We start from the raw sequence: 56,901 nt of genomic DNA, 5'->3' as shown, positions 1-56,901 counted from the left end.
GAGCACTGTCGCCGCGGCGCCTGCGCACTTCGCCAGCACAGATGCACCGTTACCATTCCGAGACAATTGCACGCGGCGACTCTAGGCGGCGCTCTCCGCCATGCCGACGGGCGGGGAGGCGACGACGCGCGTCAGTGGAGCAACTGCTCCCACAGCAGGTAGCTCGCGACGACCAGCAGGATGCAGCCCGAGAACCGCGTCACCCACATGGCCACCACGGGCCGGGTCCGCAGCACGATCCGAGCACTGACGCCGACGGCCGTGTAGATGACGAACGATCCGGCGATGTGCAGGCAGCCGAGCGCGATCACCTGCAGCCACATCGGCCAGTCCGAGGCGGTGTCGGTGAACTGCGGCAGCAGCGCCATCAACAGCAGCAGCACCTTCGGGTTGAGTCCGGAGACGCCGAACCCGGTCAGGGCTTCCCGCTTCCACGAACCCGACTCGTCGGCCTTGCCCTCGGCGACAGCCGCCTCCTGGGTGCGCAGCATCGAGATGCCGAGCCACACCAGGTAGACGACGCCGATCAGCGTCAGGCCTTCGAGCAGGCCAGGGGTGGCAGCCATGACGGCAGCGAGTCCGAGCGCGACGAGCAACGTCACCAGGAAGTGGCCGCTGAGCATCCCGAGGACGGCGGGCGTGACGCGGCGGTGCTTGAGGCCCGCGCTGATGGCGTAGGCCCAGTCGGCGCCGGGCGTCATCGCGAACATCACCGAGACGCCCCAGAAGGCTGCGACGGTGCCGGGGTTCATGCGGTTCTCCTGGGGACGACGTCCGGCACTCCTGACGGTCCTGGAGGCGGGGGAACGGACGCTGCTGAAAGGTTACGTTCGATCAGCCAGAAGGTGTTTCCAACTTCTTCCGCTCCCGGCCCGATCCGGGGGAAGATCTTCTGCATGGACGTCATTGACCGGAAGATCCTTGCCTCGCTCCAGCAGGACGGGCGGCTCACCGTCACCGAACTGGCCGAGCAGGTGGGTCTCAGCGTCTCCCCCTGCCACCGTCGTCTGCGGGCGCTGGAGAAGTCGGGCGCGATCGCCGGTTACCGCGCGCACCTCGACCACGCGATCCTCGGCTTCGGCTTCGAGGCACTCGTCTTCGTCACCATGCATTCGGCCGACCGCACCACCCTCGCCGCGTTCGAGGAGGCCGTCGCCCTGGTCCCCAACGTCCAGCAGGCACAGCGCCTCTTCGGCGACCCCGACTTCCTGCTCCGCGTCGTCGCCCGCGACCTCGCCGACTTCCAACGTCTCTACGACGAACGTCTCAGCGACCTGCCCGGCGTCCGACGTCTCACCTCGACGTTGGTGATGAAGTCGATCGTCGAGGACGCACCTCTCCCCCTCTGACGCCACGCGCACATTCTTGGCGCACCCCATCTGTGACGGCGGCGCGTCGTTGCCGCCGACCTGCGCGAACCAAGGACACCGCCCATCGCACAGAGCGAAGATCAGCAATGTGGAAGCGCAGAACCTGACCGTCACCCGCTGGAAGCGCTGGGGCAAGGACCGGCTCTACGTGAAGGACGCCGAAGACGCACAGCTCGGATGGTGGGATCTCGCCACCGGCGAGGCGCACCCCGAGGACCCCGAACTGCTTGACGTCGTCTCCACCGCCGCCATGAACTGGTGCACCGAGAACGACGTCCCGCCCTACCAGCCCGCGCCGGCCGACCCTGAAGCCGGCGCCGACGCGGACGCGGACGCAGACGAACTCGACGTCGCCCCGGACCCAGTCGTCCACCCCGAGGTGCCCACCGGATCCGACGAGGACGAGGACGAGGACGACGAGCAGGTCGACGACGCGTCAGCCCCGATCGAACCGTGGACGGACCTGGCAGGCAACCGCGCCGGAGCCGGGGCCCGCGACATCGCGACCACCAAACGCGATGCCGCCCCCACCAAGACGTTCTTCGCCCGACTCCTCGGTGTGCACACCGAGGAACGGGCATGGCGACTCGGCGCCGCAGGCGAGGAGAAGGTCGCCGCGAAGCTCGCCCACCTGACCAAGCAGGACCCCCGCTGGCGAGTCCTGCACAACATCCCGGTCGGCACCCGCGGCTCCGACATCGACCACCTCGTTGTCGGTCCGGGCGGCCTGTTCACGCTGAACACGAAGTTCCACCCGTTCAAGAAGATCTGGGTGGGTGGCAACACATTCATGGTCGACGGAGTCAAGCAGCCGTACATCCGCAACTCGCGGTTCGAGGCGAAGCGTGCCACCGACCTCCTTGAGGCCCGCACTGGGCTGCCGGTTCGCGCTCACGGCGTCGTCGTCACCGTCCGTGCTGGCGAGTTCGTCGTGAAGGCCCAGCCCGTCGGCGTCACAGTCGTCCAGCGCGGGGACCTCGTCCCCTGGCTGCGACAGCACGGCGAAGTCCTCACCGACGCCCAGGTCGAGGAGATCTTCGAGGCTGCACGACGCTCCACGACCTGGCGCAACTGAGCCGCAACTGTGCGCTTGAGGGCCTAGAACGGCCCGAAAACCACCGGGAGTGAACAGTTTCTGCTCATTCACTGCTCACCCCTCACGCTCGCTAACCTGATTCGTCAGCAGAACGAGTAGCAAGGACTTTCGTGAGCACCCCCACCCCCGCGTCGACGCCAGCACCGCCGGCGCTCGACACCGACAACTCCGTGCGCAGCGTGCTGCGTTCACCCCGACGTCTGCGCACCGAGGCGCTCGCCGGTCTCGTCGTCGCGCTCGCGCTGATCCCGGAGGCGATCGCGTTCAGTGTGATCGTCGGGGTCGACCCGCGCGTGGGCCTGTTCACCTCGGTGATCATGGCGATCTCGATCGCGTTCCTGGGCGGACGCCCCGCGATGATCTCGGCCTCCACCGCGGCGGTCGGCGTCGTCGTCGCGCCGGTGATGAAGGAGTACGGCTACGACCACCTGGTCGCGACTGTCATGCTCGGCGGCCTGTTCCAGATGCTGATGGCGTTCGCGGGCGTCGCGAAGCTGATGCGGTTCATCCCGCGTTCGGTGATGGTCGGGTTCCTCAACGCCCTCGCGACGCTGGTCCTGCTCTCCCAGTTCGACCATGTCATCGACGTCCCCTGGCAGGTGTACCCGCTGGTCGCGCTCGGCCTGGTGGTGATCCTCGGCTTCGGCCGGATCACCCAGGTGGTGCCCGCGCCGTTGGTAGGCGTCGTCGTGGTGACGCTGGTCTGCGTCCTCGCGAACATCGAGGTCCCCACGGTCGGCGACCAGGGCAAGATGCCCGACTCCCTGCCCGAGATCTTCATTCCCGACGTCCCCCTCGACCTCGAGACGTTCAAGGTGATCGCGCCGTACGCGTTCGCGATGGCGATCGTGGGTCTGTTGGAGTCGCTGCTGACGGCCAAGCTCGTCGACGACATCACCGACACCGGCTCCAACAAGTCGCGTGAGGCGTTCGGTCAGGGCTGCGCCAACCTGCTCGCCGGCCTCTTCGGCGGCCAGGGCGGCTGCGCGGTGGTCGGTCAGACGATGATGAACGTCAAGAACTCCGGTGCCCGCACCCGCGTCTCGACGTTCCTCACCGGCCTGTGGCTGCTGGTCCTGGTGATCGGGCTGGCCGACGTCGTCGCGGAGATCCCGATGGCCGGTCTGGTCGCGGTGATGATCATCGTCGCGTTCACCGCGTTCGACTGGCACTCGATCACCCCCGCGACACTGAAGCGGATGCCGAAGTCGGAGACGTTCGTGATGCTCTGCACCGTCGTGCTGACGCTGGCCACGCACAACCTCGCGATCGGTGTCGGCGGCGGCACCCTGGTGGCGATGGTGCTCTTCGCCCGTCGCGTCTCGCACATGACGGCGACCAAGCGCAGCCTGCGTCGTGACCTGTCGGGCGGCGACCAGTCCGAGTACGCCCACTACCGCGTCACCGGGCAGCTCTTCTTCGCCTCCTCCAACGACCTCTACACGCAGTTCGACTACGCCGGTGACCCCGCGCGCGTCGTCATCGACCTGTCGCAGGCCAACGTCTGGGACGCCTCCAGCGTCGCGGCGCTCGACGGCATCGAGGCCAAGTACGCCTCGCGTGGCAAGCAGGTCACGATCGTCGGTCTCGACGAGGCCAGCGCGGCTCGCCACGGTCGCCTCACCGGGACGCTCTGATCCCCTGGGGCGATGCCTCCTCACGCAATTGTGGGATTGATGCACCGACACGCCGTGGCGGTGGCATCAATCCCACAATTGCGTTCCGGCCGAAGGCCGGGAGCGGCTCAGCGTCAGAAGCAGACGCTGTTGCCGAAGGTGATGAACTGGTTCATGCGGAGCTCGTCGATCTCCTTGACGCCCTTGGTGAGCGCCTTCTCGACCTGACGCTGGGTGGCGTCGTCGGGGAGCGAGGAGACCCGCTCGACCCACATCGTCAGCCCCAGCACCTCGTCGGCCGACATCTCGACCGGAGCGACCATGTCACCGACCGCGGCGGCGAAGGTCTTCATCCCCGCAACGATGTCGGACTCGTCCTGCTCGGAGATCGTTTCGGCGTCCACGAACGGGCGGTACGCCTCGCAGTACTCGTCCACGGTCGCAGCCTGCGGGCCCGGGTCAACCGTCTCGCTCTCGCTGCTGCAACCGGTCAGAAGGGCAGCGGTCAACGCGCAAGCAGCCAGGGGACGAACGAACCTCATGGGCACAGATTGCCCCATGCATTGCCCGCGGGCACGCATCGGGGCGGTGATGGTCGACACAACCCGTCACGACGACGCCCCGGACCACGCCCGTCAGGGCTTCCAGACTCCCGGCCCGCGCGTGAACGCCTGGGGCAGCGGTACGCCCTGGGCCAGCACCAATGCGCGCTGGTACTCGCTGCGGCCGCGCTCGACGACGCCCAACGACGCCAGGTGCGGGGTGCTCCACTGCACGTCCAGGACCCGCCGTGCGACGTGCTCATCGCTGAGCATCTGAACCAAGGCCACCAGCGCCACCTTCGAGGCGTCACGGACGTGGTGGAACATCGACTCCCCCGCGAACAGGCCGTCCACGGCGACGCCGTACAGGCCTCCGACGAGCCGGCCGTCCTGCCAGGCCTCCACCGAGTGCGCCCATCCCAGCCGGTGCAGTTCGGTGTAGGCGTCGAGGATGTCGTCGTCGATCCAGCCGTGCTCGCGCGAGGGGTCACCACAGGCCTTCATGACGTCGACGAACGCGGTGTCGACGCGGATCTCGAAGTCACGGCAGGCACGGCGCAGCGACCGCGACACCGTGAACTCCTCAAGTGGCAGGACGCCGCGCGCGACCGGGAAGAACCAGTAGAAGCCGTCGAGCTCGTCGTCGGCGGGCATCGGGAACAGGCCGCTGCGGTAGGCCTGCAGCAACGTCCCGGGCTCCAGGTCGGCACCGATCGCGACGAGGTCGTCCTCAGGGTCGAGGCGCTTGAGGTCGCGCACGACCTCGGAAAGACCCCAGGGGGACGGAGCGGGTTCGACGGGCACGTCGTCGAGGGTAGCGAGAGCGCGAACCGGATGCCCCCTCTGGACGGACCTCCTAGTCTGGGTGGCATGGGCATCGCCAAGGAGTTCGGACGCAAGATGGCCCCGAAGGCTGCGCACGCAGCACCGGGCCTCACCTCGCGCGTGGTGCTGGAGGCGCTCGACCGGGCGATCGACGGCATCGGGCCACTGCCGGGCGCCGCCAAGGCGGCGAAGAAGCAGCTCGACGAACAGCACGGTGACGTCGAGAAGGCGATCCGTGAGGTGATCGAGAACAACGTCGCGCTCGCCGGTGCGCAGGGCTTCGCGACCAACCTCGGTGGCATCGCGACCGCCGCGGTGACGTTGCCGGCCAACATCGTCGGGCTCGCGATCCTGCAGTGCCGACTGATCGCGGGCATCGCGCACCTGCGCGGCCACGACATCACCGACCTGCGGGTCCGCAACGCGATCCTGGCGACCCTGCTCGGCGAGGACGAGGTCAAGGCCCTGGTGAAGGCCAAGAAGCTCGACGGCGGTCCGTACGCGATCGCCACCGCGCCCACCGGGGACCCGCAGGCGCGGATCATGCTGGCCACCGAGGTGGGTGCGTCGTTGGTCGGGAAGGTCGCCGGCAAGCGTCTGGTGACGTTCGCCGGTCGCCGGATCCCGGTGGTCGGCGGCGTCGTCGGAGCCGGCTCCGACGGGTTCTCGACCTGGCGAGCCGGGCGTTATGCAGCCAGCGTCTTCAAGCCGGTGCGGCCCGACGTTGTGAAGGGCACCGCGACCGAGGTCTGAGCAGGCTCCAGCGGGTCAGCCGCTCAGGAGTCCAGGCGACGTCCGCGCGCCGCCCCGAACGGGACGGCCATCGCGAACAGGCCCCACAGCACGGCGATGGCCCACAGTCCTGCACCTGCTCCGGTGGAGTACCCGTAGACCATCAGGCCGGCTGCGATGGCGACCCCCAGCGTCACCGAGAACACGACCGCCCCTGTCTCCGTCGACGGGTCTCGCTGCGCTCCGTCGACGGAAGCAGTGCGGGAGCGGGTCGCGCCAGCCATGACGTCTCCTTCAGTCCGGGTACTTCCACCGTCATCCCCTAGACGGCGCAGGACCAGCACCATGACGTCACGATCAGGGGCTGTTCAGACCAGTGCCCGTGACCGCTGCGGACGACACAGCGTCAGCTCACCCCGGAGAGCGCACGGGTCACCGCGGAGGCCGGACGCTTGCCGAGCTGCTCAGCCATCCAGACCGACGTGCCCACGACCTTGTCGAGGTCGACGCCCGATTCGATGCCCAGCCCCTGCAGCATCCAGAGCAGGTCCTCGGTGGCGAGGTTGCCGGTCGCGGACTTCGCGTACGGGCAGCCGCCGAGGCCACCGGCGGAGGCGTCGAACGTCGTGATCCCGACCTGCAGGGCGGCGACGGTGTTGGCGAGCGCCTGGCCGTAGGTGTCGTGGAAGTGCATGCCGATCTTGTCGGGCCCGACGCCGACGGCACCGAACGCTGCCACCATCGCCTGGACGTGCCCGGCGGTCGCGACGCCGATGGTGTCGCCCAGGCTCAGCTCGTCGGCGCCGAGGTCGAGGAGACGCAGGCCGGCCTTCACGACGGCGTCGATCTCCACGGCGCCCTCCCACGGATCACCGAAGCACATCGACAGGTAGCCGCGGATCGTCATCCCGGCATCCTTGGCCCGGGCGAACGTGGGCTCGAACATCTCGAACTGGGAGTCGTAGGTGCGGTTGAGGTTCTTCGCCGCGAACGTCTCGGTCGCGGATCCGAAGACGGCGATGTGCTCCAGACCGAGGTCGAGGGCGCGGTCGAGGCCACGCTCGTTGGGCACCAGCACCGGCATCTTCCGAGCGGCGTCACCGATCCGGTCGATCAACAACCCCATCAGCTCGGCGGCGTCGGCCAGCTGCGGGACCCACTTCGGGTGCACGAAGCTGGTGGCCTCGATGATCGGCAGCCCGGCGTCGAGCAGACGCTCGATCATCTCCGCCTTCACCGCGACCGGCACCACGGCCTTCTCGTTCTGCAGGCCGTCGCGGGGACCGACCTCGTAGATCGTGACGCGCTCGGGCATCGGCAGCGGCGTCACCGCAGGCGCGGGGACGGTCATGGGCAGGGCGACGCGCTCGGTGCTGGACTCGGTCATCAGTTCTCCTCGGCAGGCTCCACGGTGAACAACGACGCCCCGAGCGCAACCTGTTCCCCGACTCTCGAGCCCACGCTCGTCACGGTCCCGGCGAACGGGGCCTTGAGCGCGAGCTCCATCTTCATGGCCTCCATCATCCCCAGCACTGCTCCGGCCTCGACCACGTCCCCCTCCGCGACGCGGACCTCGAGGACGGTGCCGGGCATCGGCGCGGTGATCGTTCCGTCACCGGCTGCTGCTGCGGTGTCGGCGAACGGGTCAGGCAGCGCGACGACGTGGCGCTGGCCGCGGTGCACGACCTCGACGCTGCGACCGCGGACCCAGCCGGTGGCTTCCTCGTCGCCGCCCCCGAGATGGAACAGGCCGGGGGCGTCGTCGTCGGGGGTCGCCTCGGGCAGGGTCGAGACGTCGACGTCCACCCAGGTGCCGTCGAGGTGGACGCGGGTCGTCGCTGCGGCGTCGCGCCCGGCAGCGATCCGCCATCCGTCCCGACCGAACGGGCCCTGACCTGCACGTTCGCGAGGCGTCGCCGCGAGTTCGGGGTGAGCCAGGGCGACCGCGGCGGAGCGCGCGAAGGCGTCGTCGGGGCGCGGGACGTCGTGGTGGTCGAGCCAGGCGGTGTCGATGGTCGCGGCCGCGAACTCGTCGGAGGCGAGCAGCGCCCGCAGGAACCCGGTGTTGGTGGTGAGGCCGAGCAGGACGGTCTCGTCGAGGGCGGCCACGAGTGACTCGCGGGCCTCCTCGCGGTCGTCACCGTGGGCGATCACCTTGCCGAGCATCGGGTCGAAACCGGTGGAGACCACCTGCTGGGAGAACAGCGCGTGGTCGACCCGGGTGCCGGATCCGCTCGGCCACGCCACGAACGACGCGGTGCCGGCCTGCGGCAAGAAGCCGTTGAACGAGTCCTCGGCGTAGACCCGGGCCTCGATCGCGTGGCCTTCGAGGGTGACGTCGTCCTGGGCGAAGCCGAGTTCGGCGCCGAGTGCGACCCCGATCTGCAGCGCGACGAGGTCGATCTCCTCACCGTGCACCCGCACGACGGCCTCCGTGACGGGGTGCTCCACCTGGAGGCGGGTGTTCATCTCCAGGAAGTAGAAGCCGTCCTCGTCGTCGGGAGCGTCGTTGTCGACGAGGAACTCGACGGTGCCGGCTCCTGAGTAGCCGACCTGCGCGGCGAGCGCGACCGCCGCCGAGGTCATCGCGGCGCGTTGGGCATCAGTGATCGTGGGAGCCGGGGCTTCTTCGAGGACCTTCTGGTGACGTCGTTGGGTGGAGCAGTCGCGGTCGAAGAGGTGCCGGACGTTGCCGTGCGCGTCCGCGATCACCTGGACCTCGACGTGCCGGCCCGACTCGACGTACTTCTCCACCAACAGGGTGGCGTCGCCGAAGGAGTGCAGGCCCTCGCGGGCGGCTGCGGCGCGGGCGTCGTCGAACTCTGCGGCGCTGCGGACCACCCGCATGCCCTTGCCTCCGCCTCCTGCCGCGGCCTTGACCAGCACCGGGTAGGCGATCGTGGACGGGTCGGCGTCGAGGTCGTAGGAGGGGACGACGGGGACGTCTGCCGCGACGGCGATCTCGCGGGCGGCGTCCTTGCGTCCCATCGCGTCCATGACCTCAGCCGACGGGCCCACGAGCGTGATCCCGGCGTCGGCCAGGGCACGGGCGAAGACGGAACGTTCCGACAGGAAGCCGTACCCGGGGTGGACGAGCGTCGCACCGCTCGCGACGGCAGCCGCGACGACGGCGTCGACGTCGAGGTAGGAACTGATCTCGTGTGCCTCGTCGGCGGCGCGCACGTGCGGGGCGGCGGCGTCGGGCGCGGTGAAGACGGCGACGGTGCGGATCCCGAGGCGGGCGCAGGTGCGGAAGACGCGCAACGCGATCTCGCCGCGGTTGGCGACCAGCAGGACGGGGGCCAGGGGTTCGGTGCTCGGGGCTGTGTTCGGGGCTGTGTTCGGGGCGGTGCTCATCAGTGGTTCTCGCTTCGCTCGCTGGAAGGGCGGACGCGGGACGTCATAGGAATCGAGGCCCCGGAGTCGGGATCTTTATGACGTCCCGGGCAACCCCCGCGGGACGTCATAAAGATCGAGGGTCCCGACGCCGGATTCTTATGACGTCCGGGAGCAGCGGCGGGAGGAGCGAGCACAGGCGAAGCCACGGTGATCACATCCGGAAGACGCCGTAGGCGGGCGCCGGGGTCGGGGCGTTGGCGGCCAGCGCCAGACCCATGCCGAGGACACGGCGGGTGTCGAGGGGGTCGATGATCCCGTCGTCCCACAGCCGTGCGGTGGAGTAGTAGGCCGAGCCCTGCTCCTCGTACTGGGCCCGCAGTGGCGCCTTGAACTCGTCCTCCTCGGCGGCACTCCACTCGCCGCCCCGGGACTCGATCCCGTCGCGCTTGACGGTCGCCAGGACGGACGCTGCCTGCTCCCCGCCCATCACCGAGATCTTGGCGTTGGGCCACATCCACAGGAAGCGCGGGTCGTAGGCGCGTCCGGCCATGCCGTAGTTGCCAGCGCCGAACGAACCGCCGATGACGACGGTGAACTTCGGGACGACGGACGTGGCGACCGCGGTGACCAGCTTGGCGCCGTCGCGGGCGATCCCGGCGTTCTCGTACTCGCGGCCCACCATGAACCCGGTGATGTTCTGCAGGAACACGAGCGGGATGCCGCGGGCGTTGCAGAGCTCGATGAAGTGGGCGCCCTTGCGGCTCGACTCCGAGAACAGGATGCCGTTGTTGGCGACGATCCCGACCGGGTGGCCCCAGACGTGCGCGAAACCGGTCACCAGCGTCTCGCCGTAGAGCTTCTTGAACTCGTGGAAGCGCGAGCCGTCGACGATCCGGCGGATCACCTCGCGCACGTCGTATGGCTGACGAGTGTCGATGGGGACGACTTCGTAGAGCCCGAGCGGGTCCTCCAGCGGCTCCTCGGGTTCGCGCAGGTCGTAGGCCGGACGGCCGGGACCGGCGACGGCGTCGTAGCCGGAGCGCGGCGGCAGGGTGTCGACGATCGAGCGGACGATCTGCAACGCGTGGTCGTCGTCCTCGGCGAGGTGGTCGACGACGCCGGAGACGCGGGCGTGGACGTCGCCGCCACCCAGGTCCTCTGCGGTGACGACCTCACCGGTCGCGGCCTTCACCAGTGGCGGTCCGCCGAGGAAGATCGTGCCCTGGTTGCGGACGATGACGGTCTCGTCGCTCATCGCGGGGACGTAGGCGCCGCCCGCGGTGCACGAACCCATGACGGCGCTGATCTGCGCGAGGCCGCGGGCAGACATGTTCGCCTGGTTGTAGAAGATCCGGCCGAAGTGTTCGCGGTCGGGGAAGACGTCGTCCTGCATCGGCAGGAACGCGCCGCCGGAGTCGACGAGGTAGACGCTGGGGAGGTTGTTCTCGGCGGCGATGGTCTGGGCGCGCAGGTGCTTCTTGACCGTGATCGGGTAGTAGGTGCCGCCCTTCACGGTCGCGTCGTTGGCGACCACCATGACGTCGCGGCCGTTGACCTTGCCGACACCGGCGACGACGGAGGCCGACGGGACGGCGTTGGTCTCGCCGTCCTTGCCGTACATGCCCCAGGCGGCCAGCGGTGCGACTTCGAGGAACGGGCTGCCGGGGTCGAGGAGACGGTCGACGCGGTCGCGGGCGAGAAGTTTGCCGCGACCGGTGTGCTTGGCACGGGCTGCCTCCGAACCCCCCTGTCGGACGAGGGCGAGACGTTCGCGCAGTTCAGCGGTGAGGTCGTGGAGGCTCATGGCGTGAGGTTAGCGATCGTTAACCTGTTTCGCCAGCACTCTCCGGAAACGATGCCGCAGGCCTTCCGCGAGGCGCCCGGTAGCCTTGCCCTCGTGACTCCGCCGCCGACGCCCAGCACCCGCCCCGCCGTCGGCGTCAACCGCAGCGCACGAGGCGCCGGCGCCCCCCGCGTCTCCCCGCGCCGCCAGCAGCTCCTCGACCTCGCCGCGAACCTCTTCGCCGAGCGCGGATTTCACGGCGTCTCCGTCACCGACCTCGGTGCCGCCGCAGGCATCTCCGGCCCGGCGCTCTACAAGCACTTCACCAGCAAGGACGCGATCCTCGCGGAGATGCTGGTCCAGATCTCCGAAGAGCTCCTGACCATCGGCACCGCCCGTGCGATGGCCGCCGCTGAGCCGCGCGCGGCACTGCACGCACTGGTGGAGTTCCACGTCGACTTCGCGCTCAACAAGCCGGCCCTGATCGTCGTCCAGGACCGCGACTGGGCCTCCCTGCCCGACGACGCCCGCGAGCAGGTCCGCGCGACCCAGCGTCGTTACGTTGCCCTGTGGGCCGAGCTCATCACCCAGGTGCGCCCCGGCCTGACGCTGGTTGCCGCGAAGGCCGTCGCGCACGCGACGTTCGGCCTGATCAACTCCACGCCTCGCTCCTCGCGCCTGCCGATGGAGGAGATGCAGGCGATGCTGCGCGGAATGGCACTGCGCGCGCTCGACGTCTGAGGTCGCCCCTTCTTCCGCCGGACGTCATAACTTTCGAGGCCCCTGAGCCCGGATTCCTATGACGTCCGCGAGCAGTGAAGCGCCGCCGGGGCGGAGGCCCCGAAATGCAGCGGCGCCCGGCCCTCTTGTGAAGGACCGGGCGTACGCCTTAAGGACCGCGGTGGTTCTTTCACCGCGGGCCACCCGAACCGACCCACGGGGTCGGCAATCAGTGGGGGGATGCGGTGATCAGACGTCGAGGACGATCTTGTCGCAGCCCTCGGCCGCACGGGAGACGCAGACGTACATCTGGTCGCCGTTGGCCTTCTCGTCCTCGTTGAGGACCTCGTCGCGGTGGTCGACCTTGCCCTCGAGGATCGTGGCGAAGCAGGAGCCGCAGTGGCCCTCCTCGCAGGAGAAGTCGAAGTCGCCCTTCTCCTTCAGGATCGCGTCGAGAACGGTCTGACCGGCCGCGACCTGGGTGGTGACGCCGGTGCGGCGCAGCTCCAGCTCGAACGGAACGTCGGTGAGCGCCTTGGCGGCACGCTCAGCAGTGGCCTCCGCGGACGCCTCGAAGCGCTCGAAGTGGAGGTCGGCCTCGGGGGCGTGCTCGGCGACGGCGGCCTCGACGGCGTTGATCAGCGGCGAGGGGCCACAGCAGTAGACACCGGTGCCGGCGTCAGCTCCGGCGAGGGCGGCCTTGAGGTCGATCAGGCCGTCGGTGTCCTGCGGGACGACGGTCAGCTTGTCGCCGGCGAGCTCGACGAGCTCCTCGCGGAACGCCATGGTGGCCAGCGAGCGGCCGCCGTAGACGACGGTGAACTCGGCGTCGGGCTGCTCGGTGACGAGCTCCTCGACCATCGCGCGGATCGGCGTGACACCGATGCCGCCGGCGATGAAGACGTACTTGTCGTGCTTCTCCAGCGGGAAGTGGTTGCGCGGGCCGACCACGATCAGCTGCTTGTTCTTGAGGTCGGTGTCGTGCAGCTCCTTGGAGCCACCGCGACCGTTCTCCTCGCGCAGCACGGAGACGCGGTACTCGAGCGTGTTGCTCGGCGAGGAGCAGAGCGAGTACTGGCGCACGAGGCCGCTGGGGGTGCGGATCTCGAGGTGGGCACCGGCCTTCCACTCGGGCAGGTCGTGCCCGGCGGGGTCGATGACGGTGATGGAGATGACGCCCTCGGCCTCCTGCGTCACCTTGGCGACGCGGACCTCGTAGGAGTCGTCGGCGACGGCGGAGGCCTTGGCTGCAGCAGCCTTGGCCAGGGCGTCAGCGACCGGGTCGTACGCCGTGACGGTCGTGACGACGGGCGCCTGCTTGCGCTTGAAGATTCCGAACACCATGAGAGGAATATATCCTATCGACCTAGAGCGGAGGGGGAAGTTCTCGCTGATTGGGAATGATTCTCACATCATTCGTCGGTGAACTCTCCCAGAATCACCACAGCGCGTTCGGCAGCCTCGATCGCAACCGTTGCGTCCTCGGGATCCCAGGGGTCGTCCCCGGCCCGAACGTACGCCTGATCCGGCTGCTCGTCGCCCTCCTCCGAGCCTGCGTCCACCCGTCGAACAGACGGGGCGTCACGTTCGCGTCCGGACAGTTCGTGCAGCCGCACCATCAGCTCCGCGCGCCCCACCCCCCGCAGCTGGGTCAGGACGAACGGGTCAGCGTCCACCCACCAGGTCATCTGGGTCAGCACCGCCAACGCGTGCGGGCACGGGTCGGCCCACGGCTCGCAGGTGCAGGAGATGTCGAACTCGCCGCCGTAGGGCATCAGCTCGACGCCCATCTCCTCCGCGGCCTCCACGAGGTCCCGCGGCAGTTCGCCGCGCATCAGGTCGCCCATCCAGCCGGTCGTCGAGGCGACCACCTCGACCAGCGCTTCGACCATGTCGGGCGCGAGGACGGGCAGTTTCACCACGACGGTGTGGACGTCTCCCTCGACGGTGACTGCGGCGTGCAACTGCCCCGGCCCCAGCGTCAGCTGTCCGACCTGAGCCTTGCGGGCCCACGTCCGACCGCGCCGGAGTTCGCGTTCGTCGTAGGCGGACTCCACCACGGCGCGTTCCAGCGCCTTGGCCCACCACGACCGCACGACGGCACCTTGGCGAGGAGCGAAGGGCGTCTTCACGACGCGCCCCTCCCCCGGCTCGGGCCGGATCCCGACCTGCGTCTCGAGGAACGCTGCCGGCTGCGGGACGGCCCGCTTGCCGCCACCCGAGAGGTGCGACGTCATCCGAGCGTCACCAGGTCGCGGAGGTCGTCGTTGCTGAGTTCGGTGAGCGCCGCTTCGCCGTTGGCGAGGACGGAGTCGGCCAGGTCGCGCTTGCGTTCGAGCAGTGCGGCGACGCGTTCCTCGACGGTGCCGCGGGTGATCATCCGGTGCACCTGGACGGGCTTGGTCTGCCCGATCCGGTAGGCGCGGTCGGTGGCCTGCTCCTCCACGGCCGGGTTCCACCAGCGGTCGAGGTGGATGACGTGGTCGGCGCGGGTCAGGTTGAGGCCGGTGCCGCCGGCCTTGAGGGACAGGATGAAGACGGGGACGCGGTCGTCGCCGTCCTCGGTCTGGAAACGCTTCACCATCGCTTCACGTTCAGGCACCGGGGTGCCGCCATGCAGGAACTGGTGCGCGATCCCGGAGCGCGTGAGGTGCTGTTCGACGAGTCGGGCCATCGCGACGTACTGGGTGAAGACGAGCACGGCGCCGTCCTCGGCCAGGACGGTGCCGATGAGTTCGTCGAGCAGGTCGAACTTCTCGCTGCGTCCGCCGATGCGCGGGTTGGTCTGCTTGAGGAACTGCGCGGGGTGGTTGCAGATCTGCTTCAGGCCGGTGAGCATCGCGAGCACGAGGCCGCGTCGTTCCTGGGCGTCGGAGCGTTCGATGCGGTCCATCCGGTCCTTGACGAACGTCTCGTAGAGGACCGCTTGTTCGGTGGTGAGGCCCAGGAGGTGGTCGGTCTCGGTCTTGGGCGGCAGCTCGGGTGCGATGCCGGGGTCGGACTTGCGACGACGCAGCAGGAACGGCCCGATCAGGTCGGCGAAGGCGCGGGTGACGTGGGAGTCGACGCCGGCTTCGATCGGCGCGGCCCAGACCCGACGGAACGCGAGCCGGGAGCCGAGCAGCCCGGGGACGCACCAGTCGAGCAGTGACCAGAGTTCGGTGAGGTTGTTCTCCACCGGGGTTCCGGTGAGCGCGACCCGGGCCCGGGACTCGACCTTGCGGAGCGCGCGTGCGGTCGCGGAGCGGGAGTTCTTGACGTGTTGGGCCTCGTCGGCGACCACCAGGTCCCAGGCGACGCCGGTGAGCCGCGGCTGCTCGGACTCCAGATCCGACCGGAGCGTGCCGTAGGTGGTGAGCACGAACCCGTCGCCCACCCCGTCGAGGATGCGTGACGACCCGTGGAAGCGGCGCACGGGGATGCCCGGCGCGAACCGGTTGATCTCGGCCTCCCAGTTGCCCATCAACGACGCCGGGCAGACCACCAGCGTCGGTCCGACCGGGCGCGGGGTCGCGGGGGTTCCGGCGGTCTCGCGACGGTGCAGGTGCAGGGCGATCACGGTGATCGTCTTGCCCAGACCCATGTCGTCGGCCAGGCAGGCGCCGAGCCCGAGGTCGGTCATCGTGGCCAGCCACCTCATGCCCTGGTGCTGGTACTCGCGCAGGGTTGCGGCGAGGCCGGCGGGAACGGGGACGGGTTCGGAGGTGGCGGCGTTGCGGATCAGGTCGCGCAGGCGGCTCACCGAGGCGCCGGCATGGACGGTGACGTGGGCGATCTCGTCCTGCGCCGCGAAGCCGGTGACGGCCAGCGGCGCGACGCCGGTGAGCGCGGCAGCGACGGCCTCGGGGGCAGTGGCGGTGCGGATCAGGCGTCGTCGGGCACGTTTCGCGACGGTCGGGTCGACGACGACCCAGTTGTCGCGCAGCCGGATCATCGGCGTGGTGGCGCGGGCGAGCTCGTCCATCTCGTCCTCCGTCAGCGCCTCCCCCGCGAGCGAGACCTGCCACGTGAACGCGAAGAGGTCCTGGGCGCGCAGCGTCGAGGTCTGCAACGCACCCTCGACGACGTGCGCAGCTTCGCGGGCGGCGGATCCGTCGGCCTGGGTGCGCTTCTCCGGAGCCCGGTCGACGACGGCGGAGGTGCTGAGTGCGCGGCCGATGCTGCGGGGCCAGTGGACGTCGACGCCGATGCCGGCGAGCGCTTCGAGGCCGTGTTCGAGCAGTGAGGTGACCTCGTCGGAGTCGAGGACGATCCCGTCGGGGACCCGGACCTCCAGCAGGCGCCCGAGGGGTTCCCAGGCGTCGGCGGCCTGCCGGATCGCGAGCGCGGCGTGGGTGCGGGCGCGATCTCCGAAGCCGTGCGAGGCGTCGATGCCGGTCTCGGTCCACAGCAGGGCGGCGTCGGCGACGTGGAGGTCGTTGTCCTGGGCGTGGACCTGCGGGACGAGGGTGAGTTCGCCGGCGTAGAGCTGTTCCTCGGGGGCATCGATGCGTAGCGAGAGCCGCACCAGGTGCGGGCGGTCGTCGACGCCGCGGGTGCGTCGCAGCCGGGTGAGGCGGTCGTTGAGGACGTGGGCGTACTCCGCGGACGTGCGGGCCTTCACCTCCGCCTTGCGTTCGGCCCAACTCTTGCCCGACGCGGGGTCGACGGCCGGGGCGCCACGCAGCGCGGCGCGAGCTGCGGCAGCCGGTCCGGACTCCCGCGAACGCCGCGTCGACTGCGGTGCCCGACGCGGGGTCGCGTCGACGACCGCAGCAACCATCCGACGCACGACGCCCTCGGCGGCAGCGACGTCGACGCCGTCCTTCTCGCGCGCCTTCGCGAGCTGGACGATCCGGTCCTCGGCTGCGGCGTCGAGCACGGGTTCCCAGAAGAGTTCGTCCTCGTGCGGCGCGAACCGGCCGTCGGCGACAAGACGCAGCGCGAGATGTGCGGCACCGGCGAGCAGGACGACGGTGGGGTGCACGTCGTCCCCGGCCAGGCCTGCCTTGTGGGCGCGCGACAGCAAGGGCAGTGCGGCGGCGATCGGGAGCGAGACGCTGCGTCGTCCCTCGCCGGTGAACTCCACCGTCGCGTCGCGGGGCGGGGCCGGATGCTCGGCCGACGACAGGGTGGCGGGGCCGGAGACGGGGACGAAACTCACGGGCTCGACGCTAGCCGCCGGCACCGACAGCCCGCGCACTTCCACGCACCAGCCTGCGCAATTGTCGGATTGATGCGCCGACACGCTGGCGGCGCGGCATCAATCCGACAATTGCGGTGGGTGGGGACGGGTTTCCGCTACGCGTCGTCCCGCAATGAGGAGTCGCTGACTATCCTGCGGAACATGACGATCCTCGACGTGCCCGTCGCCCGCCTCGACGGAACCCCCGCCACCCTCGCTGAGATCACCGGCGGCAAGCCGGCCCTCCTGGTCAACGTGGCCTCCAAGTGCGGCCTCACCCCGCAGTACTCCAAGCTCGAAGAGCTCGCGCAGAAGTACGACGGCAAGCTCGCCGTCGTCGGCCTGCCCTGCAACCAGTTCATGGGTCAGGAGCCCGGTTCGCCCGAGGAGATCGCCGAGTTCTGCTCCGCGACCTACGGCGTCACCTTCCCCCTGACCGAGAAGATCGAGGTCAACGGCGAGAACCGTCACCCGATCTACGACGTCCTCACCGAGCTCGCCGACGAAGAGGGCAAGACCGGCGACATCACCTGGAACTTCGAGAAGTTCCTCGTCACCGCCGACGGCGACGCCGTGGCCCGCTTCGGCCCCCGCACCGAGCCCGACGCCGAGCACGTCGTCGGTGCGATCGAGGAACTCCTCGCCTGAGGCATCCGTACCTCCCCTGACGTCGGCGTCGTCCCACATCCACGGGACGACGCCGACGTCGTCCGCGCTCCCTGCATGACGCGCACCACAACGTCGATCGTGGTGCTGCGGCTCACACCCGCTTACGCTCCTTCGGTGAGTACAACTGAACCTTCGGCCGGCGGAGCGCCGGCACCCTCGGACAAGCTCGACAAGCGCGTCCTCACCATCGCCGGAGTCGTCGTCCTCGGCGCCATCATGTCGATCCTCGACATCACCGTCGTCTCGGTCGCCCTGCCCACGTGGCAGAAGGAGTTCGACGCGACCACCGCCGACGTCGCGTGGACGCACACCGCCTACACGCTGGCGCTCGCCGTGGTCATCCCGATGACGGGATGGGCGGCCGACCGATTCGGCCCCAAGAAGCTCTACCTGATGGCGCTGACGCTGTTCACGCTCGGATCGGTGCTGTGCGCGTTCGCGACGTCGTTGCCGATGCTGATCGCGTTCCGTGTCGTCCAGGGCTTCGGTGGCGGCATGCTGATGCCGCTCGGCATGGCGATCCTGACCAAGGCCGCCGGTCCTGAGCGCATCGGTCGCGTCATGGCCGTCATGGGTGTGCCGATGCTGCTGGGCCCGATCTTCGGCCCGATCCTCGGTGGCTGGCTGATCGAGAACCTGTCGTGGCACTGGATCTTCCTGATCAACCTGCCGATCGGCATCGCGGCGCTCGTCTACACCTGGTTCGCGCTCGACAAGGACGAGGTGCACCCCTCGGAGACGTTCGACTTCGTCGGCGTCCTGCTGCTCTCGCCCGGTCTCGCGTCGTTCCTGTACGGCGTCTCCTCGATCCCCCACGCCAAGGAGGTCCACGGATCTCTCTTCACCGGCAAGGTGATCGGGTTCAGCGTCGTCGGCATCGCGCTGATCATTGCGTTCTGCCTGTGGGCCCTCAACAAGAAGAACGCCCACCCGCTCCTCGACCTGACCCTCTTCAAGAACCGCAACCTCACCATCGCGGTGATCGCGATGTCGCTCTTCGGCATCGCGTTCTCGGGCTCCAGCCTGCTGTTCCCGACGTTCTTCCAGTCCGTGCAGGGCTACGGCACCACCGGTTCGGGCGGCATGCTCGCCCCGCAGGGCATCGGCGCCATGGTGATGATGCCGGCCGCCGGTCTGCTGGTCGACCGCATCGGTCCCGGCAAGGTGGTCATGGCCGGCGCGGCACTGGTCGCGCTCGGCATGGGCATGTTCACCGTCGTCGGGTACGACACCGGCAAGCCCTACATCTTCGCGTCGCTGTTCGTGATGGGTCTCGGCATGGGCGCCACGATGATGCCGATCATGACCGCTGCACTCGCGACGCTGCGTGAGGCCGCGATCTCGCGTGGCTCGACGACGATGAACATCATCAGCCAGGTCGCCAACGCCTGTGGTGCGGCCGTCTTCTCGGTGCTCATCACCACCAACCTGGCCTCCACCCCTGAACTCGAGGCCGCCGGTGAGGTCTCCAAGCTCGGCGAGAACCCCGACCCGAGCCTGGTCGCGGAGATCCTGGGCAAGTTCGGCCTGACGCCCGCGTCGCTGGACCCGACGGTGCTGCTGCCGCAGATGGCGACCGCGTTCACCGACACGTTCGTGGTCGCCACCGTGCTGCTCGCACTGGTGCTGGTCCCGGCGTTCTTCCTTCCGCGTCGTCCGGTTCAGTCCGACGGCGAGAAGCCGATGATGATGCACTGATCTGCATCTGTTGAACGACGACGAGGCCCCGCTCACCGTGGGCGGGTTCTAGCGGTCCTCGCAACACCCAGTGATGGGAGTTGCGAGGACCGTGGTCATTTCGCAGGAGTTGAAGCAGGCGTTCTTTGATCGGCTGGACGTGGTGGGCAGTGTGACGGTCGCTGCGCGTGATGTCGGGCTGAACCGGCACACAGCGGCTGGCCTGGCTCGTCGCGCGGGTCGGCGTTCGGTGGCGGTGCGGCCGGGGCATCCGGGGCGCGTGTTGTACGAGGAGTTGCGGCGTTCCGGGGTGTCGCGCCGGGAGGCCGCTTCCCGAGTCGGGGTGCACGTGCGCACCGCGCAGGACTGGGATCACGGTGTCCGCCACAGCGGTGGGGCCAACGTGCGGATCTATCCCGATGGACGCCGTGTGGACTACACGAGCCGGCGGACCACTATGGGATGTGTGGCCCCTGTGTTGAGTGTTGTCGAGAAGCCGTTACACCCGCGGTTTCTGTCGCTGGCTGATCGCGAGCGGATCCGTGACCTGTTGAGCGAGGGGCGTTCACGTCGCGAGGTCGCTCGCCGGTTGGGGCGTGCACCGTCGACCATCACCCGGGAGATCGCGGCCAACACGGTGTCGGGTGTGTATCGGCCGTACGCTGCCCAACGGGCGTCGGCTGCACGCCGGCCGAGACCCAAGACTCGCAAACTGTTGCTCGACGGTCCGCTGCGTGAATTCGTGTCCCAGGGACTGCGCCAGGAGTGGTCGCCTGAGCAGATCAGTAACGCCCTTCGCAAGGAGCATCCCGATGACCAGGCCATGCGCGTGAGCCACGAAACGATCTACCAGGCGCTGTACTTCCAGGCCCGTGGCGGGCTCAAGAAGGAAGTCCAAGCCGCCATCCGGACCGGACGCACGCGCCGCAAACCGCACCGCGATCCGAACCAACGCACGAGCAGGTTTGTTGATCCGATGGTCATGATCAGTGAGCGTCCTGCTGAGGTTGCTGATCGTGCGGTCCCGGGACACTGGGAGGGCGATCTGATCACGGGCGCGTTTAACAAGACCGCGATCGGGACCCTGGTCGAACGCACCACCCGCTACGTCATGTTGCTGCACCTGCCGAACGGGCACACCGCTGAAGAGGTCAGGGACGCGTTGACGGCCCAGATCGAGACGTTGCCGGCGCACCTGCGGGGATCGTTGACCTGGGACCAGGGCGCGGAAATGGCAGGCCACAAGCAGTTCACGATTGCCACGGGTGTGCCGGTGTACTTCTGTGACCCCGCGTCACCGTGGCAGCGCGGGAGCAACGAGAACACCAACGGGCTCCTGCGTCAGTACTTCCCCAAGGGAACCGATCTGTCGATGTACGGGCCAGAGGATCTGGAGCACGTCGCGCAGAAACTCAATGGCCGTCCACGCAAAACGCTCGGCTGGGATACCCCAGCCGAGCGTCTGCGTGTTCTACTCACCAGCTAAGAAACCGGTCGGTGTTGCGATGACCCCTTGAAACCGCCGGTGCTGGGTTCAGGCCTTCTTGGCGTCGGCCTCGGCAGCAGCCTTGAGCTTGACCAGGGTCTCCTCGATCGACTTCTGGGTGCCCTTGAGGCCGAGCAGGGTGAAGAGGAACTTCGCGAAGCCGGTGTTGGCGGTGCCGTCCCAGGTCTCGGTGACGCGCACCTTGTCGCCCTCGGGGAAGATCTCGTAGCGCCACACGTGGGCGCCGCGGTGCTTCCAGCCGATCAGGGCGTTCTCGTCGAACTCGACGACGGTGTTGGTGACCTTGTAGCCGAAGCCGCGCTTCATCTGCATCCCGAACTGGGCGCCCTCGGAGAGGCGGTCGGGGCCGGTGACGACGCTGTCGACGGTGCCGGAGCCGTCGATCCGGGCGTGCTGTCGGGGGTCGGCGAGGATGTCGAAGACGACGGAGGCAGGGGCGTCGACGACGATGCTGGCGGTCGCGACGAGGTCGGGCGCGGGGGCGGTCTCAGTCATGGAGCGAACTCTATATTTCGTGGCGCTGAATACGGCGAGAACCGGGGACGCCGCATGAGGACTGTTGCGCTGCCCGGCCTCAGGCCTGAACAGCCAGCACCAACGGCATGACGGCCTCGGCGCCAGCCTCCCGGATCTGCTGGGCGGCGAGCGTCAACGTCCACCCGGTGTTGACCTGGTCGTCGACGAGCAGGACGCGACGGCCCTCGAGGTCGCCGTCGTCGAGAATCAACCGGGCACGACGACGCACCGCAGCCACCCGCTGGGCGGAGTTCGTGGCTCCGGCGCCGGGAACGACGTCGGGGTCGACGAGGGCGAAGGCACCCACCACGGGAATGCGCAGGTAGCGGGAAAGGCCGTTGGCAAGGTCAGCAGTGAGGAGACCACGACGGGTCGACTCCACCACGACGATGCAGTCCACCTGGGGACGCCAGTCCTGGATGACCTGGATCATCGCCTGGACCAGCGGCAGCGGGACCGGGCCGTCGGGCGTCGTGTCCCGGAAGAGTTCGCGGACCTGCTGGCCGTGACCGAGGTCGGTCATGCGGGCCACCGCACGTCCCTCCTCGGCCTGACCGGAGATCTTGCCCTTGAGCTCGATGCCCATGTTGGCCAAGGCGGTGGGCCACATCTTGCGCGGCTCCACCGCGACACCGGGGCGCGAGAGACGTTCCTGGGCGGCCTGGACGAACTGCTCGTTGACCTGCGTCGAGAGCAGCAGTCCGCCGCAGTTGTCGCACCGGCCGCAGTCGACGGCACCGGCGTCGTCGAGCTGCTCACGCAGGTAACGCATCCGGCAGACCGGAGAGTCGAGATAGCCGAGCATCGCGGCCTGCTCACGCTGACGGGACTCCGTCACGCGGGCGTACCGCTCGGCGTCGTAGGACCACGGCTGGCCGGTGGCTTCCCAGCCACCCTTCACCCGCTTCACGGCGCCGTCGACGTCGAGCACCTTCAGCATCGTCTCCAGGCGGTTGCGCGAGAGGTCGACGTAGGTCTCCAGCCCGGCGGTGCTCATCGTGCCCTGCGTGGCCAGCACCTCCAGGGTCTGGCGCACCACCTGCTCGGGCGGGAACGCCAGGGATGCGAAGTAGGCCCAGATGTCGCGGTCCTCGGGCTGCGGCAGCAGCACCACGGTCGCGTCGTCGGTGCCACGACCGGCACGACCCACCTGCTGGTAGTACGCCACCGGCGAGGACGGCGCACCCAGGTTGACGACGTAGCTCAGCGTCGCGTCGAAGCCCATGCCGAGCGCGGAAGTGGCGACCAGCCCCTTCAGCTCGCCCGCGACCAAGGCGCCTTCGAGCCGGGAACGGTCCTCTGCCTCGGTCTGTCCCGAGTAGGGACGCACGTCGAGACCGCGTTCGCGCAGGTAGGAGGAGACCTCCTGCGTCGCGGCGACGGTGAGGCAGTAGATGATGCCCGACCCCGGCTGCGACGCAACGAAGTCGGCCAACCACGCCAGACGCTGCTCGACCGAACGCAGCTTCATGACGCCCAGCCGCAACGACTCACGGTCCAGGGTGCCACGCAGCACCAGCACCGAGTTGGGGGCGGAGGCGTCGAGGTGACGCGACCCGCTCAGCTGCTCGGCGACGTCACCGGTGACGCGCTCGTTGGCGGTCGCGGTGGTCGCCAGGACCGGGATGCCGGCAGGAAGCTCGTCCAGCAGGGTGCGGATACGGCGGTAGTCGGGGCGGAAGTCGTGGCCCCAGTCGGAGATGCAGTGCGCCTCGTCGACCACCAGCAGGCCACAGGTCGCGGCCAGACGCGGCAGCACCTCGTCGCGGAAACCGGGGTTGTTGAGGCGTTCGGGGCTCACCAGCAGGACGTCGACCTCACCGTTGTTGATCGCGGCGTGGATCGGCTCCCACTGGTCGGCGTTGGTGGAGTTGATCGTGACCGCCCGGATCCCGGCGCGCTCCGCCGACGCGATCTGGTTGCGCATCAGTGCGAGCAACGGGGAGACGATCACCGTCGGGCCGGCACCACGCGAACGCAGCAGCAGGGTCGCGACGAAGTAGACGGCCGACTTTCCCCACCCGGTGCGCTGCACCACGAGCGCACGGCGGCTGTCGACGGCCAACGCCTCGATCGCGGACCACTGGTCCTCCCGCAGGCGGGCGTCGTCGCGGCCGACCAACGCACGCAGGTGCCCCTCGGCCGCCGCGCGTGCAGCAGCACGCTGCTCGGGGGTCGCCGTACCGAAAGCCTGCGCCGAAGTCTCCATGGGTACGTGTCTAACAGGGACCTCCGACAACCCCGCAGCACCCGTCGCCGCCACGGTGACGTCTGGGCCGCAGTTGCACCGGAAAACCTTCATTCACCATCGCGCTTGCCGATGAGTGTCACCGTGCGTGTACCTGTAGTGAAGACCTCGATCGCGGCCCTGGCGCTCAGCCTCGTCGGCCCCACCATGGCTCTGGCCCCCGCCCACGCGGCAGGAGGACCGACGGCTGCCGCCAGCGTCGTCAACCCCGCAGACCCCTTCGCAGACTTCACCGTCGCGATCGTCGGTGAGCCTCGCTTCGGCGAGAGCGTCACCGCGGTCCCGAGCGGCCACGTCGTCACCCTGCCCGACGGCACCGAGCTCGAGGGCACCGTCTCCTACGAGTGGCGCGTCGGTGGCGTCCTGATCACCAGCAACACCACGCCCTCGCTGGCGCCGGTCCTGAGCGACATCGGCAAGACCGTCATGGTCACTGCCACCGTCTCCCTCGCCGGCCACCCCTCGGCGACCCACAGCATGTCGTCCGAGCGCGGCGTCCTGGGCGGCAAGCAGATCAACGCCACCGCACCGAAGGTGCTCGGCACCGCCAAGGTCGGCCAGCGCCTCACCTTCACCGCCGGCACCCCGCACTCCGTCCAGGCCAAGGTCCGCTACCAGTGGTACGTCGACGGCACCCCTGTCGAGGGCGCAGCCGGCACCGCGCTGGGCTACACCCCCAGCCCCGACGACATCGGCAAGCGGGTCACCATCCGCGCCACGCACACCCTCAACAACTTCGAGACCCTCGAGATCGACGCGACGCCCACCGGGCCCGTCGTCCCCGGCGACATCGCCGTCACCGCCGTGATCAAGGGCTCCCCTGCGGCCGGCGAGGTCCTCACCGCCGAAGTGACGCGCACTCCGGTCTCCGCACGCGTGGGCTACCAGTGGTACGTCGCTCGCGACAACAACCTCAACGGCACCGCGATCGAGGGCGCCACCGGCTCCACGTTCACGCTGGACCGTTCGCACGTCGGCGCGCACGTCTGGGTCCGCATCGACAGCAACCTGGCCGGCTACACCAGCAGCGCCGTCGAGTCCGCGCCCGTCGGCCCCGTCTCCCAGGGCCTGCAGAACTGGGCCGCCCCGACGATCAGCGGCACCGCCACGATCGGCAGCGTCCTGACCGCAGCCATCCCGACCCTGGACGTCAACACCGAGGCCTCCTACGTCTGGAACCGCAACGGCACCCCGATCGTCGGCGCCGACAAGCGCACCTACACCGCCACGGTCAGCGACCTCGGCGCCCGCCTCAGCGTGACGGTCACCTACCGTCGCGACGGCTACGCCGACCTGATGCGCACCTCGACGCAGACCGCCACCATCACCAACGGTGACCTGCCCACCTTCCGCGTCGGCCTCACCGGCACCGCCAAGGTCGACCAGACGCTCACCGCCAAGGTCGACCAGACGCTCACCGCCAGCGTCTCCAACACCGGCACCGGCACCCCCGCCGGACGCCTCTCCTACGTGTGGCGTTCGGGCGGTGCGGTCGTCGCCGGTGCCGTCGGCACCACGTTCAAGCTGCGTCCCGAGGACGCCGGCAAGACCGTCACCGTCACCGTCACGCAGTCGCTCGAGGGATACCTCGACCGGATCGTCGAGGCCACCAGCAGCGTGGTCGCCAACGGCACCCTGACCGGCACCGCGCCGAACATCACCGGCTCCGCCGTCGTCGGTCAGGTCCTCACCATCAGCGGCGGCACCGTCTGGTCCGCCGACGCCGACGTCTCGCGTCAGTGGCGCGTCAACGGCGTCGCCGTCGAAGGTGCCACGGGCACGTCCTACACCGTGCGCGCCGAGGACAGCGGCAAGCGGATCACGCTCACCACGCTCGTCTCGCTCCCGGGCTACAACGACCTCACCCTGACGTCGTCGATGTCGGCGGCCGTCGCGAAGGCAACCTTCGACTCCCTCAGCGTCGACGTCTCCGGCGCGATGCGGGTCGACGGCACTCTCACCGCGCGCCACAGCGTCTCCCCCGCCGGCTCGGTGAAGCTGCAGTGGAAGGCCAACGGCATCGCGATCGCCGGGGCCACGGACTCGATCCTCCAGCTGACCCCGGCCCTGGCCGGCAAGACCATCACGCTGTCCGCGACCGCGACCCTCAACGGGTTCGCGGACCGCACCGAGACCGCGACGGCCGGCGTCGTCGCGAAGGGCACGCTGACCGGCACCGCGCCGACCATCAAGGGCGAGGCGATCGCCGGCACCAAGCTGACGGCCGTCCCCGGCACCGCGCACTCGTCGTCGGTCGACGTCAGCTACCGCTGGACGGCCGACAACGCCACGGTCGCGACCGGACGCACCATCACGCTGACCTCGGAGCTGCTCGGCAAGACGCTTCGGCTGGTCACCACACACTCCCTGGCCGGCTACGAGGACCTCGTCTTCACCAGCTCGCCCAGCGACCCGGTGATCGTCTCGGCGTTCACCTCCACCGACCTGATCGTCTCCGGCACCGCGAAGGTCGGCCACACCCTGGTGGCCACCACCACCGCCAAGCCCACCGCCTCCACGGTGCTGGTGACCTGGCGTCGCGGTGACACCGTCGTCGGCGTCGGCTCGACCTACGTCGCGACCCCCGAGGACGAGTCCTTCGTCCTCACCGCCACCGCGGAGTTCTTCCGCAAGGGCTACGCCGAGGAGACCGAGGTCTGGAAGACCGCGCCGGTCGCCAACGCTCTGGCTCCCGACCTCGTCCTCAAGACCAGCGCCACCTCGATCCGCAAGGGCAAGCGCGTCATCGTGAGCTGGACCAGCAAGTCGGCCACCTCCGTCAACGCGTCCTGGAGCGACACCACGGTCAAGGCCATCGGCGCCTCGACCCGCAAGCCGGGCGTCGGCCGCCACACCTACGTCGTGACGGCCACCAACGCCAACGGCGCCACCACCGCGTCCGTGACCGTCGACGTGCTCCTTCCGCCCAAGAAGCTGAAGGTGACGACGAAGAAGAAGGTCGGCCGCACCAAGAAGTTCACCGTGACGATCTCCGGCCTGGCCTCGCGCGAGGAGTTCACGCTCGTCTACGGCCAGCAGAAGATCCGTGGCGTCGGCAAGGCCGTCGGCGTCACCAAGATCGTCCTGATCGCGCCCTACAAGACGCGCGCGAAGGAGACCACCGTCCGCGTCACGGGTTCCATCAAGGACCGCGTCGGCGCCTCGAAGATCACCATCACGACGCCGACCCAGAAGTCGGTGCCGAAGAAGAAGGCCGCCAAGAAGAAGGCTGCCCCCAAGAAGGCCACTCCCAAGAAGAAGACGAAGAAGTGACCCTGGCGGCTCTCCGGCCGTGAAGCAGCAGGCCCCCACCGCATGACGCGGTGGGGGCCTGCTGCTTCGGGCGACGTGCTCGTGGGCGTCAGGAGCGGAGCCCGCACACCGCAGACGCGAAGGCGGACGCCAGTTCCTCACCCGCAGCGAAACCCTCCTCGGCCGTGACCCGCAGTGTGGCGAGGGAGAAGCCGGCTCGGTGCAGTTCCGAACCACGCGGCGTCCACGCCACGTCCCCGACCTCGAGCAGCGTCCGGTCCAGCCAGGAGTCCCCCGCGGTGACCAGCGTCGCCGTCCCGGAGCCGTCGCCGAAGACGTCCGGGCGCAGCTCACGCAGGGCTGTCACCCCGGCTCCCTTCGAGAGACCGGACGGGACGGCGTACACCTTGCGTCCCTGCACCGAGAACGACCAGCCGGCCTGCAGCACGCGAGCACCGACCTCGTCGATCCAACTCTGCGGCCACGCCTCGTGCGCGACGGCGTAGACGAAGAGGTCCTCCACCGCGCGGAAACTGGAGACGAAGGCGTGGGGTTCCCCCGCGGCGTCGAGGCAGGCCGCTGCGAACCACTCCCACACCGCGCCGAACGGTTCCCCCGACGACGACGCCGACGACGACGCGCGACGGCTCCACGCCTCGTCCTCGACCCCGTCCACCAGCAGGCGGCCGCCGTTGGCGCAGAGGGCCAGCGGCGGGGTGGGGCCGGGCAGCCGGATCCGTCGGTACTGCTCGACGGTGCGGGTGGTGACGGGCACGAACCGGCCCGATGCGGCGAGCGCGGCGAGGTCGTCATGGGCGCGCGGGGTCACGAACGAGATCGGGGCGTCGCGGTAGGTCTCCACGTCCTTCACCGCCACCCCGGTGTGGCCTCCGGAGCGGCGCGAGAAGATCAGCGTCCGGTCCAGGTCGGAGGCGACGACCACCACGGCCCCAGCCACCACGGACCCAGCCACGACGGGAGACGTCACGACGGCTGCACCGCTCGGCCGTCCGCACCGGTGGCACCGGGGGTGTGCAGTGGATGGATCAGCCCGACGCAGGCGTACGGCAGTCCCTCCACCGGCAGCACCTCGACGCCGCGTTCGGCGGCCAGGGCCCGCACGTGCGCGAGGTCGTCACCGGCGGTGGGGCTCACGAGCACCTTCCACGGGACACGACGCAGCAGCACCCGAGTGGTCTCCCCGACGCCGGGCTTCACGAGGTTGACCGAGCCGATGCTCCACTCCTGTGCGATCTCCTCGACCGCGGCCCAGCCCGCCCACGTGGGCGTGCGGTCGGTGGCGTGCAGCGCGGCGGCCTGGGCGACGGCTTGGTCCCGGACGTCGTCGAACCAGGACTCGACCGTCGTCAGGAACTCCTCGGAGACGTCCTGGGCAGCGAGGTCGGCGTAGAACTTCGCGCCGTGGAACTGGCCCGGACCGATCAGGTCGCGGTTGAGCACGGTCCGCGAGACCAGCCCCGAGACGGTCGAGTTGAGGCAGGCCGAGGGGATGAGGAAGTCGTCACGGGTGCCGAAGAGGCGAGTGCAGTGGCCGGGGTCGGCGAGCACCGCGAGGTCCGCGCCGAACGCGGTGCCGAGCTCGGCGTTGGCGACCTCCAGCGCAGCGGTCAGTTCGCGGGCGATCGCCCCCTTGCCGGTCCAGCCGTCGACGAAGACGACGTCGGCCGGGTCGTGGTGGTGTGCGATCCAGCGCAACGCCTCGACGTCGATGCCGCGCCCCCGCACGATCGAGACCGCGTGGTGGGCCGGTGCGACGTCGTGGAACCGGCCGTACCAACGGCGCAGCAGGATCCCGACCGGGGTCCCGGCGCGGGCCAACGAGACCAGCACCGGCACCCGGCCGGCACGCTCACGGAGCACCAGTTCGGCCAGGGTGCCGACCGCCGCGGCGACCCTGGCGGCGCCGAGGTCGAGTGCCTTGGCGTAGGCCTCGCGGTACTGCGCGCTGGGCTGGTACTCCACCGGCAGCGACTCCGAGTAGTGGGCGCCGCCGCGTTGGACGGCCTCCTCGCGTTCCTCGGTGGGAGCCTCCAGCGCAGCATGGGAGAGGTCGGTGAGCAGCCACGCGACGTCGTCCGGGGCGTAGGAACCGAACGTCGGGCCGCGCAACGGCTCCGGGCCGGGACGCCACGACGGGACGGTGAGGACGACGACCACCGGCGTCACCTGACGCAGCTGCGCCACGAGACCACCCTCGGCGTGCAGGGCGTCGGTGTCGGCGACGTCGTCGACCACCAGCACCACAGCGTCGAAGCGCTGGGAGGCACCGGCGCCGAGCAGGTTGTAGGCGAAGCGCACGCCAGCACCGTCGGACGGGTCGTCATGGGACGGGAAGACGAGAGCGTTGCGGATCGCGTACCCGTCGTCGTCGACCGGCAGCACCGGTGAACGCGTCGTGGAGGAGAACGTGGCGTGCACCCCGGTGGTGACGGCGAGCGTGTCGGCGACCCGCAGCGGGACGTACATCAACTCCTCGTGGCCCAGGACGTGGACCGGAGCACCTGCCCCGACGCCGGCCTCGGTGAGCGCGGAGACGACCGGTGCGACCACGTCGCCCAGGGCAGCGTCCAGACGGGCCCGGTGCTGGGGCGTGAAGCCGTGCCGGCCACCGTCGGGGACTCCCCCGGGCCACGGTGCGGTGATCCGCACGACGCGACCCTCGGCAGGGACGGCAGGTGTGGTGATCGGGATCCCGGCGGCGCCGGCGTGCTCGGCGACGAGTTCCTGGCCGCGTTCCAGGACGCCGTCGGCGACCTCGACCTCGCCGGCGGCCAGCGCGACCACCTCGACGCGTGCCCCCAGCGAGGCGGCGAAGGACGCCAGACGGGCCCGGTCCGCGGCGGTCCGGACGTCCACGAGGGAGGCGATCACGTAGGTCTCGCGCGGACGGTAGGCGTGCAACTGGGTGATGAAGTTGATCGCCGTGGAGCCGGTGGAGAGCTCGTCGTCGACCAGCACCAGCGGCCCGGTGCCGTGCAGCAGCGACGGGTCCTCGGGCAGCACGAGGTGCGTGGTGGCATGGCTGTGGCCCTCCTCGAAGGCCCCCACGCTGCTGGGCACCGGCACGTCGCGGCGCGTGGTGTGCAGGTAGGTGGCGTCCAGGCTGTCGGCGACGCAGTGCCCCAGGCTGGTCGCCGTCTCCGCGAAACCGAGGACGACGGCGCCCGACGTCGCCTCACCGAGCAGGTCCCGGACCCGCTCCCCGAGGGTGTGGCCGCTGCCCAGGACCGCCTCCGGAGCGGCCGGCAGGTGCTTGCCCAGCACGGTCGAGACCAGCAGGTGCGCGCGCTTGGGGTTGCGACGCAGCGCGAACCCGAAGAGGTCGGTGAAACGGTGTCCGTCGACGGGCTCGGCCTCCGTGACGGTGATGTCGAGACGGTCCGCGACCCATCGGGCGATCGGCGACAACGCAGCAGACGACAAGAACACTCCCGGAGATCGCGCTTCCCCGATGGAAGCCCCGCTGGAAGTCTGCCATTGGCCTCCGCACCCCTCTGTAAGATCCGGGTGACCCAATCGCCACCCGCGGCCACCTGACTTCTGCGCCCGGGCACCACGACTCCTATCGGGGGAAACATGCCGGTCTCTCTGTCCAAGGGCGGGAACGTCAGCCTCACCAAGCTCGCTCCGACCCTGGCCAACATCACCGTGGGTCTCGGATGGGACGCCCGCACCACCACGGGCACCGAGTTCGACCTCGACGCCTCCGCCCTGGTGTGCCGCGAGGACGGCAAGGTCGTCTCCGACCAGCACTTCGTCTTCTACAACCAGACCGCGACCCCCGACGGCGCCGTGCGCCACAGTGGCGACGTCCGTGACGGCGCGGTCGACGGTGACGACGAGTCGATCGAGGTCGACCTGAACGCCCTCGGCGCCGAGGTCGCGAAGATCGTCGTCGCCGTCACCATCCACGAGGGCGAGTCCCGCGGCCAGAGCTTCGGCCAGGTCCGCAACGCCTACGTGCGCGTCGTCAACCGCGACAACAACGAGGAGTTGGCCCGCTACGACCTCTCCGAGGACGCCTCCCTGGAGACCGCGATGCTCTTCGGTGAGGTCTACCGCCACGGCGCCGAGTGGAAGTTCCGTGCCGTCGGCCAGGGCTACGCCTCCGGCCTGGTCGGGATCGTCACCGACCACGGCGTCCGCCTCGGCTGACCCGCACCGCGACCGCCACCCACCGCACCGAACCACGATCCTCCAGGAGCACCCATGTCCGTCTCCCTCGCCAAGGGCCAGTCCGTCTCGTTGAAGAAGAACGACGGCGGCACCCTCACCCACGTCCGCATGGGCCTGGGGTGGGACGCCGTCAAGAAGAAGGGGTTCTTCGGCGGCGTGAAGTCCCAGTCGATCGACCTCGACGCCTCCGCCGTCATGTACGACGCCGCGGGCAACGTCCTCGACCAGGTCTGGTTCAACCAGCTGAAGAGCAAGGACGGCACCGTCCTGCACAGCGGTGACAACCTCACCGGTGACGGTGACGGCGACGACGAGTCCGTGACCGTCTTCCTCGACCGCGTCTCGCCGTCGGTGGCGCAGATCGTGTTCGTCGTGAACTCGTTCACCGGCCAGAACTTCTCCCAGATCGAGAACGCCTTCTGCCGTCTGGTCGACGAGACCACCCGCCAGGAGATCGCGCGCTACGACCTCACCGGTTCGGGCACCCACAACGCCCAGATCATGTCGAAGGTCTCGCGCGACGGCGCTGGCTGGTCGATGACCGCGATCGGTGCGATCGCCAACGGCCGCACGTTCCAGCAGCTGCTGCCGGCGATCACGCCGTACCTCTGACCCGTACGCACAACGGCCCGCTCCCCCGACGAGGGAGCGGGCCGTTGTGCACGTTCAGCGGGCCGAGCGGTAACGGGCAACGATCCCCGCGACCGCCTCCTCCACCGCGTCGAGGTCGCGCAGGCAGGCCCGGAAGTCGGGGTTGCGTCCCACCAGACCGGCCAGCGCGGTGTCGATCCGGGCGAGCTGCGCATCGAGCTGCGGTCCGAACGTCCGCAGCCGGGCAGGGTCACCGCTGGTGACCAACAACTGGGCGTCGCGCAACGCGAACCTCGCACGTGAGGCACGGGCCTCGGGGTCGGCACGGAACATCCGGAGCTCCTCCAGGCGACGACGTGGGGCGTCGACCAGGGCCTCGGCCTTGCGGAGCTCGGACTCGGCGTCGTCGCGGGCCTGTGAGGCTGCGGCCCAGTCCTCCACGACGACGGCCTGCTCCAGGCGCGCGATCGCGTCGCGCGCCCCGGCGACCGGGTCGTCCTGCAGGGTCAACTGGATGTCGTCCCAGTTGCCGTAGGCGAACTCACGGCGCAGCGCCGCCATGTTCTCCTCGCGGGTCTCCGTGCGGTGCTCGACGCCCGCGAGGCGGGTCCGCAAGCTCGATGCGCGCGTGCGCAGGCGCGTCACCTGCGCAGGGAACGCCTGGGCTGCCTCGACGCACGCGTCGGCGTTCTCGACCGTCAGCCGGACGGCGTCCTCCAGCACGGTGATCGGCTGCTGCGGCGTCCAGGCCTGCGCGGCGCGAGCGGCGACCCGGGCACGGGCGAACGCGAGGTCGGCGTCCGGGGACTCCAGACCGTCGACGTCACGCAGGTGCTGCCACGCCGCGTGGGCGCGGTCGAGTGCGGCGACCGCCTGGGCCTGCGTGGACGCGTAGGACGACTTCAGGTCCCCGACCTTGGAGAGTTCGCTCTGAGCGCCGTCGAGGAAGCGTTCGAGATCGCCGGCGGCCTGCTCCAACTGCTCCGCGAGGCGGTGGTACGAACTGCCGGCCTCCTGCAGACGCGGAGGACGCAGAGCCTCGACGTCCTCGTACTGCGTGACGAGGTTCAGGTACTCCTCGACGAGCCCGTGGGCACGGGTCTCGAGCTGGGTGTGGCGCGGCACGAGGCTGGAACTGCGGGCCCGGTCGGGCAGCAGGCGGGCGTAGTCGCTGACGAGTTCGGCGGTGAGGCGCTGAATGCGGTCAAGGTCGAGGAAGGCGTCCTTCAACCGGTCCAGGTCTCGCTGAACCATCGCCTTCAGGTCCTGCATGACACCCCTGTCGCAGTGGTCGTGGTTCGTGGCGGGCAGGCTACGTCGCCGGCCCGAACAGGGTAACGAAACCTGCGCGGGTGGGGCCGGGATGCCCCGGCCCCACCCGCGCAGGAAGTGGTGCAGCGCCCGCTCGTGGCGGACAGGAGTGGTTCAGACTCCGGCGAGCTCGGGCTCGGGCTCCGAGGAGACCTCGTCGTCGCGGTGCAGCTTGTTGTGGCGCACGCTCCACCCGAACGCGGCGGCGATGAAACCGACGCCGATCAGGCCGGTGACGACCTCGGGGATGTGGTGCCCGATCGTGAAGAGCAGCAGGACGGCCAGGGCGCCGATGGCCCAGTGCGCGCCGTGCTCCAGGTACACGTAGTCGTTGAGCGTGCCCTTGTTGACGAGGTAGATCGTCAGCGAACGCACGTACATGGCACCGACACCGAGACCGATGGCGATGATCACCGGGTCGGAGGTGATCGCGAAGGCACCGATCACGCCGTCGAACGAGAACGACGCGTCGAGGACCTCGAGGTACATGAACATGAAGAACGCGGCCTTGCCGGTGGCCAGGATCAGCTCGCCGGTGGAGCCCTCGATCTCCTCGTCGCCCTCGGGCTCGGCGTTGAAGAGCTCGCCCATGCCGTTGACCAGCAGGTAGGTGAGGATGCCGATGACGCCGTAGACGAGGACGTCGCGGGTGTGGTCGGCGAACGTCAGGCCGAAGCCCAGCAGCGTCGCCAGGGCGACGATGACGGCAGCGCCGTCGAGGACGCCGAACTTCTCCATGAAGCGCTCGACCGGGCCGAACCAGTGGTGCTCCTTGCCCTGCTCGAAGAAGAAGTTCAGGAAGATCATCAGCAGGAACATGCCGCCGAACGCGGCGATCGAGGGGTGCGCCTCGTTGAGGATGTAGCCGTAGGTTCCGGGGACGTCGGGGTCGCCCTTCTCCATGGCCAGGCTCCACGCGTCGATCGGGTTCATCTTGGCGGTGACACCGACGACGACCAGCGGGAACAGCAGTCGCATGCCGAAGACGGCGATCACGATGCCGACGGTGAGGAAGATCTTGCGCCAGGCGTGCGACATCTTGGTCAGCACGCGGGCGTTGACCACTGCGTTGTCGAACGACAGCGACACCTCGAGGATGATGAGGATCGTCGCGATCGCGATCGCGGTGGGGCCGCCGTACAGGAAGGCGGCGACGAGGCCGACCACCGTGACGGCGAAGGACCAGCCGAAGGTCTTGAAGATCATCTGGTCAGCCCACGTTCACGCCGTAGTCGGTGGCGATGCCCGCGAGGCCCGAGGCGTAGCCCTGGCCGACGGCCCGGAACTTCCACTCGGTGCCGTGGCGGTACAGCTCGCCGAAGACCATGGCGGTTTCGGTGGAGGCGTCCTCGGAGAGGTCGTAGCGGGTCAGTTCGACGTCGTTCTCCAGGTTGACGACGCGGATGAACGCGTTGGTCACCTGACCGAAGCTCTGGCCGCGGCCGTCGGCGTCGTGGATCGAGACCGGGAAGACCACGCGGGAGATCGTGGCGGGCAGGTCGGCGAGGTCCACCTCGACGACCTCGTCGTCACCGTCACCGGCGCCGGTGCGGTTGTCGCCGGCGTGGCGCACGAGGCCGTCCGGCGTCTGAAGGTTGTTGTAGAAGACGAAGTGCTCGTCGTTGACGACGCGGCCGTTCTCACCGCAGACGAGTGCTGAGGCGTCGAGGTCGAAGTCGACCCCGGTGGTGGTGCGGACGTCCCATCCGAGGCCCACCGAGACGCGACGCAGGCCGTCGGCTCCGGCTTCCTTGGTGAGCGAGACGTTCCCGCCCTTGGACAGACTGACAGCCATGGGCTGCTCCTCCCTGAAAACATTGGACGGGCCGAATCCTAGGCGCAGCGGGCTCAGCGGGAGGGGTCTGCGAGCCGGACCCCTCCCGCTCATGGAGGATCGCTGTCACCAGGTGACAGCGATCCTCCACCCGGAGCACTCGTCCACAGGGCATCAGCGCTGGCCACTCCACTTCCGCAAAGATCCCCGCATGACTCCGCACGAGCATCTGCGACGTCAGGACGGGGTGGTGTCACGACGCCAACTCCTCGCGGGCGGCCTCACCGAGAACGACGTCCGACGGTTGCTGCGTCGACGCAACCTCGTCCGGGTGCACCCCGGCGTGATGGTCGACCACAACGGGCCGCTGACGCACCGCCAACGGCTCTGGGCTGCGGTGCTGCTGGGTGCCCCGGCCGCGTTGTGGGGACCCTCAGCGCTCTCCCCGACCACGACGGCCGGGGCGGGTGCCTCTGGCCCGGTGCACGTCGCAGTCGACCTGACCCGACGTGTGAACTCGGTGTCCGGTGTCCGGGTGCACCGCGTGAGCGGGCTCGAAGGGCTGGTCCTGTGGAACGGCGCTCCCCCGCGTGTCCGGGCCGAGGTGGCTCTCGTGGAGGTCGCCGCCACGGCTCACGACGAGCTGACGGCGATCGCGGTGCTGGCCGACGCCGTGCGCAACCGGACCACGACGCCGGAACGGCTGAGGGCCGAGCTCTCCCGACGGCGGGCTCTGCGTCGGCGACGGTTGCTCACCGACGTCGTGGGCGATCTCGTCGACGGCACCGACTCGGTGCTGGAACTTCGCTACCTCACCGACGTGGAACGCGCTCACGGACTACCGCGGGGCGAACGTCAGGCCCGCCTGGAAGGTCTGCGGGCACGGCACGACGTGGTGCACCGCGACGAGCGGGTGGTGGTGGAACTGGACGGTCGCGCCCACCACTCCTCGACGCACGACCGGTTCCGCGACCTCGAACGGGACACGTCGGCACTGCTGGCCGGGCACGTCACCGTGCGGGTCGGCTGGGGTCAGGTGGTGGGGCACCCGTGTCGGACCGCCAGGACGGTGGCCGAGTTGCTGCGGGCGCGCGGCTGGACCGGGGCAGTACGCCGCTGTCCCCGCTGTGAACCGAACTGACCTGTCTGGAGTGGAGGATCACTGTCACCAGTTGACAGCGATCCTCCACCTCAGAGGTCGTCAGAGGATCAGTGCGGAGCGACCGGCGGCAGGCCGAGCTTCTCGCGGGCCGCGGTGTGCAGCTCGACGACGGCGACGCGGAGCTGGGGACGCTCGGTGAGCGGCGAGCCGGGCCACGGGACGCGGACCTCGACGTCGGCACCGTCGACGACGGCCGTCCAGACACCCTCGACGGTGTCGAGGTCGGTCATCGAGGCGGCAGTGGCGTCGGGCTGGCCGTAGGCGCGGACGATGTCGAGGGAGTCCTCGAGGTGGTCGCCGTTCATGTGGCTGATGACACCGGTCACGACAGCGTCGTCGAAACGTGCGGGCTGAGCAGGAGTGGTCATGGAACGAGCGTAGTGGGCAGGCCACTGTGGTTGCTCGTTGAACTTCTTCCGATTTTCCACGTCATACCCACGGAATGCTCGCGTCTCTTCCGTGCGGGAAGGTCCCGCGCCCCACGGTTACCCCCCGAACCGGAAGCCCACATGTTCTTCGATGCCTCCAGCGAATCTGCCCTCCCCCACGCGGGTCAGCCCCACACCGGACAGCCGTTCGCCGATCCCTTCGACCTCACCGGCGACGACGCCCGCACCCGGATCAACCGGCTCCTGGTCGAGAACCTCGTCCGTGAGGGCGTGCAGGACCTCGACGCCCCGCACCTCGTGGTCTGCACCGACCTGGAGGACGGCACCGTCTCGTTCCAAGGCCCTTACGCCGACGCGCTGACCGCGGTGCTGGCCGCCGAGGCCGAGAGCGGCGACATCGCCCCCGACATCTCCGGTCTGCGCTTCACCGTCGCGCCACTGCTGCCGCCGCGTCCGCTGGACTGACCCGAACGACGCAGGGCAATCCCCTGTCCGGGCTCCTCAGTACTGGGGCGCCTGGACGAACGACTCCCCGCGCAGCACCGGCACCACGGTGGAGACGTTGACCTGCGCCGCGAGATCGACGTCGACGGAGAACCCGCGCTCGATCAGTTCCTTGCCCGAGACGCTCTGGTGCATCGCGTCCGGAATGCCGTCCTCGACGCCCAGGTAGGCGGCCAGCGCAGTGCGCGCCTCCACCGAGAGGTCGTCGAGACCACGCTCCACCAGACCTGCGATCACCGCGCCCGCACCCCACAGGTCCTCGACGCCGGGCCGCAGTGTGCCGTCGGGCCACTGCTCACCGGCAGCGATCACGACCACCGAACGCTTGCGTCCCAACGCGTCCGCGACCCGCACGACGTGGTCGGCGACCGCGTCGGCGTTGCGCAGGCTCGCCGCGACCACCTTGGTCTTGGAGTCGATCAACGAGAACGCGACCTTGGCGCCCGTCGGGCTGGTCAGCACCAGACGTTCGATGCCCTCCATCTGGTTGATCGCGGTCGGGGAGATCGAGACGTGGCGGGCGTCGGCCTTCGCCTCGATCCGGCTCACCGCCAGCGACGCGCCGTGGCGCAGGGCGTGCTCGGTGCCGCGGGAGTCACGCCACTCGAAGGGAAACACCTCGATGCCGCGCTCGACCGCGACGGTCAACGACGTCGTGAACGAGAGCACGTCGACGACGACGGCCACGTCCGCCTTCACCGTCGCAGCGCCCTGGCCGCCCCACTCGAAACGCACCCGGTGGCCGGACTGGGTGTGCGCCGGGTCCCCGGGAGAGGGCACCGCTGAACGACCGGGTCCGAGGGGGGTCTCCATGCTTCCCACCGTAGCCCTGAGGCACGACGGCCCGCACCACCCGAACGGGTGGGCGGGCCGTCGTGGCACGAGCGCTCACGCGCCCTGCTGAGGGTTCGTCGGCAGGGCAGCGATGGCTCAGCGGTGGCTCGGTGAGGGATCAGGGAGCGGGCCAGACCACGGCGCCGGAGTCATCGACGACCGCGTCACCGAAGGACGGGTCGAAGTAGCTCTTGGCCTCCTCGGCGGTGACCTCGAGGCCGGCGAAGGTGCCGACCTGAGCGGCCATCTTCACGACGTTGTCGAGGTCGACGGAACCGAACTTGCCCGGCAGCGGGTTCTCCGCAGCAAGCTTCGACTCGGTGGTCCACACGCCCTTCTCGTGGGCGGGGTCGGACTCGGCGCCGGCCTGCTCGCCCTGGAGTTCGATGCACTCGTCGACATGGGCGTCCTCGGCGCAGTACTGGAACGCCTTGAACGCGGCGCGCAGGAAGTCCTGCACGGCGGTGGGGTGCTTCTCGGCGAACTCCGGGTTCACCGCGAGACCGCCGAGGGAGTCGGCGACGCCGAAGTCGGCGGGCTTGAAGACGGTGACCTTCTCGCCGGCCGCCTCGAGCTGGCGGACGTCGTTGGAGAGGAAGCCGGTGAGGGAGTCGACCTGGCCGCGGGTCAGGACGGTGGGGTCGTAGCCGACCTTGATCTGCTCGACGTCCTTGGCGGCGTCGATCCCGTTCTCGGCGAGCATCGCGGTGAGGCTCAGCGGGACCCAGCCCTTGTGGCCGAGCTTGGTGCCCTTGAGCTGCTTCAGCTCGGTGACGTCGTCGTTGGTGATCAGCACCTCCGCACCCGCGTTGGAGTACGAGGAGACGCCGGTGACCTTGATGCCGTTGGCGTTGTTGGTGATGACGTCCTGCTGGCTGATCGCGGCGACCGACACCTTGCCCGACGCGACCAGCTTGGCGGCCTGGATGGTGTCGGTGCCGGCCTGCAGCTCGACGTCGAGGCAGAGGTCGTTGAAGTAGCCGAGCTTGTCGGCGGCGATGACCTCGAGGATCGAGGCGGAGGCCTGCCAGTAGTAGCTCGACATGTAGGTGACCGGGCCGGCTGCCTCGTTCTCGGCGCAGCGCTCGGCCGAGATCGCGGAGCCGCGTTCGCCGGCCTCCGGCTCGTCGTCGGAGCCACAGGCGGCCAGCCCGCCGAGGAGCGCGACGGCGCCGAGAGCGGCGAAGGTGCGGCGCAGGCCGGACGTACGGGGGCGCGAAGCCATGGGGTTCTCCTCGAGACGGTCGACCGCAGGCACGGTCGTTACCGGAAAAATACCTGCTACCGACGACGGCGCGATCCCCCACCTGCGTGGGCGGACGTCACCACTCGTCCGGCTCGCGCCAGAACAGCACCTTCTTCTCCAACCAGGTGACCACCAGCAGCATCAGCGCGCCCATCACGGCGAGCACGAAGATCGCCGCCCAGACGGTCGCCATCCGGTTCATCGAGGACGCCACCGTGATCGTGGTGCCCAGGCCCGACGCCGATCCCGACGCGGAGAGCTCGGCGACCACCGCACCGATCACCGAGAGCGGGAAGACGATCTGCAGGGCCGCGAAGACGTACGGCAGCGCGCCGGGGATCCGGACGTGGCGCAGCACCTCCCAGCGCGAGGCGTCCATGGAGGCGAAGACCTGCAACGTCTGCCGCGACACCGCACGCAGACCCACCGAGGTGTTGATCAGGATCGGGAAGAAACAGATCAACGACGTCAGCACCAGCTTGGGCGTCATCCCGAACCCGAACGCCACCACCAGCACCGGCGCGATCGCGACCAACGGGGTGACGTTGAGGACCACCGCGAACGGCATGAAGGCCCGCCTGGCCAGCGGTGACTCGCTCACCAGCACCGCCAGCGAGGTCGCGGCGACGAACCCGATCAGCAGCCCCAGGACCGCTTCGAGGAGCGTCATCCCGGCGTTCTCGGCGAAGTAGCCGGGCTGCTCGGTGAGCACCTGGGCGACGTCGCCGAGCGGCGGCAGCAGGTAGGGCCACTGTTCTGCGGCAGCGTTCCAGGCGAAGCCGAGAGCGACCAGCAGCACCGTGAACGGGAGCCAGAACTTGGGGTGCAGCAGTGCCAGTCGGCGCTGCAGCTTGAGACGTCGTACGGCAGCCGGGTCGGCGGCGACCCGCGCCGAGGGCCACGCCTCGTCGTCGGGGGTCGTGACCGGTGCGCGTTCGAAGGCGGGCATCAGACGCGTCCTCGTTGGGTGACGGGCGGGGGGACCTCGTCGAACGCGGCCCAGAGGCTGTCACGCACCCGGGCCTCGACGGCATGGAACTCAGGGGACTTGAGCAGGTCGGCGTCGCGCGGGCGTGGCAGGTCCACGTCGATGACGTCGACGACGCGGCCCGGACGCGGCGCCATCACGACCACCTGGTCGCTCAGGCGCACCGCTTCGGAGATCGAGTGGGTGACGAACAGGACCGTGCAGCGGGTCTCGGCCCACAGGTCGAGGAGCTGGCCCTGGAGGGTCTCGCGGGTGAACTCGTCGAGCGCACTGAACGGCTCGTCCATCAGCATCACGTCGGGCCGCAGACCGAAGGCCCGCACGATCGCGGTGCGCTGCTGCATCCCGCCCGACAGCTCGCGCGGCAGCTTGTGCATCGCCTCCCCCAGCCCGGCGACCCGCAGCAGGTGCTCGAGGTCGGGGGCAGGGGTGCGGTTGTGCTTGCGGTTGACCTTCTGCGCGACGGTGACGTTCTTGAGGACGCTGAGCCACGGCAGCAACGACGGTGTCTGCGGGACGAACCCGAACCCCTTCGCCGACGCGACCTCCTTCGGGGTGCGGCCGCAGACGCGCACCTCGCCCGACTCCAACGGCTCCAGGCCGCCGACGGCGCGCAACAGCGTCGACTTCCCGCAGCCCGAAGGCCCGATGACGGAGACGAAGGAACCTGCCTTCACCTCGAGGTCGACGTCGTGCAGGGCGACGAGGTGGGAGAAGTCCTCGAGCTCGTACGTGCGGCGAGCCCCGCGGACGCTGATCGCGGCGTCCACGGGGCTCTCGCTGGTGCTGTTCATGAAGAGGTCGTCACCAGATCCGGACGCGGTCCTCGGGGTCCAACCACAGCCCGTCGCCGGGCTGGGTGCCGAAGAGGTCGTGGAACTCGTCGAGGTTGCGGACGATGTTGGCGCGGAACTCCGGCGGGGAGTGCGGGTCGACGGTGAGGTACTGCAGGTCGAGCTCCTTGCGACGCTTGGTGCGCCACACGTAGGCCCAGTTGAGGAAGACCTTGCGCTTCTCCTCGTCGGTGGGCTCCTCCTCGCCGCGCGAGAGCAGGTAGGCCTTGTAGCCGATGGTGAGGCCGCCGAGGTCGCCGATGTTCTCGCCGACGGTGAGCTGGCCGTTGACCTTCTCCTCCGGCAGGGCGCGGGGGGAGAACGCGTCGTACTGCTCGACGAGCTTCTTCGACTTCGCTTCGAAGGCGGTCTTGTCGGCGGCGGTCCACCAGTCGTTGAGGTTGCCCTCGCCGTCGTACTGGGCGCCCTGGTCGTCGAAGCCGTGGCCGATCTCGTGACCGATGACGGCACCGATGCCGCCGTAGTTCTCGGCCGGGTCGGCGTCGGCGTCGAAGAACGGACGCTGCAGGATGCCGGCGGGGAAGCAGATCTCGTTGGTGCCGGGGTTGTAGTAGGCGTTGACGGTCTGCGGGAGCATGAACCACTCGTCGCGGTCGACCGGCGCGCCGATCTTGGCGAGCTCACGGTCGGTCTCGAACGCGGAGACGTTGCGGACACACGCCACGAGGTCGCCCTCGACGACCTCGAGCGCGGAGTAGTCGCGGAACTTCTCCGGGTAGCCGATCTTGGGGCGGAACGTCGCGAGCTTCGCGTACGCCTTCTCCTTGGTCTCCTCGGTCATCCAGTCGAGGGCCTCGATGGAGACGCGGTAGGCCTTGAGGAGGTTGTCGACGAGCTCGTCCATCAACTCCTTGGAACGCGGCGGGAAGTGGCGCGCGACGTACTCGCGGCCCACGGCCTCGCCGACGGCACCCTCGACGAACGAGACGGCACGCTTCCAGCGCTCGCGGATCTCGGGAGTGCCCGAGAGGGTGCGGCCGTAGAAGTCGAAGTTGGTCTCGACGAAGTCGTCGGTCAGGTACGCGGCGGTGGAACGCAGCACCTTGGCGCGCAGGTAGGCCTTGAAGTAGTCGACCGGCTCCGCGGCGACGACGCCGGAGAGGTGCTCCAGGTAGGACGGCTGACGCACGACGACCTCGGCGATGATCGCGTCGGCGCCGGCGGCCGGGGACGCAGCCAGGGCGTCGATCCAGGTGCCCCAGCCCACGGCGGGGGCGAGCGCGTCGAGCTCGGTGCGGGTCAGCAGGTTGTAGGTGCGCTGGACGTCGCGGGTCTCGGCGCGCTCCCAGTGCCCCTGCGCGAGACGGGTCTCGACGGCGAGGACCTCGGCGGCCTGGGCGTCCGCGTCGGGCAGACCGGCCAGCGCGAAGAGTTTCGCCAGGTAGGCGACGTACTTCTCGCGGGTCTCGGCGAACTTCTCGTCGGAGTAGTACGACTCGTCGGGCAGGCCGAGGCCGGACTGGGTGATGTTGAGGACGTAGCGGTCCGACTGCTTGGAGTCGGTGTCGACGTAGGAGCCGAACAGGCCGCCACCGCCGACGCGCTCCCACGCCCCCAGCAGGGCCCACAGCTCGTCGGTGGAGGAAAGGGCGTCGATCTTGGTCAGCCACGGGGTCAGCGGGGAGGTGCCGACCGCCTTGACGGCCTCGACGTCCATGAAGGTGGAGTAGAGGGCTGCGATCTTGCGGGCGTCCTCCAGCGCGGCCGGGTCAGTCGCGACCGGCTCGGTGCTGCCGTCGGCGAGCGCCAGGATGATCTCCTTGACCTGCGCCTCCGCACGGTCGGCGAGCGTCACGAACGGGCCCCAGCTGGAACGGTCCGAGGGGATCTCCTCGGTGTCGAGCCACGTGCCGTTGACGTGACCGAACAGGTCGTCGGTGGGGCGAATGTCGAGGTTCATGCCGTCGCGGGCGTCGTCGAGGATCGTCACGGTCGTCACACTAGCCGCCGCCTCCGACACGACGCGGACGACGTCAGTCGCGCAACCAGTCGACCCGGTCGAGGTCGGAGGTCCATTCCACGTCGGCGAAGTACTCCAGCAGCGGAGCCTCCTCGGCGAGGGTGTCGCTGCAGATCGCCACGAACGTGGTGTCCACCGACCAGGTCAGCAACGGGGTGGTCGAGGAGGCGCACTCGTCACCGACCTTCGGGGCCTCGGCCCACTGCACCACCTGCACCTCGTCGTCGAACCCGTCGAGGGTGACGTCGTAGCGGGCGACCCACTCCGGGGACCATTCCCCACCGACGTCGCCGGGACGACGTTCGACGGTGAGCGCGAACACGGCCTCCTCCGACGTCGACGCTGCCTCGGGCGGCGTCACCGGGACGTGGATCGGGCCCGCGCCCTCCGGTGCGACGAGGTCGGCGCGGGACGGACCGCTCTCCCCGCCCGGCCCTGCGTCGTCCCCGGCCAGCACCGACCACGCCAGCCAGCACCCACCGATCACGACCACCAGGGCCACGGCGAAGGCGAGCACCGCAGCCCCCACCACCCGTCGGGGATCGCGTTCCGGGCCAGCCACGGCAGTCCGTTCGTCGTCCAGTTCAAGCAGTCCGGTCATTGCGCACCTCCCGTGTGTCGACGCACCGCCCCTCCAGCGGTGCACCGCGTCCACCTTGGCAGATGAAGTGGCCCGTCGTCGCTCGTTCCCAGGGTCCGGGTCAGGCAGCCGGAAGTGTGGCAGTGAAACAGGTACTGCCCGGGCGGGACTCGACGGTGAGGTCACCGCCGTGGGCGCGCACGATCGAGCGTGCCAACGAGAGTCCCAGACCGGCACCGCTGGAGGCACGGGTGCGGGCGGAGTCGCCGCGGGTGAAGCGTTCGAAGACGTCCCCGATCACCTCGGGAGCGATGCCGGGGCCGTCGTCGTGAACCTTCAGGACCACCTGGCCCGACGTCTCTGCAGCCCCGACCGTCGTGGTGACCGTGGTGCCCTCAGGGGTGTGGCGCGAGGCGTTGACCAGCAGGTTCGTCAGCACCTGGTGCAGACGGGCCGCGTCGCCGGGGACGGTGACGGGTTCGTCGGAGAGCTCCATCCGCCAGCGGTGCGACGGCGCGGTGACCTGGGCATCGGCGACCCCTTCGAGGACCAGATGGGTGAGGTCCACCTCGGCTCGGTCCAGCGGCCGACCCTGGTCGAGACGGGCCAGGAGCAGGAGGTCCTCGACCAGGCCGCTCATCCGGAACGACTCCGTGCGGACCTTGTCGAGCGCCCGGTTCTTCGTCTCGTCGTCAGCGCCCTCGCGCAGCGCGAGATCGGAGTAGCCACGCACCGTCGCGAGCGGCGTACGGAGTTCGTGGGAGGCGTCGGCCACGAACTGGCGCACCTGCTGGTCGCTGCGGTGCCGCACCTCCAGCGCCTCGTCGACGTGACCCAGCACGGCGTCGAGGGCCTGGGCGACCTGGCCGACCTCATCGGTGATCGCGACCAGGTGCGCGGGGACGCGCGGCACCTCCACCTCGCCGCTGGTGAGGTCGAGCGCGGTGACGGTGTGCACGGTCGCGGCAACCTCACGCAGCGGGCTCAACTGGCGACGCACCACCAGGGCAGAGGTCCCTCCGGCGAGCAGCGTCCCGAGCCCTGCGAAGAGCCAGCCCCACCCCACCAGGCTGCCCACGGTCTCGTCCACCGACGACGTCGGCAGGGCGGTCACAAGGGTGAGGTCACCCAGGGCGGTGCTCAGCACCCGGTGTTGGCCGAGGTCGCCGATCTTGACCGAGTGCGCGACCTCGCCGGCACCGCCGGTGTCCTCGCGCAGAGCAGTCAAGGCGGCGGCGTCGAGCGTCTCGTCCGTGCCGTCGTCGCCGATCCGACGTCCTTGACCGGCGTCGCCGACGAAGTAGGCCGTCAGGGTCCCGGCAACCTGGCCACGGACCTCGCGGATCTCCGGCGGAGCGGGCCGCGGCTCGTCGGTGGGCAGCACCGGGACACGACGTTGCAGGGCCTTGACCGCTCGGGCGTGCGACGCCGTCAGGTCCCGGTCGAGGCGGTCGGTGAGCAGCGCGCCGACCGCCGACGTCGTCAGGGTGGTCAGCAGGACGCAGACCGCCGCGACCACCGCGACCACGGCCGAGGTGAGCCGGACCGTGAGGGACGGGGAACGCACCCAGCCGGGGCCGCGCACGTCAGGCCTCAGTACCGGCGGCGGGCTTGAGGACGTACCCGGCACCGCGCACGGTGTGGATCATCGGTTCGCGTCCGGCCTCGATCTTCTTGCGCAGGTAGGAGACGTAGAGCTCGACGACGTTGGCCTGGCCGCCGAAGTCGTAGTTCCAGACCCGGTCGAGGATCTGGGCCTTGCTCAGCACCCGACGCGGGTTGCGCATGAGGTAGCGCAACAGCTCGAACTCCGTGGCGGTCAGCCGGATCTCGTCGCCACCGCGGAACACCTCGTGGGAGTCCTCGTCGAGGACGAGGTCGCCGACCCGGAGCACCGCGGACTCCGCCACCCGGGCGACACCGCCACGACGCAGGTGCGCGCGGACTCGGGCCACGACCTCTTCCAGGCTGAACGGCTTGGTGACGTAGTCGTCGCCGCCGGCGGTGAGTCCGGCGATCCGGTCCTCGACCGCGTCGCGCGCGGTGAGGAAGAGGACGGCGACGTCCTGCTCCTGACGGATCCGACGCATCACCTCGAGGCCGTCGAAGTCGGGGAGCATCATGTCGAGCACGACCGCGTCGGGACGGGTGTGCGATGCGGCGGTGACGGCCTCGGTGCCGGTGTGGGCGGCGGTGACGTCCCAGCCCTCGTAGCGCATGGCCATGGAGAGCAGTTCGGTCAGGTTGACCTCGTCGTCGACCACGAGGACGCGCATGGGGCTGCCGTCGGGTCGCGTCAGGGGAGCATCGACGTTCATGACTCGATCATCCCGCGGGTGTCATTCCCTGCACTGTGCTGTTGCTGTGAGGAGCCTGTGAACCGGGGCTCCACCCCTCGCGCATCAGTCACAAGTGCTGCGAAACGACCGTTTCGACAGCACTTGTGACTGGTGCATCAGCGGACGGCGAGGACGACCTTCCCGGCCGCTCGACGTTCGTCGATCTCCAACAACCCGTGGGCGACGTCGTCGAGCTGGTGCACCGCACTGATCGGCGGACGCACGACGCCGGAATCGATCATCGGCTCGATCCGGGCCCACTGCTCCTGCATCGCGCCCGGCGTGGTCATCACTGCGGCACCCCACCCGGCTCCGCGGACGTCGATGTTGTTGAGCAGGAGCCGATTGACCTTCACCTCCGGGATGCCCTGGCCGGCGGCGAACCCCACCACGACGAGTCGGCCGTACTGGGCCAGCGCGCGCAGGGAGTCGGTGAAGACCTCTCCTCCGACGACGTCCACCACGACGTCGACGCCGCGGCCTTCGGTCAGCGACTTCACGCCGTTGAGGAAGCCGTCGGTGAACAGGATGTGGTCAGCACCGGCGGCCCGCGCGACGACGCTCTTCTCCTGGGTGGAGACCACCGCGATCACTTCGGCACCCATCGCCTTCGCGACCTGGATCGTGGCGGTCCCGACCCCACCCGCTGCGCCGTGGACCAAGACGGTCTCCCCCGGGCGCACCTGTGCGCGTCGGTGCAGGACGAAGTCGGCGGTCAGGTAGTTCATGCCCAACGCTGCACCCTCGGTGAAGGTGAGGATCCCGGGCAGCGGGAAGACCCAGTCGGCCGGCAGGACCGCGTACTCGGCAGCCCCGCCGTGCGGGATGACGCCGGCGACGCGTTGGCCGACCTCGAGTCCGGTGACGCCCCGACCGAGCGCGGCCACGACGCCCGCGACGTCGGCGCCGAGGGTGAAGGGCGGCTCGGGCTTCATCTGGTACTGCCCGCGTGAGAGCAGGACGTCGGGGAACGCCAGCCCTGCGGCATGGACCTCGACGAGCACCTCGCCCACGCCGGGCGTGAGGTCGGGGGCTTCCTGGACGACGACGTCGGCGGGACCGGTGAGGGTGACGACCTGGGCTGCGCGCATGACCGGACCCTAGGGACGTCTCCCCGACTTGGGAAGGGTTGCACCGTGGCCACCCCCTGTCTGCGGGACGCCGGCTGGCGGGACGTCATAGGAATCGTGGGCCCGAGGCCCCGATTCCTATGACGTCCCAGGGAATGAAGGGGTGCGTCAGGGGCGCAGTGACGCGACCGGCGCCACCAGAACACCGTCGTCGCGGACCTCCACGAGACCCGCTCCTGTGACGACGAGCATGAACGCTGCGGGGTGCTGGCCCGTGACGGAAACGTCGACACGGCCGGCGAGCCAGAGAAGTTCCTTCGCAGCGTCGTCGATCCCGGCCGGATTCATCCTCACCGCGACGCCGCCCCAGGAGCCGTCGGGCAGGACGACGACGAAGTCGACGGTGCGCCCGTTGTTGTCACGCAGGTGGTGCACGACGCCGCCGAGCGGGTCCGCGTAGGTGCGCAGGTCACGCAGCACGAGCCCTTCGAAGTGCTGGGCCGCGGCGGTGAGGTTGCGGCGCAGCGCAGCACTACTGAGGCCCAGCGCCGCGAGCCCGAACGAGGGGTCGACGAAGAACCGGCGCGGAGTGCGGCGCAGCGCAGCTGCGCTGGTGAGCTGCGGCGTCCACGCCGGGACGTCCTCCAACAGCAGGAGCCGACGCAGCACGGTGAGGTACTCCGCGACGGTCTCCGCGCGCGGGGTCCTGGTGCTGGTGGCAGCGGCGAGGTCCCGGGCCACCGCACTCAACTTCTGCTCGGTCCCGACCCCGGCGGCGAGGACACCGAGGAATCGCCGCAGGTCATCCGGGGTGCGGCGCACGCCGCGCGTCGGGAAGTCGTCACGGACCAGGATCAGCAGGTACTCACGCAGCCAGCGACGGGCCTTCGTCTCGCCGAGCCCCTCGAGACCGGGCCAACCGCCGACGACCATCCGTTCGAAGAGCTGGTGCGGGTCCAGGGTCGGCGCGGGAGCGGTGAGGTCGACGTCGTTCCCGGCGAAGAGCGCAGCCAGGGAGACCGCGCCGGTGGAATGACCTGACTCCCACAGGCTCATCGGGCGGATCTGCACCCGTGCGACGGCGCCAGAGGCCAGGAGTTCGTCGGCCTCGGTCGGCGTCTCGGAACCGGCCAGGAGCACTTGCCCGGGAGCGGCATCGACGCTGCTCAGGACGCGGGCGAGGGTCCGCGGGATCTCCTGCCACTCGTCGAAGAGGACGGGTCCGGGGGCGCCACCGGGCTCCAGCAGGAGATGGGGCGCCATGTCGACAAATTGACGGGCGTAGTCGTCGATGTCGAGCCGCCACGTCCGGGCGGCCACACGTCCGGCTGCGCGGGAGGCGCCGGCACCGCGGGGCCCCTCGAGGACGACGACGGCGGAGTCGACCAGGTGGCGCGCCAGCAGTCCGTCGACCACCCGCTCCCGGTACTCCACGCCACTCCTCGCCCGTGCGCCTGCGCGACGACCCTCTCCGTCGCAGCCCGCCAAGGATTCCATGCTGCCTCCCACCGGCGGGAAACGGGAGGGCGAACCGGTATTGCACAGGTTGTACACACCTGTGGAGGGGGAGTTGCTATCCGTGGAAAACGCTAGAGCCTGTGCATGGAAATGTGGACAACCTGTGCATGGGAGTCTTGATCCAGCGACCTGCTGTTTCTCCACACCTTGTGGAGCATTTTCCAGGTCGTTCACGCCCGCGTTCGGGGTGCCGAACGGGTGCCACACAACGGGGTATCAGCACAGGGCACAGCGGCACGATGTCCCAGAAATCTCAGGTGTCCCACCAGCCCCACCTGGCACCCGCGGAATCGACGCCTGACCCCGTTTTCCAGTGCCGGTCACTTCGGTGCCGGTGACTTCGGTGGCGGTGACTTCGGCTGTGCTGACTTCGGCCCTGGCGACCTCAGGGACGCAGCAGCACCGGCAGCGTCCGGTAGCCGCGCAGGATCCGGGTCGAACGACGCCTCGCCCCGGGCAACACCTTGAGATCAGGGAAGCGCTCGTGCAGTGCCCGCAACGCGACCTCTCCCTCCATCCGGGCCAGGGCCGCGCCCAGACAGTGGTGGCGACCCGAGGAGAACGCGATGTGTTCGCGTGCATTGGCACGCGTGACGTCGAAGGCGTCGGGGTTCTCGAAGACCAGCGGGTCCCGGTTGGCGGCCCACAGCACGGTCGCGATCGTCTCCCCGGCCCGCACCGGCGAGCCGTCGACCTCGGTGCCACGGGTGGCCTTGCGGCCGGTCAGCAGCACCGGCGGGTCGAAACGCAGCGCCTCTTCCACGACGTTGAGCCACGATCCCGGCCCCGACACCGCCCCGTCGCCGATGACCTCGGCCCGCTGCGCAGCGTGGTCGTGGAGCAGGTGGGTGGCATTGCCCAGGAGGTTGACCGTCGTCTCGAAGCCCGCAGCGAGCACCAGCCCGGCGGTCGCCTTCAGCTCACGCTCACCCAAGGGACCTTCGTCGTCGGTGGCGGCGACGAGCTGACTCATCAGGTCGGCGCCCGGGCTGCGGCGCAACATCGCCAGGTGGTCGTCGAGCCAGTCCTCGAAGGCCAGCAGCGACGCCTCCACCTGACGGTGCTGGCGGTAGGTGATGCCCATGTCGAGGCTGGGCGCGGCGCCGGTGCCGAAGCGCAGGACGTCGTCGCGGAACTCGTCGGGCACCCCCAGGATCTCCGCGATCACGTTGACCGGCAGCGGTGCGCAGTACCGCTCCACGAGGTCGACGGGTCGGGCGGCGACGGACTCGAGTTCGTCGAGCAGGTCGTGGGCCATCGCCTCGGTGCACTGGCGCAGGCGTTCGACGGCACGCACGGTGAAGACCCCGGTGACGAGACGGCGGTAGCGGGTGTGTTCGGGCGCATTGGTCGCGAGCAGCGACGGGCGTTCGAGCGGATGGATCGAGGGGGGTGTGGTGCGTCGGGCCAGGTCACCCAGGAACCCCGGCGGCTGGGGACGGTTGGTGGTGAAGGAGTCGTCGGAGAGGACCTGCTTCACGCCGGCGTGCGAGGTGACGACACGACCGATCGGGGAGACGTACACCGGTCCGGCGTCGCGCATCTGCGCCACGATCCGACGCAGGTCGTCGGCCCGGTCCGGGCGCAGCGTCATGAGCTGTGCCTGCAGGTTGCCGCGGCGGGCGGCGATCCCCAGGACGCCGCGGGTGACTCCGTGCTTGGTGGCCCAGTGGAGCAGATCGCTCACCCTCCCGGGCGCACGGTCGGAACGCGGACCTGGGGCAATGAGAGTCGTCACGCGGCGAGTGTGCGGCGAGCAGCCGGAGGCGGCCAGCGAATCGCCCGCATGTCCCCGAGATCGGGTACGCCCCTCAGGCGCTTCACCCCCGATCAGGTACTGACCCGATCACGATTCGGACGGTATCGTCCCAGAATCTGGACAGATGGTTCACGAGTGGGTCACGGCCCGCCGTTCGATCCGCCCCAGCGACGACGTCGCGTGCCACACTCGACGAACCCCTGAACACGAGGAGCCCCCATGTCCGACGCAAGCGGCACCACGGCCGCAGCGGGCGCAAGCACCGCCCCCCAGAAGCGCGGCGGGTTCTCGTCACGCAAGGTCTTCATCTTCGCCGCGATCGGCTCGGCCGTCGGGCTGGGCAACATCTGGCGTTTCCCCTACGTCGCCTACGAGAACGGCGGCGGCGCGTTCCTGATCCCGTACCTGGTCGCCCTGTTCTGCGCCGGCATCCCGTTCCTGTACCTGGACTACGCGATGGGCCACCGCCACGGCGGCTCCTCACCGCTCACCTGGGCCCGCATGCGTCGTTGGACCGAATCGCTGGGCTGGTGGCACGTGATGATCTGCGTCGTCATCGCCGCCTACTACGCCGCGATCATCGCCTGGGCCGCGAAGTACACGATCTTCTCGGTCGACAAGGCCTGGGGCGACGACGCCGAAGGCTTCTTCTTCGGCGACTTCCTCCACGCCGACACCTCAGGGCTCTCCTTCGACTTCGTCCCCGGGATCCTCGTGCCGATGGTGCTGATCTGGATCGTCGTCATCGCGATCATGGCGGCGGGCGTCGAGAAGGGCATCGGCCTGACCTCCGTCATCGGCATCCCGGTCCTGGTGATCGCCTTCGGCGCACTCGTGGTCCAGGCGCTCTTCCTCGACGGCGCGTCCGTCGGCCTGGAAGCCTTCTTCACGCCCAACTGGGAGGCCCTGACCCACGCCGGCGTCTGGGCCGCCGCCTTCGGCCAGATCTTCTTCTCGCTCTCGGTCGGCTTCGGCATCATGATCACGTACTCGTCCTACATGGACCGTGACACCGACATGACCGGCTCCGGCACCGTGGTCGGACTGGCCAACTCCAGCTTCGAACTGCTCGCCGGCATCGGTGTCTTCGCAGCGCTGGGCTTCATGGCCCAGGCCAACGGCGTGACCGTCGACGAGGTCGCCAGCGGCGGCATCGGACTCGCCTTCATCGTCTTCCCGACGATCATCAGCCAGGCCCCGGGCGGAGCCGTGATCGGTGTGCTCTTCTTCGGCTCGCTGGTGCTGGCCGGCGTGACCTCACTGGTCTCGATCCTCGAGGTGATCATCTCCGCGGTCCGCGACAAGATGGAGCTCGGCCGCGTGGCCGCGACCATGGTCGTCACGGTCCCGATCGCCGTGGTCAGCGTGCTCTTCTTCGCCACCGCCAGCGGCGTCGCGGTCCTCGACATCGCCGACTACTTCATCAACCAGTTCGGCATCCTGTTCGCCGCGCTCGTCGCCGTCGTCGTGCTGGCCTGGGTGCTGCGCAAGCTCCCCCTGCTGCAGCGTCACCTGGACGCCCGCGGCTCGGTGAAGCTGCGCGGCTGGTGGCCGTTGCTGGTCGGCACCGTCGTCCCGGTCGCGCTGGGGTACATCTTCGTCGAGAGCCTCAAGGACACCCTCGACGAGACCTACGGCGGCTACGAGACGTGGATGGTCGGCATCTTCGGGTGGGGCGTCGCCGGCGGTGCGATCGTGCTGGCAGTCCTGCTGGCCCTCATGCCGTGGCGCAAGGGCACCTCCCTGGAGGTCCCCGCCGACCGCGACCTCGAACCCACCCCCTCCCCCGCCCAGGAAGGAGCTCAGCGATGAGCGCCGAATCCATCGCCATGATGGTCTTCTCCATCGCGGTCCTGTGGGGCGGTCTGGCCGCCGCCGTCGTGCACCTGGGCCGCGCCACTCCCGAGGGCCCCGCGCTGGACGTCCACCACGTCGACCCGGACGCCGTGCGCGACCACACCCTCTGAGTCGACACCGTGACGACGCATGGGCGCGAGGCAGAGCCACCGGCTAACCTCGCGCCCATGAGTCCGCAGTTCACGTCCAAGGCCACCGGCGCCCGCGACGACGTCCGGATCGGCATCGACTTCGGCGGCACCGGGATCAAGGGCGCCGCCGTCGACCTCGCCACCGGTGAACTGGCCGGCCCCAAGCGCCGCCTCGACACGCCCCGGGTCTCCACGCCCGACGCCGTCCTCGCCGTCTTCCGCGAGGTCCTGGAGTTCAACCCCCGCGTCGACGGGCCCGTCGGGATCACCGTCCCCGGCATCGTCGCCGACGGCGTGATCGGGCGCGCCCCCAACATCCACCCCGACTGGGTCGGGCTCGACGCCGCCGCCTTCCTCACCGAGGGCCTGCAGCGCGAGGTCTCCCTGATCAACGACGCCGACGCCGCCGCGCTCGCCGAGCACCGCTACGGCGCTGCCGCCGGACGGAACGGGACGGTGCTGGTCACGACGCTCGGCACCGGGATCGGCGCAGGCCTGCTGCGCGACGGGGTGCTGGTGCCCAACGTCGAGGTCGGGCACATCCCGATGCACGGCACCGAGGCCGAGAAGTGGGCCTCCACCAGCGCACGGGAGCTCGTCAACCTCTCCTGGACCCAGTGGGCCGAACGGCTCACCGAGGTCTACGGCCTGTTCGAGCGGATCTTCACGCCCGACCTGATCGTCGTCGGCGGAGGCGTCTCGAAGGCGCACGAGAAGTTCCTGCCGCACGTCGAGGTGACCACCGAGATCGTTCCGGCGACACTGCGCAACCGTGCCGGGATCGTCGGCTGTGCGCTCCTGACGACGTTCTGAGACGCCCCGGGACGTGGGTCAGGCGTCCTCGGAGGGGTCCTGCCCGTACTCGTCGACGGCGTCGGCGATCGCAGCGACCGCACCGGTCAGGTAGCGCTCGATGACGTCGCGTTCGGCGTCGGAGAACTGACGGTCCAGCTCGCGCAGGCCGTCCGCCATCCGCTGCAGGTAGTGCGCGTGCTCGGCGCGTCCGGACTCGGTGATGTGCAGCGCGGTACGACGACGGTCGTCGGGGATCGCGTGCCGCTCGACGAGGCCACGTGCAGCGAGCCTGTCGACGATGCCGGTGGCCGCAGCCGTCGAGACGTCGAGCTGGCGCGCCAGGTCGGCCGGCCCCACGACGTCCTTGACCAGGATGGAGAGCGCAGAGATGTCGGCCGGGCTCAGACCGGTGTGGCGTGAGGCGACGTTCTTGAGCCTGACCCCCAGCTTCGTGAGCTCCCGCACCAGCCGGACCGACTGCTCGATGTCGGAGCCCAGGGAGGACGCGACGTCGGAATCCACGAAAGCGGCCCGCGTGGGGGAGGGAGGGGTCATCGTTGTCTCACTCATGTCTCTACCGATCGCTCGGAATACCTGCGGATCACGCACGGTTGTGCCGAGCGACACATGCCTGACGTTGGTTAACGTTGCTGGCATTCAAGGCACTCAGCATTGGCACTCTACCCAGCAGGAGTCCCCCCGATGTCCCGATCCGGCACAACAGCCGGCACCACAGCCCTGACCCGAGCCGTCACATCCCGACGGTACGCATGGCTGTTCGCCCTTCTCCCGCTCCTCCTCGCCGGCGCATTCATCGGGATGGTCGGCGAGGCCGACCGGCCCACCGGCGTCACCGACAACCTGCCCGCCGGGTTCGACTCGACCGAGGCAGCCGTCCTCCAGGCCGAGATCTCCGACGGTGAAGCCAGCGCGGCCATCACACTGTGGACCGCCGACAACGGCACGCTCAGCGACGACCAGCTCGCCGAACTCAAGGTGCTGGCCGGCGATAACGCCCCGTTCGTCGTCGCCGAGGACGCCGCTGCGGCCTACACGATCGCGCCCGTCCAGGCCGCGACGTCGGAGGAGAACCGCGGCAAGGTCGCCGACCTGCGCACCAAGATCGCCGAGGAGGCACCCAACGGTGTCACCGCCGCGCTCACCGGCCCCGCAGCGTTCAAGGCCGACTTCGGTGAGGTCTTCGCCGGCGCCGACGTGAAGCTCCTCGCGGCCACCGCCGGCATCGTCGCGGTCCTGCTGATCGTCACCTACCGCAGCCCCGTGCTCTGGATCATCCCGCTCGCCGTCGTCGGCGTCGCGGACCGGTTCGCCGCCCTGGCCGCGACCCACGTCATGAAGAACTTCGACGGCCTCGCCTGGGACCCGTCGGTGGTGGGCATCCTCTCGGTGCTCGTCTTCGGCGCCGGCACCAACTACGCGTTGCTGCTGATCTCGCGCTACCGCGACGAACTGAAGATCGAGGACGACCGCCGTCTGGCGATGGCTCGGGCCCTGCACGCCACCACCGAGTCGGTCGTCTTCGCCGCCTCGACCGTGGTCCTGGGCACGCTCACCCTGACCCTGTCGGTGATGCCCACGACCCGCGGCCTCGGTGTGGCCTGTGCGGTCGGCGTCGTCGTGGCGGCGTTCTTCGCACTCGTCTCCCTGCCCGCCGCACTCTCCTGCTTCGGCCGCTGGATCTTCTGGCCCAGGACCCCGCGCCGGGGCGACGAGCTGCTGATCGAGTCGACCGGCTTCTGGCACAAGGTCGGCCTGGCCGTCGACAAGCGCCCCAAGTCGTTCGTGGTCGGCACCCTGGTGCTGCTCGCCGTCCTCTCCGCCGGCCTGCTCGACATGAGGACCGGCCTGCGTCAGGCCGACCAGTTCCTGGAGACGCCCGACGCCGTCGTCGTCTCCGAGACGCTCGCCGAACACTTCCCGGCCGGCACCGCCGACCCGCTGCAGGTGCTCACCAAGGCCGATCCCGAGGCCGTGGCCACTGCCGTGACCGGGGTGGACGGCGTGATCCGGGCCGAGCAGCGCGGAGGCCGTGACGGGACCAGCCAGGTCAACGTCGTCCTCGGTGTGAACCCCGGAACCCCGGAGAGCACCCAGGCCGTCAAGGACGTCCGCGACGCCCTGGAGCAGTTCGACGACACCTACGTCACCGGTGGCGACGCCAACGTCATCGACGAGACCGACGCCGCCAACCACGACCGCCTGCGGATCCTGCCGGCCGTCGTCCTGCTGGTCCTGATCGGTCTGGGTCTGCTGCTGCGCTCGATCGTCGCGCCGATCATCCTGGTCGCCACCGTGGTGGCCACCTACGGTGCGGCACTCGGCACGTCGTGGTGGATCTTCCGGTTCGTCTTCGACTTCCCGGCCGTCCACCAGCAGGTGCCCTTGACGGCGTTCCTGTTCCTGGTGGCGCTCGGGGTCGACTACAACATCTTCCTGATCACCCGCGCCCGTCAGGAGGCCCGCACCTTCGGGCACCGTCAGGGCATGCTGCGTGCGCTCACCGCCACCGGCGGCGTGATCACCAGCGCCGGCATCCTGCTCGCGGCCGTCTTCGCGGTCCTGGGTGTGCTGCCGCTGGTGATGCTGGCCCAGATCGGCACGATCATCTGCGTGGGTGTCCTGCTCGACACCCTCGTGGTGCGCACCGTGCTGGTGCCCGCGATCGCGATCACCCTGGGCGAGAAGTTCTGGTGGCCGCGTCGTCCGGCCCACCTGGACGCTGCACCGAAGTCGTCGGAGGGGTCGCGCGACGTCGACGTCGCACCTACGGTGGAGGCATGAGTGACGTGACCGTGAAGGACAACCCGGCCGAGAACCGTTACGAGGTGCTCGTCGACGGCGAGCTGGCCGGTTTCGCCGACTACCGCCTGCTGTTGGACGAGAACCGCATCGACTTCATCCACACCGAGGTCTTCGAACAGTTCGGTGGCCAGGGGCTGGCCGGCAAGCTGGCCAAGGGTTCGCTCGACGAGGTCCGCACCCGCGGTCTGGCCGTGCGCCCCTACTGCCCGTTCTACAAGGGCTGGATCCAGAAGCACCCCGAGTACGTCGACCTCGTGCCCGAGGACCAGCGCGAGAAGTTCGAGCTCGTCTGACCAGACGCACCACGACGCGGGACGTCATGGGAATCAGGGCCCTGGGCCCGCGATTCTTATGACGTCCCGCGTCTGCGTGCGGGGTGTCCCGCGTCTGCGTGCGGGGTGTCCCGCGTCTGCGTGCGGGGTGTCCCGCGTCTGCGTGCGGGTCAGGCGTTGAGTGCGGCCTCGACGTCGGCAGCGATCGCCTCGGGCTTGGTGGTGGGGGCGTAGCGCTTGATCACGGCGCCGTCCTTGCCGATCAGGAACTTGGTGAAGTTCCACTTGATCTTGTTGCCCAGCACGCCTGATTTCTGCTCGCGCAGCCACTGGTAGATCGGGTGGGCGTTCTCGCCGTTCACGTCGACCTTGGAGAACATCGGGAACGTGACACCGAAGTGGCCGGTGCAGAACTCTGCGATCTCCTCGTCGGTGCCCGGGTCCTGGTGGCGGAACTGGTCGCAGGGGAAGCCCAGCACGCTGAATCCGCGCTCGGCGTAGTCGTCCTGGAGCTGCTGGAGGCCGGTGAACTGCGGCGTGAAACCACACTGGCTGGCAGTGTTGACGACGAGCAGCACCTTGCCGCGGTGGTCGCCGAGATCGGTGGGCGTGCCGTTGATGGCAGTGGCGGTGAAGTCGAAGACAGTGGTCACGTCGAAAGTGAAGCAGGTCACGTCAAGCAGAAGGCGCGCAGCCTCTCAGGAGACGACGACCGAGGACGACTCGTTGAACCGGTAGCCGTTCCCCCGGACCGTCGAGATGCAGTCTCCGCAGAGTTCGAGCTTGGCCCGGATCCGGTGGACGTGGACATCGACGGTGCGAGGAGCAGGCCTGGAACCGTCACCGAAACCGGCCACGATCTCCTCCCGCGTGACGACCTCACCGGGTCGC

The 56,901-nt window shown here is 69.5% G+C and carries 51 protein-coding genes (2 of these 51 running past the window's edge); 18 read left to right on the top strand and 33 right to left on the bottom strand.

Annotated elements, in window-relative coordinates; all coding sequences use genetic code 11:
* Positions 1-72, bottom strand: the start of a protein-coding gene (locus EOV43_RS00705; RefSeq protein WP_128316366.1) for a hypothetical protein. Its footprint begins 603 nt before the window's first position; the window shows 72 of its 675 coding nt (coding positions 1-72); its start codon is at positions 70-72; the stop codon falls past the left edge of the window.
* Between the two features lie 59 nt (positions 73-131).
* Positions 132-752: a LysE family translocator gene (locus tag EOV43_RS00700; protein ID WP_128219234.1), complete on the bottom strand. Its 621-nt coding sequence runs from the start codon at positions 750-752 to the stop codon at positions 132-134.
* A gap of 144 nt (positions 753-896) precedes the next feature.
* Here EOV43_RS00700 and EOV43_RS00695 point away from each other — a divergent pair, with 144 nt between their 5' ends.
* The 3 genes from EOV43_RS00695 to EOV43_RS00685 all read left to right on the top strand — a co-directional run bounded on the left by EOV43_RS00695 (position 897) and on the right by EOV43_RS00685 (position 4,103).
* Positions 897-1,349, top strand: a complete 453-nt coding sequence (locus EOV43_RS00695; RefSeq protein WP_128219233.1) for an Lrp/AsnC family transcriptional regulator — start codon at positions 897-899, stop codon at positions 1,347-1,349.
* Positions 1,350-1,458: 109 nt separating this feature from the next.
* The gene (locus EOV43_RS15515) at positions 1,459-2,445 is read left to right on the top strand and encodes a nuclease-related domain-containing protein (RefSeq protein ID WP_206611358.1); all 987 of its coding nucleotides are present in this window, start codon (positions 1,459-1,461) and stop codon (positions 2,443-2,445) included.
* A gap of 131 nt (positions 2,446-2,576) precedes the next feature.
* Complete coding sequence (locus EOV43_RS00685; RefSeq protein WP_128219232.1) at positions 2,577-4,103, top strand: SulP family inorganic anion transporter; 1,527 nt, start codon at positions 2,577-2,579, stop codon at positions 4,101-4,103.
* 113 nt (positions 4,104-4,216) lie between these two features.
* Here the strand turns inward: EOV43_RS00685 and EOV43_RS00680 are convergent, their stop codons facing one another.
* Entirely contained in the window at positions 4,217-4,624 is a 408-nt protein-coding gene (locus EOV43_RS00680; protein ID WP_128219231.1) for a hypothetical protein, read from the bottom strand.
* Between the two features lie 93 nt (positions 4,625-4,717).
* On the bottom strand, positions 4,718-5,428 hold the full coding sequence (gene aat, locus EOV43_RS00675; RefSeq protein WP_128219230.1) for a leucyl/phenylalanyl-tRNA--protein transferase: 711 nt from the start codon (positions 5,426-5,428) through the stop codon (positions 4,718-4,720).
* A 66-nt stretch (positions 5,429-5,494) separates the two neighbouring features.
* Between aat and EOV43_RS00670 the strand changes: the two genes are divergently transcribed.
* Positions 5,495-6,202 carry an EcsC family protein gene (locus EOV43_RS00670; protein WP_128219229.1) on the top strand — a complete coding sequence of 236 codons (708 nt, stop codon included), beginning with the start codon at positions 5,495-5,497 and terminating at the stop codon, positions 6,200-6,202.
* Between the two features lie 23 nt (positions 6,203-6,225).
* Here EOV43_RS00670 and EOV43_RS00665 read toward each other — a convergent pair whose 3' ends face one another.
* The 4 genes from EOV43_RS00665 to EOV43_RS00650 form a co-directional block, all read right to left on the bottom strand.
* Positions 6,226-6,465, bottom strand: coding sequence for a hypothetical protein (locus tag EOV43_RS00665; protein ID WP_128219228.1), 240 nt, complete (start codon positions 6,463-6,465; stop codon positions 6,226-6,228).
* A gap of 122 nt (positions 6,466-6,587) precedes the next feature.
* Positions 6,588-7,568, bottom strand: a complete 981-nt coding sequence (locus EOV43_RS00660) for a hydroxymethylglutaryl-CoA lyase (RefSeq protein WP_128219227.1) — start codon at positions 7,566-7,568, stop codon at positions 6,588-6,590.
* Complete coding sequence (locus EOV43_RS00655) at positions 7,568-9,538, bottom strand: acetyl/propionyl/methylcrotonyl-CoA carboxylase subunit alpha (RefSeq protein WP_128219226.1); 1,971 nt, start codon at positions 9,536-9,538, stop codon at positions 7,568-7,570. Before EOV43_RS00655 ends, EOV43_RS00660 begins: the two co-directional genes overlap by 1 nt.
* Positions 9,539-9,731: 193 nt before the next feature.
* The gene (locus tag EOV43_RS00650; RefSeq protein ID WP_128219225.1) at positions 9,732-11,324 is read right to left on the bottom strand and encodes a carboxyl transferase domain-containing protein; all 1,593 of its coding nucleotides are present in this window, start codon (positions 11,322-11,324) and stop codon (positions 9,732-9,734) included.
* Between the two features lie 93 nt (positions 11,325-11,417).
* Between EOV43_RS00650 and EOV43_RS00645 the strand changes: the two genes are divergently transcribed.
* Entirely contained in the window at positions 11,418-12,044 is a 627-nt protein-coding gene (locus tag EOV43_RS00645; protein WP_239022160.1) for a TetR/AcrR family transcriptional regulator, read from the top strand.
* A gap of 228 nt (positions 12,045-12,272) precedes the next feature.
* On the opposite strand, the gene EOV43_RS00640 is transcribed toward EOV43_RS00645, so the two are convergent.
* The 3 genes from EOV43_RS00640 to EOV43_RS00630 all read right to left on the bottom strand — a co-directional run bounded on the left by EOV43_RS00640 (position 12,273) and on the right by EOV43_RS00630 (position 17,166).
* The gene (locus EOV43_RS00640) at positions 12,273-13,367 is read right to left on the bottom strand and encodes a PDR/VanB family oxidoreductase (RefSeq protein WP_128219223.1); all 1,095 of its coding nucleotides are present in this window, start codon (positions 13,365-13,367) and stop codon (positions 12,273-12,275) included.
* Between the two features lie 68 nt (positions 13,368-13,435).
* Entirely contained in the window at positions 13,436-14,260 is an 825-nt protein-coding gene (locus EOV43_RS00635; protein ID WP_128219222.1) for an SWIM zinc finger family protein, read from the bottom strand.
* Positions 14,257-17,166, bottom strand: a complete 2,910-nt coding sequence (locus tag EOV43_RS00630) for a DEAD/DEAH box helicase (protein ID WP_206611357.1) — start codon at positions 17,164-17,166, stop codon at positions 14,257-14,259. The genes EOV43_RS00635 and EOV43_RS00630 overlap by 4 nt, the downstream gene beginning before the upstream one ends.
* A gap of 183 nt (positions 17,167-17,349) precedes the next feature.
* On the opposite strand from EOV43_RS00630, the gene EOV43_RS00625 reads away from it, so the two are divergent.
* The 3 genes from EOV43_RS00625 to EOV43_RS00615 all read left to right on the top strand — a co-directional run bounded on the left by EOV43_RS00625 (position 17,350) and on the right by EOV43_RS00615 (position 21,019).
* Positions 17,350-17,835: a glutathione peroxidase gene (locus EOV43_RS00625; RefSeq protein ID WP_128219221.1), complete on the top strand. Its 486-nt coding sequence runs from the start codon at positions 17,350-17,352 to the stop codon at positions 17,833-17,835.
* Between the two features lie 135 nt (positions 17,836-17,970).
* Positions 17,971-19,554: a DHA2 family efflux MFS transporter permease subunit gene (locus EOV43_RS00620; RefSeq protein WP_239022159.1), complete on the top strand. Its 1,584-nt coding sequence runs from the start codon at positions 17,971-17,973 to the stop codon at positions 19,552-19,554.
* Positions 19,555-19,843: 289 nt separating this feature from the next.
* Positions 19,844-21,019 (top strand): IS30 family transposase, encoded by a 1,176-nt coding sequence (locus tag EOV43_RS00615; RefSeq protein WP_128222061.1) that lies wholly within the window; start codon positions 19,844-19,846, stop codon positions 21,017-21,019.
* A gap of 48 nt (positions 21,020-21,067) precedes the next feature.
* On the opposite strand, the gene EOV43_RS00610 is transcribed toward EOV43_RS00615, so the two are convergent.
* A complete protein-coding gene (locus tag EOV43_RS00610; protein ID WP_128219219.1) occupies positions 21,068-21,535 on the bottom strand; it encodes an SRPBCC family protein in 468 nt (155 codons plus the stop codon).
* A gap of 79 nt (positions 21,536-21,614) precedes the next feature.
* Positions 21,615-23,765 (bottom strand): RecQ family ATP-dependent DNA helicase, encoded by a 2,151-nt coding sequence (locus EOV43_RS00605; RefSeq protein ID WP_128219218.1) that lies wholly within the window; start codon positions 23,763-23,765, stop codon positions 21,615-21,617.
* 123 nt (positions 23,766-23,888) lie between these two features.
* Here EOV43_RS00605 and EOV43_RS00600 point away from each other — a divergent pair, with 123 nt between their 5' ends.
* A complete protein-coding gene (locus EOV43_RS00600; protein ID WP_128219217.1) occupies positions 23,889-27,077 on the top strand; it encodes a hypothetical protein in 3,189 nt (1,062 codons plus the stop codon).
* A gap of 88 nt (positions 27,078-27,165) precedes the next feature.
* Here the strand turns inward: EOV43_RS00600 and EOV43_RS00595 are convergent, their stop codons facing one another.
* Both EOV43_RS00595 and EOV43_RS00590 read right to left on the bottom strand, forming a co-directional pair.
* Complete coding sequence (locus EOV43_RS00595) at positions 27,166-28,044, bottom strand: HAD family hydrolase (protein WP_128219216.1); 879 nt, start codon at positions 28,042-28,044, stop codon at positions 27,166-27,168.
* Complete coding sequence (locus EOV43_RS00590; RefSeq protein ID WP_206611356.1) at positions 28,041-30,500, bottom strand: phosphoribosyltransferase; 2,460 nt, start codon at positions 30,498-30,500, stop codon at positions 28,041-28,043. The genes EOV43_RS00595 and EOV43_RS00590 overlap by 4 nt, the downstream gene beginning before the upstream one ends.
* A 153-nt stretch (positions 30,501-30,653) precedes the next feature.
* Between EOV43_RS00590 and EOV43_RS00585 the strand changes: the two genes are divergently transcribed.
* Complete coding sequence (locus tag EOV43_RS00585) at positions 30,654-31,232, top strand: TerD family protein (RefSeq protein WP_128219215.1); 579 nt, start codon at positions 30,654-30,656, stop codon at positions 31,230-31,232.
* A 54-nt stretch (positions 31,233-31,286) separates the two neighbouring features.
* A complete protein-coding gene (locus EOV43_RS00580; protein WP_128219214.1) occupies positions 31,287-31,865 on the top strand; it encodes a TerD family protein in 579 nt (192 codons plus the stop codon).
* Between the two features lie 54 nt (positions 31,866-31,919).
* On the opposite strand, the gene EOV43_RS00575 is transcribed toward EOV43_RS00580, so the two are convergent.
* The 3 genes from EOV43_RS00575 to EOV43_RS00565 all read right to left on the bottom strand — a co-directional run bounded on the left by EOV43_RS00575 (position 31,920) and on the right by EOV43_RS00565 (position 34,950).
* On the bottom strand, positions 31,920-33,116 hold the full coding sequence (locus EOV43_RS00575) for a hypothetical protein (RefSeq protein WP_128219213.1): 1,197 nt from the start codon (positions 33,114-33,116) through the stop codon (positions 31,920-31,922).
* A gap of 153 nt (positions 33,117-33,269) precedes the next feature.
* A complete protein-coding gene (locus EOV43_RS00570) occupies positions 33,270-34,361 on the bottom strand; it encodes a DUF475 domain-containing protein (RefSeq protein ID WP_128219212.1) in 1,092 nt (363 codons plus the stop codon).
* Positions 34,362-34,365: 4 nt separating this feature from the next.
* Positions 34,366-34,950, bottom strand: a complete 585-nt coding sequence (locus EOV43_RS00565; protein ID WP_128219211.1) for a TerD family protein — start codon at positions 34,948-34,950, stop codon at positions 34,366-34,368.
* A gap of 190 nt (positions 34,951-35,140) precedes the next feature.
* On the opposite strand from EOV43_RS00565, the gene EOV43_RS00560 reads away from it, so the two are divergent.
* The gene (locus EOV43_RS00560; RefSeq protein WP_128219210.1) at positions 35,141-36,070 is read left to right on the top strand and encodes a hypothetical protein; all 930 of its coding nucleotides are present in this window, start codon (positions 35,141-35,143) and stop codon (positions 36,068-36,070) included.
* Between the two features lie 68 nt (positions 36,071-36,138).
* Here EOV43_RS00560 and EOV43_RS00555 read toward each other — a convergent pair whose 3' ends face one another.
* Positions 36,139-36,459, bottom strand: a complete 321-nt coding sequence (locus tag EOV43_RS00555) for a DUF2470 domain-containing protein (RefSeq protein WP_128219209.1) — start codon at positions 36,457-36,459, stop codon at positions 36,139-36,141.
* Between the two features lie 141 nt (positions 36,460-36,600).
* Here EOV43_RS00555 and EOV43_RS00550 point away from each other — a divergent pair, with 141 nt between their 5' ends.
* Positions 36,601-36,945 (top strand): hypothetical protein, encoded by a 345-nt coding sequence (locus EOV43_RS00550; RefSeq protein WP_128219208.1) that lies wholly within the window; start codon positions 36,601-36,603, stop codon positions 36,943-36,945.
* Between the two features lie 36 nt (positions 36,946-36,981).
* Here EOV43_RS00550 and EOV43_RS00545 read toward each other — a convergent pair whose 3' ends face one another.
* The 11 genes from EOV43_RS00545 to EOV43_RS00495 form a co-directional block, all read right to left on the bottom strand.
* The gene (locus EOV43_RS00545; protein WP_128219207.1) at positions 36,982-37,797 is read right to left on the bottom strand and encodes a 2-phosphosulfolactate phosphatase; all 816 of its coding nucleotides are present in this window, start codon (positions 37,795-37,797) and stop codon (positions 36,982-36,984) included.
* 139 nt (positions 37,798-37,936) lie between these two features.
* Positions 37,937-39,043 (bottom strand): ABC transporter substrate-binding protein, encoded by a 1,107-nt coding sequence (locus tag EOV43_RS00540; RefSeq protein WP_128219206.1) that lies wholly within the window; start codon positions 39,041-39,043, stop codon positions 37,937-37,939.
* A gap of 97 nt (positions 39,044-39,140) precedes the next feature.
* The gene (locus EOV43_RS00535) at positions 39,141-40,013 is read right to left on the bottom strand and encodes an ABC transporter permease (protein WP_128219205.1); all 873 of its coding nucleotides are present in this window, start codon (positions 40,011-40,013) and stop codon (positions 39,141-39,143) included.
* Positions 40,013-40,846 carry an ABC transporter ATP-binding protein gene (locus tag EOV43_RS00530; RefSeq protein WP_128219204.1) on the bottom strand — a complete coding sequence of 278 codons (834 nt, stop codon included), beginning with the start codon at positions 40,844-40,846 and terminating at the stop codon, positions 40,013-40,015. Before EOV43_RS00530 ends, EOV43_RS00535 begins: the two co-directional genes overlap by 1 nt.
* 10 nt (positions 40,847-40,856) lie before the next feature.
* Positions 40,857-42,806 carry a M13 family metallopeptidase gene (locus EOV43_RS00525; RefSeq protein ID WP_206611427.1) on the bottom strand — a complete coding sequence of 650 codons (1,950 nt, stop codon included), beginning with the start codon at positions 42,804-42,806 and terminating at the stop codon, positions 40,857-40,859.
* A gap of 73 nt (positions 42,807-42,879) precedes the next feature.
* The gene (locus EOV43_RS00520) at positions 42,880-43,467 is read right to left on the bottom strand and encodes a hypothetical protein (RefSeq protein ID WP_128219202.1); all 588 of its coding nucleotides are present in this window, start codon (positions 43,465-43,467) and stop codon (positions 42,880-42,882) included.
* 100 nt (positions 43,468-43,567) lie between these two features.
* Positions 43,568-45,031: a sensor histidine kinase gene (locus tag EOV43_RS00515; protein ID WP_239022158.1), complete on the bottom strand. Its 1,464-nt coding sequence runs from the start codon at positions 45,029-45,031 to the stop codon at positions 43,568-43,570.
* A gap of 1 nt (position 45,032) precedes the next feature.
* Entirely contained in the window at positions 45,033-45,764 is a 732-nt protein-coding gene (locus EOV43_RS00510) for a response regulator transcription factor (protein WP_128219201.1), read from the bottom strand.
* Positions 45,765-45,901: 137 nt separating this feature from the next.
* Positions 45,902-46,876, bottom strand: a complete 975-nt coding sequence (locus tag EOV43_RS00505) for an NADPH:quinone oxidoreductase family protein (RefSeq protein ID WP_128219200.1) — start codon at positions 46,874-46,876, stop codon at positions 45,902-45,904.
* A gap of 147 nt (positions 46,877-47,023) precedes the next feature.
* Positions 47,024-48,289, bottom strand: coding sequence for an ATP-binding protein (locus EOV43_RS00500; protein ID WP_164878755.1), 1,266 nt, complete (start codon positions 48,287-48,289; stop codon positions 47,024-47,026).
* Between the two features lie 469 nt (positions 48,290-48,758).
* Complete coding sequence (locus tag EOV43_RS00495; protein ID WP_128219198.1) at positions 48,759-50,060, bottom strand: cytochrome P450; 1,302 nt, start codon at positions 50,058-50,060, stop codon at positions 48,759-48,761.
* A 291-nt stretch (positions 50,061-50,351) separates the two neighbouring features.
* Here EOV43_RS00495 and EOV43_RS00490 point away from each other — a divergent pair, with 291 nt between their 5' ends.
* Genes EOV43_RS00490 through ppgK form a run of 3 tightly spaced genes read left to right on the top strand, consistent with a single transcriptional unit; the run spans position 50,352 to position 52,933 of the window.
* Positions 50,352-51,944 (top strand): sodium-dependent transporter, encoded by a 1,593-nt coding sequence (locus EOV43_RS00490; protein ID WP_128219197.1) that lies wholly within the window; start codon positions 50,352-50,354, stop codon positions 51,942-51,944.
* Positions 51,941-52,099, top strand: a complete 159-nt coding sequence (locus tag EOV43_RS00485; protein ID WP_128219196.1) for a methionine/alanine import family NSS transporter small subunit — start codon at positions 51,941-51,943, stop codon at positions 52,097-52,099. The genes EOV43_RS00490 and EOV43_RS00485 overlap by 4 nt, the downstream gene beginning before the upstream one ends.
* A gap of 57 nt (positions 52,100-52,156) precedes the next feature.
* A complete protein-coding gene (gene ppgK, locus EOV43_RS00480; protein WP_128219195.1) occupies positions 52,157-52,933 on the top strand; it encodes a polyphosphate--glucose phosphotransferase in 777 nt (258 codons plus the stop codon).
* 18 nt (positions 52,934-52,951) lie between these two features.
* On the opposite strand, the gene EOV43_RS00475 is transcribed toward ppgK, so the two are convergent.
* A complete protein-coding gene (locus EOV43_RS00475) occupies positions 52,952-53,470 on the bottom strand; it encodes a MarR family winged helix-turn-helix transcriptional regulator (RefSeq protein WP_164878754.1) in 519 nt (172 codons plus the stop codon).
* Positions 53,471-53,617: 147 nt separating this feature from the next.
* Here EOV43_RS00475 and EOV43_RS00470 point away from each other — a divergent pair, with 147 nt between their 5' ends.
* On the top strand, positions 53,618-55,717 hold the full coding sequence (locus tag EOV43_RS00470; protein ID WP_128219193.1) for an MMPL family transporter: 2,100 nt from the start codon (positions 53,618-53,620) through the stop codon (positions 55,715-55,717).
* Entirely contained in the window at positions 55,714-56,031 is a 318-nt protein-coding gene (locus EOV43_RS00465) for a GNAT family N-acetyltransferase (protein WP_128219192.1), read from the top strand. Before EOV43_RS00470 ends, EOV43_RS00465 begins: the two co-directional genes overlap by 4 nt.
* 149 nt (positions 56,032-56,180) lie before the next feature.
* On the opposite strand, the gene EOV43_RS00460 is transcribed toward EOV43_RS00465, so the two are convergent.
* Both EOV43_RS00460 and EOV43_RS00455 read right to left on the bottom strand, forming a co-directional pair.
* Positions 56,181-56,663: a glutathione peroxidase gene (locus EOV43_RS00460; RefSeq protein WP_128219191.1), complete on the bottom strand. Its 483-nt coding sequence runs from the start codon at positions 56,661-56,663 to the stop codon at positions 56,181-56,183.
* 45 nt (positions 56,664-56,708) lie between these two features.
* Positions 56,709-56,901, bottom strand: partial view of a winged helix-turn-helix domain-containing protein gene (locus EOV43_RS00455; RefSeq protein WP_128219190.1) — the 3' portion only. 326 nt of this gene lie beyond the right edge of the window; the window shows 193 of its 519 coding nt (coding positions 327-519); its start codon lies beyond the right edge, outside the window; its stop codon occupies positions 56,709-56,711.

The sequence above is a fragment of the Nocardioides yefusunii genome, assembly GCF_004014875.1.
In the GTDB taxonomy this organism is placed as follows: domain Bacteria; phylum Actinomycetota; class Actinomycetes; order Propionibacteriales; family Nocardioidaceae; genus Nocardioides; species Nocardioides yefusunii.
The sequence above is the reverse complement of the archived record's forward strand: the minus strand, read 5'-3'. Positions and strand labels throughout refer to the sequence as shown.

What these genes read in the sequence shown, in the direction of transcription:
- EOV43_RS00700 (WP_128219234.1), bottom strand. Translation starts at nt 752, where the DNA reads ATGAACCCCGGCACCGTCGCAGCCTTCTGGGGCGTCTCGGTGATGTTC.
- EOV43_RS00695 (WP_128219233.1), top strand. Translation starts at nt 897, where the DNA reads ATGGACGTCATTGACCGGAAGATCCTTGCCTCGCTCCAGCAGGACGGG.
- EOV43_RS00680 (WP_128219231.1), bottom strand. Translation starts at nt 4,624, where the DNA reads ATGAGGTTCGTTCGTCCCCTGGCTGCTTGCGCGTTGACCGCTGCCCTT.
- EOV43_RS00670 (WP_128219229.1), top strand. Translation starts at nt 5,495, where the DNA reads ATGGGCATCGCCAAGGAGTTCGGACGCAAGATGGCCCCGAAGGCTGCG.
- EOV43_RS00665 (WP_128219228.1), bottom strand. Translation starts at nt 6,465, where the DNA reads ATGGCTGGCGCGACCCGCTCCCGCACTGCTTCCGTCGACGGAGCGCAG.
- EOV43_RS00660 (WP_128219227.1), bottom strand. Translation starts at nt 7,568, where the DNA reads ATGACCGAGTCCAGCACCGAGCGCGTCGCCCTGCCCATGACCGTCCCC.
- EOV43_RS00655 (WP_128219226.1), bottom strand. Translation starts at nt 9,538, where the DNA reads ATGAGCACCGCCCCGAACACAGCCCCGAACACAGCCCCGAGCACCGAA.
- EOV43_RS00650 (WP_128219225.1), bottom strand. Translation starts at nt 11,324, where the DNA reads ATGAGCCTCCACGACCTCACCGCTGAACTGCGCGAACGTCTCGCCCTC.
- EOV43_RS00640 (WP_128219223.1), bottom strand. Translation starts at nt 13,367, where the DNA reads ATGGTGTTCGGAATCTTCAAGCGCAAGCAGGCGCCCGTCGTCACGACC.
- EOV43_RS00635 (WP_128219222.1), bottom strand. Translation starts at nt 14,260, where the DNA reads ATGACGTCGCACCTCTCGGGTGGCGGCAAGCGGGCCGTCCCGCAGCCG.
- EOV43_RS00625 (WP_128219221.1), top strand. Translation starts at nt 17,350, where the DNA reads ATGACGATCCTCGACGTGCCCGTCGCCCGCCTCGACGGAACCCCCGCC.
- EOV43_RS00610 (WP_128219219.1), bottom strand. Translation starts at nt 21,535, where the DNA reads ATGACTGAGACCGCCCCCGCGCCCGACCTCGTCGCGACCGCCAGCATC.
- EOV43_RS00605 (WP_128219218.1), bottom strand. Translation starts at nt 23,765, where the DNA reads ATGGAGACTTCGGCGCAGGCTTTCGGTACGGCGACCCCCGAGCAGCGT.
- EOV43_RS00585 (WP_128219215.1), top strand. Translation starts at nt 30,654, where the DNA reads ATGCCGGTCTCTCTGTCCAAGGGCGGGAACGTCAGCCTCACCAAGCTC.
- EOV43_RS00580 (WP_128219214.1), top strand. Translation starts at nt 31,287, where the DNA reads ATGTCCGTCTCCCTCGCCAAGGGCCAGTCCGTCTCGTTGAAGAAGAAC.
- EOV43_RS00575 (WP_128219213.1), bottom strand. Translation starts at nt 33,116, where the DNA reads ATGCAGGACCTGAAGGCGATGGTTCAGCGAGACCTGGACCGGTTGAAG.
- EOV43_RS00570 (WP_128219212.1), bottom strand. Translation starts at nt 34,361, where the DNA reads ATGATCTTCAAGACCTTCGGCTGGTCCTTCGCCGTCACGGTGGTCGGC.
- EOV43_RS00565 (WP_128219211.1), bottom strand. Translation starts at nt 34,950, where the DNA reads ATGGCTGTCAGTCTGTCCAAGGGCGGGAACGTCTCGCTCACCAAGGAA.
- EOV43_RS00560 (WP_128219210.1), top strand. Translation starts at nt 35,141, where the DNA reads ATGACTCCGCACGAGCATCTGCGACGTCAGGACGGGGTGGTGTCACGA.
- EOV43_RS00555 (WP_128219209.1), bottom strand. Translation starts at nt 36,459, where the DNA reads ATGACCACTCCTGCTCAGCCCGCACGTTTCGACGACGCTGTCGTGACC.
- EOV43_RS00550 (WP_128219208.1), top strand. Translation starts at nt 36,601, where the DNA reads ATGTTCTTCGATGCCTCCAGCGAATCTGCCCTCCCCCACGCGGGTCAG.
- EOV43_RS00545 (WP_128219207.1), bottom strand. Translation starts at nt 37,797, where the DNA reads ATGGAGACCCCCCTCGGACCCGGTCGTTCAGCGGTGCCCTCTCCCGGG.
- EOV43_RS00540 (WP_128219206.1), bottom strand. Translation starts at nt 39,043, where the DNA reads ATGGCTTCGCGCCCCCGTACGTCCGGCCTGCGCCGCACCTTCGCCGCT.
- EOV43_RS00535 (WP_128219205.1), bottom strand. Translation starts at nt 40,013, where the DNA reads ATGCCCGCCTTCGAACGCGCACCGGTCACGACCCCCGACGACGAGGCG.
- EOV43_RS00530 (WP_128219204.1), bottom strand. Translation starts at nt 40,846, where the DNA reads ATGAACAGCACCAGCGAGAGCCCCGTGGACGCCGCGATCAGCGTCCGC.
- EOV43_RS00525 (WP_206611427.1), bottom strand. Translation starts at nt 42,806, where the DNA reads ATGAACCTCGACATTCGCCCCACCGACGACCTGTTCGGTCACGTCAAC.
- EOV43_RS00520 (WP_128219202.1), bottom strand. Translation starts at nt 43,467, where the DNA reads ATGACCGGACTGCTTGAACTGGACGACGAACGGACTGCCGTGGCTGGC.
- EOV43_RS00510 (WP_128219201.1), bottom strand. Translation starts at nt 45,764, where the DNA reads ATGAACGTCGATGCTCCCCTGACGCGACCCGACGGCAGCCCCATGCGC.
- EOV43_RS00505 (WP_128219200.1), bottom strand. Translation starts at nt 46,876, where the DNA reads ATGCGCGCAGCCCAGGTCGTCACCCTCACCGGTCCCGCCGACGTCGTC.
- EOV43_RS00490 (WP_128219197.1), top strand. Translation starts at nt 50,352, where the DNA reads ATGTCCGACGCAAGCGGCACCACGGCCGCAGCGGGCGCAAGCACCGCC.
- EOV43_RS00485 (WP_128219196.1), top strand. Translation starts at nt 51,941, where the DNA reads ATGAGCGCCGAATCCATCGCCATGATGGTCTTCTCCATCGCGGTCCTG.
- ppgK (WP_128219195.1), top strand. Translation starts at nt 52,157, where the DNA reads ATGAGTCCGCAGTTCACGTCCAAGGCCACCGGCGCCCGCGACGACGTC.
- EOV43_RS00475 (WP_164878754.1), bottom strand. Translation starts at nt 53,470, where the DNA reads ATGACCCCTCCCTCCCCCACGCGGGCCGCTTTCGTGGATTCCGACGTC.
- EOV43_RS00470 (WP_128219193.1), top strand. Translation starts at nt 53,618, where the DNA reads ATGTCCCGATCCGGCACAACAGCCGGCACCACAGCCCTGACCCGAGCC.
- EOV43_RS00465 (WP_128219192.1), top strand. Translation starts at nt 55,714, where the DNA reads ATGAGTGACGTGACCGTGAAGGACAACCCGGCCGAGAACCGTTACGAG.